A 57,671-nucleotide genomic window follows, 5' to 3' on the forward strand; every position below is an offset into this window, starting at 1 on the left:
CCGGAAAAGCCGTAGTATTATCCGGATAGACTAGGAAAGTGTTACCTATGTTCCCGGTCTGAAGTGTTACCTATGTATCCGGTCGTACAGAAGCGCCGCCGGGAAGGCAAAGAAGCTAAATCAGATCTCGGTAATCACCGCTTCTTCCGGCAGACGAGATTTTGGCAGCGCCTTGTTGAAGTCTTCCACGCTGTGGTGGCCAACCGGCACCACGACCAGGCTGGTGAAGCCTTTCTCTTTCAGACCAAATTCGGCGTCCATAATCTCGGCGTCGAAGCCTTCGATAGGTACCGCATCCAGGCCCATTGCGCCCATCGCCAGCAGGAAGTTGCCCACGTTCAGGTAGGTCTGGTTAGCTGCCCACTGTGCGTCGTCGTGACGTTCTTTACGATGCAGGTCGGCGAAGAAGGTACGGCCTTTGTGGTTGGCGGCTTTGGCTTCTGGCGTGGCGAAACGGCCATCGGCATCTTCCTGATCCACCACTTTTTCCAGCCAGGCATCGTCGATCGCGGTTTTGGCGCAGAACACCACTACGTGAGAAGCATCCAGCATTTTGCGTTCGTTGAACACGTAGCCGCCCGCTGCGGATTTCGCCACGCGCGCTTTACCTTCGTCGGTGCTGGCAACGATAAAGTGCCACGGTTGAGAGTTGGTGCTGGAAGGGCTATAGCGCAGCAGAGTTTTCAGAGCAGCAGCCTGCTCGGTGGTCAGCTTTTTGCTGGCATCAAAGGCTTTGGTGGAATAGCGCGCTTTAGCAACGGAAACGATGTCCATAAACACTCCTGAATGATAAAAAACACCGCAAATCGGTGCGTCGTATCAAAGCAGGGTACCGCGCGATTTAACAAATGAGAAGGGTGTAAAATGCGATAACACTTATCGCATTTAACGCAAAATCAAACTGGACGCACGCGCTGTTGCACGCGTTTTGGCAGCTTGTTTACCACCAGATTCCACGAATCTTCAATCAGGCTGTTGAGCAGATCGACCGTGATCTCATCACCAGGATGAACCGAAATCCAGTGCTTTTTGTTCATATGGTAGCCCGGCTTGATGTGCGGGTAGATAGCCTGATGCAGCAACGATTGTTCCGGGTCAACCTTCAGGTTGATGATAGGTTCGCCGCGCAGATAGGCCTTGAGCATAAACATTTTACCCTCAACCGTGAAAACATCGTACTCCGGGCCGAAAGGCCAGTAGATGTCGGAGAAGGGCAGGGTTAGCGCAAACTCGTGCGCCCGTTCATGCAGCGTTTTACCGTCCATTACTCACCTTCCGCCAGGGCCAGCCACATCGCTTCGAAGCCCAGCGCTTTGAACTTATCGGCACGCTGCGGTTCCCGGCTGGCAAATTCAATCGTGGTTTCCGCCAGCGACAGGAACAGCGCATCGCCAAAGGCGCGGAAGTCATCGGACATAAAGACCGGGCGCACCGAGCGCTGGCAGAGCTTTTGCAGCTCCGGGAACATCGCTTTCACCTGGGCGGTGGTCTCTTCGGTGATTTTTTCGCTCACTGCCATGCGTCGCAGCGCGTGGTGTCCGGTCGGGTTGCGTACGCCCCAGTCGATGTAGCTGTTCCAGATGCTATGGGTAAAGTCTTTTGGTACTTCGGTATCCACCAGCCCGGCTTTCATCGCCTCGCACAGGCCGGTTTTCAGATGCAAATAAAGCGCATTAAGCAGGTCGTCTTTGGTGGCGAAATAGCGAAACAACGTACCCTCTGCAACCCCCGCACTGCGCGCAATTAGCGCAGTCGATGCGGCAATGCCGGATTGGGCAATGGCGCTGGTCGCAGCGTCCAGTAACGCTTGTTTTTTATCTTCACTCTTCGGACGAGCCACTACACTTTACCTCTCTGACTGTAAAAAACGTGATTGAAACATGCCGACCCCAGGGACTTCAACGTCGATTGTCAAATTTTGAAAATTGCTTGACGATTTTTTCCCCGTCTTTCTATAATGAGTGCCTACTCACTCATAATCAACCTTTTTAGTGTGGCTTCCTGGACGAAGCCGGTCCAGGGTCAGGATATGAAACCTTTTATCATCAGTGTGGTTGCTATCATGCTTATTGCCAGTGCTGCAAGTTTACCCTTTGTCCTGAACGCCGGTTTTGGTCAGGCGCCGCAAGGGGTTGAGAAAAGTCAGATTGAACGTTCGCCGAACTACCGTGACGGCGCGTTCCAGAACGCCTTGCCAACGCCTGGCTTTACTGGTGACAAAAACATGGTGATGGCGTGGTGGGAGTTTTTAACCGCCAAACGCGAAAATGCGCGCCCGACGCAGCCTCTGCCGATGGTGCCAACCGATCTCGCCAGCCTGCCGCTGGGGCAGGACACCATGATTTGGCTCGGCCACTCCTCGTGGTACCTGCAGCTGTCGGGCAAACGTATTTTGATAGACCCGGTGTTCAGCAGCTATGCCGCGCCGTTCTCGTTTCTGAATAAGGCGTTTGCGGGCAACTACCCGTGGCGCACCGAGAACATGCCGGAGATAGACCTGCTGATCATCTCTCACGACCACTACGATCACCTGGATTACGCCACCATCAAGGGACTGATGCCGAAGATCAAACGTGCCGTGGTGCCGTTAGGCGTGGGTTCACACCTGCGTTACTGGGGCATGAAAGATGACGTGATTACCGAAGCAGACTGGCAGCAGAGCGTCACCATCAGCGATGCGCTGAGCGTGCACGTGCTGCCCGCGCGTCACTTCTCCGGTCGCGACTTGAAGCGTAATCAGACGCTGTGGGCGAGCTTTATGTTCGTGACGCCGACGCAGAATATCTACTACAGCGGCGACACCGGCTATGGCCCGCACTTTAAGGCGATTGGTGAACAGTTTGGTCATGTGGACGTCGCCATTATGGAAGACGGTCAGTACGACCAGGACTGGCGCTACATCCACATGATGCCGGAACAGACGGCGCAGGCGGCGGCGGATCTCAACGCTCGTCGTGTGCTGCCGGGTCACGCCGGACGCTTCGTGCTGGCAAAACACACCTGGGATGATCCGTATAAACGTCTGGCGCAGGCCAGCAAAGACAAAGCGTATCGGCTGCTGACGCCGATGCAGGGCGAGCCGGTGTGGCTTGCTGATACCGCACAAACATTTGGTGCCTGGTGGGAATAACCACCGGCAGTCGTTAAACGAGGGGAGGGTGTATGACCGAATTAGCCACTCAGGTTGTCGACACACTGGTCGAATGGATTGACGACAATCTGCATCAGCCATTGCGTATTGATGAAATTGCCCGTCGGGCAGGGTACTCAAAATGGCATTTACAGCGTATTTTCCTGCAGCACAAAGGGGAGAGTCTGGGGCGCTACATTCGCCACCGGAAGCTGAATCTGGCGGCCGATGAGCTGTGTACGACCGATCAAAAGGTTTACGACATCTGCCTGAAGTACGGGTTTGATTCCCAGCAGACCTTTACCCGCATTTTCACCCGCACGTTCCATCAGTCGCCGGGTGCCTACCGCAAAGAGAATCATCGTCCGCAGACGCATTGATTCTGCCCCGGGGTCGGCGTAAACGCCTCGCCCGGGCTACCCAACCATCTCATACCCCGTAGCCCGGCCGAGCGCAGCGACGCCGGGGAATCACGGCCATCAATCCGCGAGCGAAAACCAGCGCCGCCATACGAAACGAATCACCAGATACTCAATTGTCCCCAGCGCCAGAAACCACACGCAGAACAGCACGGTGTACAGCTGGCTAAGATCCATAAAATGGAAGGTCTCAACCAGCTTTTGCGCCAGCGTCAGCCCCAGCGACGGTGCAGGCAGCAGCAGGCAGGAGAGGAGTGCCAGCAACAAAATACCGGCGGCGGTCATCAGGGATTCGAGCGGATGCTTCATGTAATGTTAATCTTTGGTTAAAGATATTATTGTCCGGTAATTTTTAATAGAACGCAATGTTTCTAATTAAACAAATCCCTTAGCGAATAATTAATATAAATCACCAGACCTACGATAATAATCGCATGGCGATAAATGAAATAATGTTCTGGTTTAAATTAAATATAGCTTTCGTAAATTAACGTCATGCTCCAGATAATATTTTTACAAAAGTATAAGTACTATATCCAACCAGCGTGGCAATCACGACAGCCAGCGCTACGTACAGCGCCAGGCGGCGCCCTTTGTAGATTCCAAACATAATGACCTCGTTTAGATAGGGTTTAGGAACATTCTGTAATATTAATATTAGTTATTCAGCTTAATGTCATTCTGAAAATTTAAAAAGCAAAAAATATTGTGATTCGATAAAAGATTTTTTGCTCGCAAATATGATTCAGTGATATCGCCTTGGCCAGAAATGGAATTCAGGCTTTCCGTTCGCAGGAATTTAAAAGGAAACCTTATTGTGTCTAAAATGATGAACGCCCAGAATGTGCCGCACGCGGGTCACGACCCGCATGAGCACGCCTACCAGCAGACCACCGAGCAGGTGCTATCACATCTGAACAGCCAGCCTGACGGTTTGAGCATGGACGACGCCGCCGCGCGTCTGAACACCTACGGCCCGAACGCGCTGCCGGAGAAAAAAGGCAAACCCGCGTGGCTGCGTTTCCTTGCCCACTTTAACGATGTCCTTATTTACGTCCTGCTGGCCGCGGCGGCGCTGACCGCCGTGATGGGCCACTGGGTCGATACCTTCGTCATTCTCGGCGTCACGGTGATTAACGCCCTGATCGGCCACATTCAGGAGAGCAACGCGGAGAAATCGCTGAAAAGCATCCGCAATATGCTCTCCAGCGACGCGCGCGCCATTCGCGGCGGCAGCCATAAAACGGTGTCGACCACCGACCTGGTGCCGGGTGATATCGTGGTACTGCGTGCGGGCGACCGTATTCCGGCGGACATGCGCCTGATTGAAGCGCACAACCTGCGCGTGGAAGAGGCGATCCTCACCGGCGAGTCCACCGTGGTCGACAAGCACACCGACGTGCTGCACGGCGAACTGCCGCTGGGCGACCGTACTAATATGGTCTTCTCCGGCACCACCGTCAGCGCCGGTGGCGGCGTGGGCGTGGTCGTGGCGACCGGGCAGGAGACCGAACTGGGTCACATCAACCAGATGATGGCGGGTATCGAGAAGCACCGCACGCCGCTGCTGGTGCAGATGGACAAGCTCGGCAAAGCGATTTTCGCCATTATTCTGGCGATGATGGGCGCGCTGTTTGTCTTCAGCATGGTGCTGCGCGACATTCCACTGGGCGAACTGCTACTGTCGCTGATTAGCCTCGCGGTTGCCGCGGTACCGGAAGGTCTGCCGGCGATTATCTCAATTATTCTGTCGCTGGGCGTGCAGGCGATGGCGCGTAAGCGGGCGATTATCCGCAAGCTGCCGACCGTTGAAACTCTGGGCGCGATGACCGTGGTCTGCTCGGATAAAACCGGCACCCTGACCATGAACGAAATGACCGTTAAAGCGATCATTACCGCCGACAGTTGCTACCGCGTTGACGGCAACAGCTACGAGCCGCACGGCAGCATTTACCTGGAAGGCAGCAACGAGCCGGTCAACGTACAGCCGTACACCGTGCTGGAGAAATACCTGCGCACCATCGACCTGTGCAACGACAGCCAGCTGATTCAGGATGCGCAGGGCCACTGGGGCATTACCGGCGGCCCAACCGAGGGCGCGCTTAAAGTGCTGGCGGCGAAGGCCAACCTTGAGCCGATGCGTACTCAGCTGGTGGCCAAGATCCCGTTCGACTCACAGTACAAATACATGTCCACCCACTTCCAGCTTGCTGATGACGAAGTGGTGATGGTGACCGGCGCACCGGACGTGCTCTTCGCCCTGTGCCAGCAGCAGCAAACCGCACGCGGCGTCGCCCCGTTCGACCGCGGCTACTGGGAAGCGGAGATGGCGCGTTTTGCCAGCCAGGGCTTGCGTATGGTGGCCGCAGCGACCAAGCCAGCCGCGCCGGGGGCGAAAACCCTCGATCATAGCGACCTGCAGGAAGGCCTTATCTTCCTCGGCATTGCCGGGATGATGGACCCGCCGCGCCCGGAAGCGGTAGAGGCGATCCACACCTGCCAGAATGCTGGGATCCGCGTGAAAATGATCACCGGCGATCACCCGCAAACTGCCATGAGCATTGGCCAGATGCTGGGGATCCGCAACAGCAGCGAAGCGATGACCGGCTACCAGCTGGAGCACATGGACGACGCCGAGCTGGCAAAAGCGGCGGTGGAGTACGACATCTTCGCCCGCACCAGCCCGGAGCATAAGCTGCGCCTGGTGAAAGCCCTGCAGGAGAACGGCGAGATCGTCGGCATGACCGGCGACGGCGTAAACGATGCGCCCGCGCTGCGTCAGGCAGACGTCGGTATCGCGATGGGCATTAAAGGCACCGAGGTGACCAAAGAGGCCGCCGATATGGTCCTGACCGATGACAACTTCGCGACCATCGCCAGTTCGGTCAAAGAGGGGCGTCGTGTCTACGACAACCTGAAAAAGACGATTCTGTTCATTATGCCGACCAACCTGGCGCAGGGGCTGCTGATTATCATCGCCTTGCTGGCAGGGAATATCATCCCGCTGACTCCGGTGCTGATTCTGTGGATGAACATGGCGACCTCCGCCACGCTCTCTTTCGGCCTGGCGTTTGAAGCCGCCGAGCGTAACGTGATGAACCGTCCGCCGCGTAAAACCGGCCAGCACGTGATGGATGCCTTTGCCGTCTGGCGCGTGGCCTTTGTCGGCTCGATGATTGCCATTGCCGCCTTTATGCTTGAGGCCTGGCTGGCACCGCGCGGCCACAGCGCCGAGTTCGTGCGTACCGTGCTGCTGCAGATGCTGGTGACCGCGCAGTGGGTCTACATGATCAACTGCCGCAGCAGCGACCGCTTCTCCCTGAACCGCGGCCTGCTGAAGAACAAAGGTATCTGGCTGGTGACCGGCGTGCTGCTTCTGCTCCAGTTGGCGATTATCTACCTGCCGCTGATGCAGACGCTGTTCGGCACTGAAGCGCTGCCGCTGCGTTACTGGGGCATTACCCTGGTGATTGGCGTGGCGATGTTCCTGGTGGTTGAAGTGGAAAAACGTCTGACCCGCCGTTTCCGTAAAACGACCTCGTAACTCATACGCCCCTCTCCAGCCGGAGGGGGGCGCTTGCCCTGCAAGGATTTCTCCATGAAAAACACTTTCCGCCTCGCCCTGCTGGCCTGTGGCCTGGCCGCCTGCGTGCAGGCTTCCGCCTCGGTGCCGGTGCGCATCATCACCGTTGAACAGGCACCGCACGCTGCCGAGCGTCAGGTACCGGGCCGCGTTGAGGCCATTCATTCGGTCGAGATCCGCGCCCGTACCGAAGGGGCCATCGTGCAGCGCCATTTCCAGGACGGGCAGGAGGTCAACAAAGGCGACCTGCTGTTTACCCTTGATGATGCCCAGCCCCGTGCGGCGCTGGCGCTGGCGCAGGCGGAACTGAAAAGCGCGCAGGCCTCGCTGCGTCAGGCACAGCAGTTGCTTTCACGCTATCAGAGTTTGAAAACCAGCCAGGCTATCAGCCGTAACGATGTCGACAACGCGCAGATGCAGCGCGACGTGGCGGCGGCGGCCGTTGAACAGGCGAAAGCCCGTATCTCTGCCCAGCAAATTACCCTCGATTACACTCGCATTATCGCGCCGGTCAGCGGACGCGTTGGTCACAGCGCCTTTCACGTCGGGACGCTGGTTAACCCCGCCAGCGGCGTGCTGGCTGAAGTGGTGCAGCTTGAACCGATCCGCGTGAGCTTCGCGCTGGACGAGTCGGCGTTCTACAGCAAGGCCGGGCAGCATGCGGATATTCGTGCGCTGAAGGCGGCGTGGCGGGCGCAAATCACCCTCGACGGCCAGCGTGAAGATGGCGTGCTGACCTCGGTCGATAACCGAATTGATACCCGAACTGCCAGCGTGACGATGCGCGCGGAGTTCGCTAACCCTCAGCACCGTTTGCTGCCGGGCGGCAACGTTTCGGTCACGCTGCGTCCGCAGGTGGCGACCGAGCGGGTGATGATCCCGGCGGCGGCGGTACAGCAGGATGCCCAGGGCTACTTTAGCTGGGTACTGACGCCAGAGAATAAGGCTGGGCAGCGTCGTCTGTCGCTGGACGGCCAGCAGGGACAAACCTTTGCGGTCGCGCAGGGGCTAACCGCGGGTGAGCGCGTGGTCGTTGAGGGCGCGCAGCGCCTGACCGACGGTGCCGCCGTGACGCTGCTGAATTAAGGAGAGAGCATGCTGACCTTCTTTATTCGTCGCCCGCGTTTCGCGATGGTGATTGCGCTGCTGATGACTTTTGTCGGGGCAGTCGCGCTGAAGCTCATTCCGGTAGAGCAGTATCCGCAAATCACTCCGCCGGTGGTTAACGTCAGCGCCAGCTGGCCAGGCGCCAGCGCGCAGGACGTCGCCGAAGCCATCGCCGCGCCGCTGGAAACGCAGCTGAACGGCGTTGACCATATGCTCTATATGGAGTCGACCAGCTCGGACGACGGCGGCTACAGCCTGAACCTGACCTTCGCCGCTGGCACCGACCCGGATATGGCGGCGATTGATGTGCAAAACCGTGTTTCTCAGGCGGTTGCGCAGCTGCCCACCGAAGCGCAGCAGAACGGCGTGCAGGTGCGTAAACGCGCCAGCAACCTGCTCATGGGGGTCAGCCTCTATTCCCCGCAAGGCTCACTCTCTGCTTTACAGATAAGCAACTACGCCAGCACCCAGGTGCGTGAAGCGCTGGCGCGTCTGCCGGGCGTCGGCCAGGTGCAGATGTTCGGTGCGCGCGACTATAGCATGCGCATCTGGCTGCGACCGGACCGCATGAACGCGATGAATATCACCAGTGAAGATATCGCCCAGGCGCTCAACGAACAGCACGTGCAGGGGGCCTCCGGGCAAATTGGTACGCCGCCGGTGTTTAACGGCCAGCAGCAGACGCTGACCATTAACGGCCTGGGCCGACTGACCGACGCCGACGAATTCCGTCGCATTGTGATACGCAGCGGCGAACAGGGGCAACTGGTGCGTTTGTCCGACGTGGCGACCATTGAGCTTGGCGCGCGCAGCTACAACTCCAGTGCCCAGTTGAACGGCGTGGAGTCGGCGTATATGGGGATTTACCCGACGCCAACCGCCAACGCCTTACAGGTGGCAAACGTGGTGCGTGCCGAACTCACCCGCCTGCAAAGCCGCTTCCCGGCGGATCTGATGTGGGAAGTGAAGTTCGATACCACCCGTTTCGTCGCGGCAACGATTAAAGAGATTGGCACCTCGCTGGCGCTGACGCTGCTGGCAGTGGTCGCCGTTGTCTCCCTGTTCCTGCAAAGCCTGCGCGCCACGCTGATTGTAGCGCTGGCGATTCCGGTGTCGTTGGTGGGCACGTTTGCCGTGCTCTATCTGCTCGGCTACAGCGCCAACACGCTTAGCCTGTTCGCGATTATTCTGGCGCTGACCATGGTGGTGGATGACGCCATCGTGGTGGTGGAAAGCGTCGAAGGGCATATGGCGGAAGGGATGAACCGCCTGGAGGCCACCGGGCTGGCGCTGCGCCAGATCGCCGGGCCGGTGATTGCTACCACGCTGGTGCTGCTGGCGGTGTTTGTGCCGGTGGCGATGCTGCCGGGGATTGTGGGTGAGCTGTATCGCCAGTTTGCGGTCACGCTCTCTACGGCGGTCACGCTCTCCAGCATCGTGGCGCTGACGCTGACTCCCGCGCTGTGCGCGCTGCTGCTGCGGCCTCGTCGCAAGCAGCCTGCCCGTTTCTTCCAGTGGTTTAACCTCGGGCTGAACGCTACCCGCGACGGCTACGGCAAACTGGTGGCGTGGATGAATCTGCGCCCGCTGGTTGCGGTAGCCGCTACTACGCTTGCCGCGCTGCTGGTGGCGTTCAGCTTCACCAGTATGCCGAAAGGCTTCCTGCCGCAGGAAGATCAGGGCTACCTGTTTGCCAATATTCAGCTGCCGGAGTCCGCGTCGCTGGAGCGTACCGAGGCGGTGATGGCGCAGGCGCGTAAGCTTCTGGGTGCCCATCCGGCGGTCGAGGATGTGATTCAGGTGTCTGGTTTTAGCATCCTGAGCGGTACCAGCGCTTCAAACGGTGGTTTTATCTCGCTGATGCTGAAGGACTGGTCGCAGCGTGCGCCGCTGGAGACGGTGATGGGCGAGCTGCAGCGCCAACTGATGGCGATGCCAGAAGCCAACATTATGCTGTTCGCACCGCCAACGCTGCCGGGGCTTGGCAGCGCGGCAGGTTTCGATCTCCGTATTCTGGCGCAGGCCGGGCAAACGCCTGCCGAACTGGAGCAGGTAACGCGCACCATTCTGATGAAGGCCAATCAGCACCCGCAGCTGAGTCGCGTGTTCACCACCTGGAGCAGCAACGTTCCGCAGCTGACGCTCACCGTCGACCGCGACCAGGCTGCCAGGCTGGATGTGCCGGTGTCGCGCATCTTTAACAGTCTGCAAACGGCCTTTGGCGGCGCGCGTGCCGGGGATTTCAGCATCAACAACCGCGTCTATCACGTGGTGATGCAAAATGAGATGCAGTGGCGCGAGCGCGCCGAGCAAATCAGCGAGCTGTTTGTGCGCAGCAATCAGGGGGAGCGGGTGCGTCTGAGCAACCTGGTGACGGTAACGCCAACCGTCGGCGCGCCGTTTATCCAGCAGTTCAACCAGTTCCCGTCGGTATCGGTCAGCGGTTCGGCGGCGGAAGGGGTCAGCAGCCGTACGGCGATGACCGAGATGGAAAACCTGCTGAAGGCCAATCTGCCGGAAGGCTACGACTACGCCTGGAGCGGACTCTCCTGGCAGGAGCAGCAGACCGGCAATCAGGCGGTGTGGATTGTGCTGGCGGCGGTGGCGATGGCGTGGCTGTTCCTCGTGGCGCAGTATGAGAGCTGGACGCTACCGGCGAGCGTGATGCTATCCGTGCTGTTTGCCATCGGCGGTGCGCTGCTGTGGCTGTGGACGGCGGGCTACGCCAACGACGTGTACGTGCAGATTGGTCTGGTGCTATTAATCGCGCTGGCGGCCAAAAACGCGATATTAATCGTCGAATTTGCCCGCGAGCGCAGGCAGTCCGGGCTCTCTATCGTCGAGGCCGCGCGTGAGGGGGCAACCCGCCGCTTCCGTGCGGTAATGATGACCGCGGTGTCGTTTATTATCGGTATCATGCCGATGATGTTCTCCACCGGGGCCGGGGCGCAGAGCCGCCGGATCATCGGCACCACGGTGTTCAGCGGTATGCTGGTGGCGACGGTGATTGGCATCCTGTTTATCCCGTCGCTCTACGTGCTGTTCCAGCGTCTGCGCGAGTGGGCGCACCGCAAGGCGGGCTAACCCATCTGTGCCAGCTGGCTTCGCAGCATGTCTACCCCCGGCGCAATGGCCTCGGGGTTAATGGCATGAAAGCCCATGCGGAAGAAATTGTCCGGCGGCGTTGCATCGAGAAAATGCCGGGCGCCGGGTTCAATCAATACCCCGGTGTGGGCGGCGCGCCAGGTGAGCTGCTGGGTACTGATGCTGGCGGGCGTGCGCAGCCAGAAAGCGTTGGCGTGTTCGCTGCCGGGCAGGGGCTGACACTCCGGCAGCAGCGTCGACAACGCGGTATGCAGCCGGTCCCAGCGCCGGGCGGAATCATCGCGATAGCGCCGTAGGTGCGTTTCATAATGGCCCTGGGCAAGAAAGTGCGCCATCTGGTACTGAATGTTAGTCGGCGGATGGCGATAAACCAGTCGGCGCAAGGCGCGGGCTTCATCAATCAGGTCCGGGTCGGCGACCATAAACCCCAACCGTAATCCGGGCGACAGCGCCTTCGACAAGCTGCTAACGTAAATCACCCGTCCGCTGCGGTCGCTGGCCTTCAACGCGGGCAGCGGGTTGGCCTGGAAGTTACTCTCCGAATCGTAATCATCTTCGATAATCACCGCATCATGCTGCGCGGCGTGCGCCAGTAGCTGGCTGCGTCTGGCCTTGCTCATGGTAATGCCGGTTGGCACCTGATGACCTGGCGTCACGTAGTAGTAATCGCACGGCGCGTCGTTGAGCACGATCCCTTCTCCATCCACCGGGTGCGGTACGATATCGCAGTCGCTGAGCAAAAAGGTATTAATCGCCTCGCGAAATCCGGGGTTCTCCACGCCCACTCGCGTCTGGCGCGACATCAGCAGGCGGGTGAGCAGGTAGAGCGCATTCTGCGAACCGAGGGTAATCAGAATTTCATCCGGTGCGGCGACGATGCCACGTTTGGGCAGCACGCGGGTGCGGATCTGTTCAATCAGCATCGGCACGTCCTGGTCGATATGGTCGACGACCCACGCCGGGTCGCGCATGCCGCCGTGTAGCCAGTTCGCCGCCGATCGCCAGCTGGCCAATGGAAACTGGCGGGTATCGGGCTGGCCGTAGATAAACGGATAGCGGTAGTGCATCCAGCCAGCGGGCTTGAGGATCGACTCCTGCTGGCTGGGGGTAATGTTGAGCCGTTTGCTCCACGATGGTGCAGCATCGCCGCTGGCGGGTGCAGGCGCGGCGGCAGAAACGCGCGGCGCGTGGTAGTCTGGATGCAGGTAATAACCGCTGCGCGGGCGGCTCACCAGATAGCCTTCGTTGACCAGACTTTCAAACACCAGCGCAGTGGTGTTGCGCGAAACCTGAAGCTGTTGCGCCAGCTGCCGACACGATGGCAGCGGCGTGTCGACGGCGAAAATGCCGCCGAGAATGGCGTTGACCAGCGATTCGCGAACCTGCTCCTGCAACCCGCGCTGGTGGTCAAAATCCACGTGCAATAAGTGCCGAATCATACGCTGCTCCTTCGAATATCCGCTTTCCCTGAGTGCAGCAATTTCTGTACCAGCCTGAAATCGTCTGACACAAGCGCGCGCGAAAACTGGCTCTATTCAGAATGCAAAAAGTCTCCCTACAGTAAAAACGTCGTCGGCCAGAGTAAAAAATGGCGTCAGGCGGCACACATCTTGCAACGCTTTCAGGGCGTCTGGAATAAACGTGTTCGGCATATTTACGTAGGGGTCAAACGATGAAAAAAACGATGGGTTCGTATTATCTGGCCGCCGTGATGGCGATGACTTTTTCATTACAGGTCGCCGCCGCTGATTTGCCAGAAATTGAAAAGTCCGGGACCTTAAAAGTGGCCACCGAGGATGATTACGCACCGTTTAACTTTATGAATAACGGCAATGCCGATGGGTTCAACAAAGATATGCTGGCGGCGCTGCGCGAATACGCCAAATTTAACGTCACGCAAAGCATTCTGCCGTGGACCGGGTTATTAGCGGCGGTCTCCACCGGGCAGTACGATATGGCATTAACCGGTGCCGTCGTCACCGATGAACGCCTCAACGTGTTTAATTTCACCCCGCCGTGGGCCTCGGCGCAGCACTATTTTGTCAAGCGTGCGGGCGATAACTCATTAAATACCATTGCCGATCTCAGCGGTAAAAAAGTCGGCCTTCAGGCGGGCAGTGCGCTATTAGCTCGCCTGCCGGAACTGAAAGCGATGATTGAGAAAACCGGCGGCAAACTGGGCCCGGTAGTGGAATACCCGTCCTATCCGGAAGCCTACGCCGATTTAGCCAATAAACGTCTTGACTACGTGATTAACGTCGTTATCTCCGTTAACGATTTGGTGAAAGCCAAACCGAAGGTGTTCGCCAAAGGACTGCCGGTCTCCGGCCCGGGCTATATGGCCTGGCCAATCCCGAAAAATTCGCCGGAGCTGCTGGCGTACATGACCAAATTTATCAATCACATGCGTGAAACCGGCAAGCTCGCTGAGCTGCAGAAGAAATGGTTTGGCGAAACCTATGACGACCTGCCAACCGAGCCTATCACCAGCGCCGCGCAGTTCCACAAACTCGCCGGACAGTAAATGGTAGCCCGGCCGAGCAACGCGACGCCGGGAGTGACACCCACGACTCTCAGGAGGGCACCATGGACGCAATAGCATGGCAGTTACTGATTGAAGGCGCATGGACGACCCTCTGGATTTCGGCCATCGCCATCGCTTTTGGGGTGGTGATAGGGCTGATTATCGCCTTTGTGCGCATGATGAAAATCCCGGTCATCGACCAGATTCTGGTTATCTATATCAGCCTCGCCCGCGCCACGCCGCTGGTGACGCTGGTGCTGTTTCTCTTTTTATCGCTGCCGACGGTGGGCATTAATCTCGATAAAACGGTGGCGGCTATCGTTGCGCTGACCCTCAATACCTCGGCGTTTAACGCTGAAATCTGGCGTAACGCTTTTCGCACCTTCCCGCGCGAACAGCGCGAGGCCGCGGAGTCGGTGGGGATGCGCCGCTGGCCCTATTTCCGCTACATCATGCTGCCGCAAATGTGGCTGGAGAGCCTGCCCGCGCTGGTGAACGAAATGTCCTTCCTGATTAAGGGCAGCCCGGCGATTGCGGTGATAGGCGTGGTGGATCTCACCCGCGTCACCAACCGCATCGCCTCCGTCACCTATGAACCGCTGTCGCCCATTCTGGCCGCCGGTCTGCTGTACGTGGTGATTATTGGCCTGCTGCTCAAGCTTCAGAGCATGGCGGAACGCAAAGCAAAACGACTGGCGCGATAAGCCTCGGGAGGACACATGAACCAATGGGCCATTATTTGGGCCGAGCACGACAATTTTATTGCCGGGCTGCTGGCGACGCTTGAGTTGTTTATTATTGCCGCAGTATGTGGGTTATTGATTGGCACGCTGCTGTGTTATTTCACCGAATATCAAAAGCGCGTGCTGAATAACGTTATTGTCGGCTTTGTGAACCTGATGCGGGCGATTCCGTTTTTGATTCTGGCCTATTTACTCTATTACGGACTGCCGGAGTTGGGGATTAGCCTGGATGCGTGGACGGCGGGGCTGGTGGCGTTAATTATCTATCACGGTGCCTATTTCTTTGAGATTCTCCGTAGCCAGCGGCGAGTATTTTCCAACGGCTATATTGAAGCCGCCGTGGTGCAGGGGTTTTCCCGTTACACCATTTTTCGCCGTATCGTCCTGCCGAATATTTTCTCCTCCGCGCTGCCGCTGTTGGGTAATCAGCTGATTATCTGCCTGAAGGATACCGCGTTTCTTAGCATTATTACCGTGCAGGAAATTACTGCCGCCGCGAACAGCGTGCAGGCAACCTATTTTATTCCGTTTAACGCCTTTATTGTCGCCATTGCGCTGTATTGGGCTATCAGCATCGTGCTGGAACTGCTGGTGAAACGGTTGAGTGTTTATAGCGCTAAAAGAGGAATGAGCCATGTCTGATACCACGGCGGTAAGCGTAAAAAATGTCTCCAAGCAGTTTGATAACGTAGAGGTGCTGCGCGATATCAACCTGACGGTGGAGAAGGGGACGGTGGTCAGCATTCTCGGTTCGTCCGGTTCAGGGAAATCGACGTTGCTGCGTTGCATGAACTGGCTGGAGCAGCCCGACCGCGGTGAGATCCGTATCGGCGGGCAGCGCATTGGCGTTGACGATCGCTCCGGGAAAAGCATGTCGCACCGCGAACTGTCGAAGATCCGCGAGCGGGTAGGGATGGTGTTTCAGAGCTTCAACCTGTGGCCACACCTGACGGTGCTGCAAAACGTGATGGAGGCGCTGCTGCATGTAAAAGGCATGAAGCGCGACGAAGCGCGGCAGATTGCCCATCAGCAACTGGAGAAGGTGGGGATGGAGCATAAAGCGGATGCCTATCCGATTACGCTCTCCGGCGGGCAAAAGCAGCGGGTGGCAATTGCCCGTTCGCTGGCGATGTCGCCAGAGGTGCTGCTGTTTGATGAACCGACCTCGGCGCTTGACCCGGAGCGCGTGAACGAAGTGCTGAGCGTGATGAAATCGCTGGCGGCGGAGGGGTATACCATGGTGGTGGTGACGCACGAGATGGAGTTTGCCCGCCAGGTGTCGAACGAAGTGGTGTTTCTTGAGAAGGGGATTTTGATTGAGAAAGCGCCGCCAGAGGTTTTCTTTACCGCGCCGAAGTCGGAGCGTGTGAGGCAGTTTTTGCAGAGTAGCCGTTAGTACAGGCAGCGCGGGATGGTTCTCTAGGGTAAAACTGAATATATGGCAGTAAGGTGAAAGGTTCCGTTCACTTTACGTCGGGTGGAATATGAAGTCCCTTCACCGGTGAACGGGCCAAGGGGTGCGGCCGCGCACCCCTTGGCAATCCCCGCGGCCCCGCAGGGAAATCGGTGCTTCGCACTGCGCTCGCCTACGACTCCAGCCTGCGGCACGGCGAAACTCGACGTCCTGTCTCGGTTCGCCTCAGTCCGCCATCCATGGCGTCCTGACCTTGTCTTCCGTGCTACGGCTCGCCGATTTCCAGCGGGGACTCCGCCGTTTCAGTCACTCTGGTTTTTGCTGTTAGCTAAAAGACCGCACGGTTTTGGGTGGCGTCTAAATCGCCGAAGCGATCCCTGCGCCCACGCAGTTTATATGGCTCGTGCAGGAAGGGAGCGCAACAGAGTGATAAACCTACATGCATCTCCCCTTATTGGATAACTGTCACCACAAAAGACAGCCCTGGAAGGAAGGGGAAAAAACCACACTAATCCCTATCAATCGCAAACGGCTGCCACGCCTGACGCACCGGCATCACCTCCACGCGGTTAATATTCATATGGTCCGGCAGGGTGGCGATATAGAACATCTGCTCGGCGATATCCAGCGCGGACAATGGCGTGGTGCCGCGATACAGCGCGTCCGATGCTGCCTGGTCTCCCTTGGTGCGCACCAGCGTAAACTCGGTCTCGGCAATGCCCGGTGCAAGGTCGGTGACGCGCACGCCGGTGCCTAACAGATCGCAGCGCAGGTTATAGCTAAACTGCTTCACAAACGCCTTGCTGGCACCATAAACGTGGCTGCCGGGATAAGGCCACTGCCCGGCAATTGAGCCGATATTAATAATGCTCGCCCCCGCGCCGTGGCGAATCAGCGTCGGCAGCAGGGCGTGCGTCACGTTCACCAGCCCGGTGACGTTAGTATCAATCATGGTATGCCAGTCGGACAGATCCACCTTTTGCGCCGGCTGCGGCGCCAGCGCCAGCCCGGCGTTATTGATAAGGGCGGTGACATCGATAAAGTCCAGCGGCAGTGCGGCGACGGCAGCGTCCACTGCCGCGCTGTCGCGCACGTCCAGCTCAATCACATGCACCGGTACCCACTGTGCCAGCTCGGCCTGCAGCGCCTGTAGCCTTGTGAGCCGACGTCCGCTCAGCACCAGCGCCCACCCTGCGCGCGCAAACACGTGCGCCGCCGCTTCCCCAAAGCCGGAGGTCGCTCCGGTAATAAACACCACTTTACGCTTTTGCATTGTGCTCTCCTGTGCAGGTTGTTCCGGCCACTATAAAAACCGCCGCGCGTCCTGCCGAGAGCCAGTCGGCGGATGGCGATGTGACACCGTTGTCACAGCGCCGCGACTACACTGGCTCTATCACTTTTTTTTGTGCCGACGACATGATGAATCACAGCCAACGGTATGCGAGGAACGACGAATGACAGAGTTGAACAACAAAGCGGTTCGCCAACTGGACAGAGAGTATGTTTTTCATTCCTGGTCGATGCAGGGCAACCTGAGCCCGCTGGTGATTGCCGGCGCGAAAGGGTGCGAGCTATGGGATTACGACGGGAAAACCTATCTTGATTTCAGCAGCCAGCTGGTGAACGTGAATCTTGGCTACCAGCACCCACGCGTGCTGGCGGCGATGAAAGAACAGCTGGAAACGCTGGTCACTATTGCCCCGGCCACCGCCAACCTGGCACGCGGCGAAGCGGCAAAACGCATTATTGGGCTGGCGCCGGAAGGCTTTAGCAAGGTGTTCTTCACCAACGCCGGGGCCGATGCCAACGAGAACGCCATCCGCATGGCGCGTCTGTACACTGGGCGCGACAAGGTGCTGTCGGCCTACCGCTCCTATCACGGCAATACCGGCAGCGCGATTGCCGCCACCGGCGACTGGCGTCGTGTGCCGAACGAATATTCGCGCGGCCACGTCCACTTCTTTAACCCGTACCTCTACCGCACGGAATTTAATGCCACCTCCGAACAGGAAGAGTGCAGCCGCGCGCTGGCGCACCTGCGGCGGATGATCGAATGCGAAGGCCCGTCTTCCATTGCCGCAATTCTGCTGGAATCCATTCCGGGCACGGCAGGGATTCTGGTGCCGCCGGAAGGCTATATGAAAGGCGTGCGGGCGCTGGCAGATGAGTTCGGGATTATCCTGATCCTCGATGAAGTGATGGCCGGGTTTGGCCGTACCGGTAGCTGGTTTGCCTTCGAGCAGGATGGGATCGTACCGGATCTGATCACCTTCGCTAAAGGGGTGAACGCCGGGTACGTTCCGGCCGGTGGGGTGATCATCAGCGACAAGATCGCCCACTATTTTGACGATCACTTCTTTGCCGGTGGGCTGACCTATTCCGGGCATCCGCTGGCGATGGCGGCGATTATTGCCACCCTTGATGCGATGAAGGACGAAGGGATCGTGGAGAACGCGGCGCGTATCGGTAACGGCGTGCTGCGTCAGGGGCTGGAAGCGCTGGCCGCCGCGTCACCGCTGGTGGGTGAAGTGCGCGGGCGTGGGGTGTTCCAGGCGCTGGAACTGGTGAGCGACCGAGCGAAGAAAACGCCGCTGGCGGCAGGGGATATGGCAGAAATTAAAGGCGCGTTAACCGAAGCGGGGCTGTTGAGCTTCGTGGTGGAAAACCGGATTCACGTAGTACCTCCATGCACCATCAGCGCCGAGCAGGTGCAGAAAGGGGTGGGGATTTTGCACAACGTATTAGGCAATTTTGCCCATTTAGCCGTGTAGCCTCGTCCGGGCGACGAACGGTTCCCTCTCCCCATTGGGGAGAGGGTTAGGGTGAGGGGGCGGTTCAGAACCTGATGCTTAACTCGGGCTCCAGGTATACGGCGCCGCGATACCCAACGGCAGACCTACACCCCACCACACCAGCAGCAGGATGCTCCACGCCACGAAGAAGGCGATGGAGTACGGCATCATCATCGAGACTAGCGTACCCACCCCCGCGCCCTTCACGTAGCGCTGGCAGTAGATAACGATCAGCGGGAAGAAGACCATCAGCGGGGTGATGATGTTGGTGCAGGAGTCACCGATACGGAACGCCGCCTGAGTCAACTCCGGCGAAATCCCTACCGCCATCAGCATTGGCACCATAATTGGCGACAGCAGTGCCCATTTAGCCGATGCAGAGCCAATCAGCAGGTTCACCACCGCCGTCAGCACAATCATGCCGATAATCGTTGCCTGCCCCGGTAACTCCAGCGCTTTCAGACCGTCGGCGCCCATCAGCGCGAACAGCGTACCAATGTTGGAGTCGCTGAACGCTTTGATAAACATGGCGCAGAAGAAGGCCATCACCATGTACGAACCCATTTTGCTCATGGAGTCGTTCATCGCGCCAATTACGTCTTTGCCGGTTTTAAAGGTGCCGGAGACAAAGCCGTAGACGATACCCGGCAGAATGAAGATCAGGAAAATCAGCGGCACGATGGACTTCATAATCGGCGCGCTGTAGGAGGTCAGTGAACCGTCGGTGCCACGCAGCATCGACCCTTCTGGCCAGGCCGCCGCGGCCAGTGCCGCCAGACCGAGCATCATCACCAGGGAAGCACGGCTAAAGGCGCGGCTCTCCTGCGGGGAGACACTGGACATATCTTCATCGTGTTTGAAGTCGCCGTCGATGGCCATTTTGCTGACGCGTGGCTCGACGATGCGCTCGGTGACCCACCAGCCAACCAGCGTAATGATGATGGAGGAGGCGATGCCGAAGAACAGGTTGCACAGGGTGTTAACGGTGTAGGTGCTGTCCAGCAGCTGGGCGGCAGCCTGGGTAAAGCCCTGCAGCAGCGCATCGTTACCGGTGGGTACCATGTTGGCGGCAAAGCCACCGGATACGCCGGAGAACGCGGCGGCAATCCCGACCAGCGGATGACGGCCGGCAGACATAAAGATAATCGCGCCCAGCGGAATCACCAGCACGTAGCCTGCATCTGCCGCCACGTGGCTGAACATCGCCACAAAGATCAGCATTGGCGTCAGCAGGCGCTTTGGCGTCACGCGCAGCATCTTTTTCAGCGCGACGTTAATAAAGCCGGAGCTTTCCGCCACGCCCACGCCCAGCATCGCCACCAGTACGATCCCCAGCGGTGCAAAGCCGGTGAAAGTGGTGACCATATTGGCCAGCGTATTGGTCAACGCTTCAGGAGAGAGCAGGTTGTTCACCTTCACCGCTTCCTGCGTCATCGGGTTTATCACATCAAAGGTCACCATCGACAGCACTGCCGACAGGCCCATCACAATCAGTAAAAAGTAGAAAAAGATCATTGCCGGTTCGGGTAACCGGTTCCCTGCTTTTTCTATCGCGTTAAGAAAGCCCGTCATCAGGCGGCTTTCACCCACTTCATTCCGTGTCCGTGTTTGGGTATTCATTCGGTTCCTTAATTCAGACAATTGTTTCATTGTTTGTATGAATGTTTCAGGAGAATAATAGGGGTAATTGCCGTGCGGAACTATATTTTTATGGTGGATAAATCTGACTAAAGCCGCAATTTTTGATTTTTTATTTTATCAATGAGGTTGTGTCTGGCGGTTGATTCGGTATTTTCGATGGCTGGTCATATTTATGGCTATGAATAAGCGGGTAAGGAGGGGGAAGCCATCGCTTCGCCCCTCCGGCAAGGCGTCAGGCGGATGTTTTTTGCAGCCGGGTCAGTTCAACGGCAGATTGCCATTCATGCCAGCGTTTTTGCAGCCGCCCGTGGCGAGTCATATCCGGCAGGAAGCTAACGTGCTCTGGCAAAAACTGCCGCAGCTCCTGCACTGGCAGGTTGAGCAGGGCTTTGCGCGCCAACAGCGCTGCGCCCATTGCCGACAGCTCGGTCACGTCGCTGCGCATCACCGGGCAGCCGAGCAGGTCAGCCTGGTACTGTATCAGCCAGTCGTTGCGCGTCGGGCCACCGTCGACCATCAGCGCCGTGAGGTGGAAATCGCTATGCTGGCGCATGGTCATCACCACGTCGGCAATCTGATAGGCGATGGACTCCAGCGCTGCACGAATCAGGTGCGCGCGCTTCACGCCACGGCTTAGCCCGCGAATCATCCCGCGGGCGTTTTCATCCCACCAGGGGGCGCCGAGCCCGGTTAAGGCCGGCACGAAATAGACGCCAAGCGTGGAGTCCACCGAGGCCGGAAGCTGGCTGAGCTGCTGCGCCAGCTCGGCAGGCGATAGCAGATCCAGCCCCGTGCTTTCGACCATCCAGGCGACCGCATCGCCGGTATGCGGGATATTGCCTTCAAGCCCGTACACCAGGCGTTCGCCGTCGTGCCAGGCTACGGTGGTCGCCAGCGAATTCACCCCGGACTGCGCCGAATTGACCGGTGCCATCACTGAAGATCCGGTACCGTAGGTGGCTTTGACGCAGCCCTCGCTGCCGAGGCCGTGGGCGAACAGCGCCGCGTGGGAGTCGCCGATGGCGGCCATGATTGGGATACCATCAGGGATCCCGTGGCAGCCGCGGGTATAGCCGAAAAGCCCGCTGGAAGGACGAATCTCGGGTAGCGCTTCACGCGGAATGGCGAAGAGATCCAACATCTCGTTATCCCACCCGGCGGTGTGCAGATTAAATAGCTGTGTGCGCGCCGCGTTGGAGTAGTCGCAGCAGAAGGCTTCTCCGCCGGTCAGGTTCCACAGCAGCCAGCTGTCGACGGTGCCCAAACAGATCTCACCGCGCGCCGCCAGCTCCGCGCCGTTAGGCACCGAGTCCAGCAGCCAGCGCATCTTAGAGGCAGAGAAAAGCGGCGCGATCGGGAGACCGGTTACTGCTTTGATACGCGCCTCTTTTCCCTGTTGACGGAGAGACTGGCAGAACCCGGCGGTGCGTGAGCACTGCCAGGTCAGCGCGGCGCCGAGCGGGCGGCTGTTGCGACGGTACCAGCCAACGGCGGTTTCGCGCTGGTTGCTGATGGCCAGCGCGGCAACGTTTTCCGCGCCTACCGTCTCAATGACTTGCGCGAGTACGCTGATGGAGGCCTCAATCAACAACTCCGCGGGCTGTTCGACCCAGCCATCGCGTGGTGTGCTGATGGTCAGCGGCTGCGAGCAGGACGCCAGCACGCGGCCGCGCGCATCCAGCGCGACGGCTTTGGCGTTAGTCGTGCCCTCGTCGAGGGCAATAATTACCTCTTTACTGGCCACGGTCGCCTCACTGGTGCAGGTAGGTGTTAACCCCAAGATAGCGGGTAAAGGCTTCATGCAATACCCCCGCGCAGGCGGAGTGGTTCATGGCGACATGGTGCTCGAAGCCTTCGCGGCAGATCCACGACAGCAGGTTTTCCAGGTGTGGAACCTGAATCACCGCGCGGCAGCCGACAGTATCCAGCGGATCGTCGACCGAACGGCCTTCGCCCACGTAGGCTTTGATTTCACCGGTAAGGTCGTCAGTGCTTAAGCGGAAGTAGGTGAGTTCGCCGCTTTTCATGCGCCCATGCACCGCGCCGCAGGTGTTCTCTTTGCCGACGGTGGTGCCGATGATATCAGCGGTCCCCATGTGCGGCGATTCGAGGCTGGTGGAGGCAAAGTTGCCGCAGTGGAACAGCACGCATTTGTCGCGATCGTCGCCAAAGTTATTGTTCCAGTCGGCGATAGAGGCCGGGCTGAGGTTGCTGCTGGCAAGCGCGTACATCGACAGCGCCCCCATCACGTCCACTTCGCAGGCGCTCGGCATCAGCTGGCCGGACATTACGCTCATAATTGAGCAGACGTTAATGCCTAAGTTCTCCTGCAGCGAGGTCCAGCACTGGATAGCCGTAGTGTCGATGTCGTTAGCGATAACCCATTCGCTGATAACCACAAACAGTTTCGCCATGGTGACCAGCTTATCGGCAGGAATGCGGCTGGCATCGGCGTTGTCGAGCAGCAGGCGGCGCTTCTCATCGACACGAATATCGTCGTCGCGAAGCTGTTTAATGCGGGTGAAGACTTCGGACAGGTCGAGGGTTTCTACAGCGATCCCTAATCTTTCGAGCAGTTTTTCGCTGTAGCGGACGGTGTTGAAGCCCGCCGGACGCGCGCCGATAGCGCCAACGCGCACGCCGCGCATGCTGCTAACCACGCGGCAGACCTGAGCAAAGCGCTGCAGATCCTGGGCGAACACGTCACTCTCAAGGGCGCAAACGTGCTGGGTGGTGAGGGTAAACGGAATGCCGTACTGGCGCAGGTTGTTGCACAGTGAGATTTTGCCGCAGAAGCTATCGCGACGCGTCGCCAGCCCCATCTTATCGAGGTTATCCTCTTCTGCCTGTACCAGCACCGGTACGTTGAGTCCGGACAGGCGCAGGGTTTCGGCGACGGCTTTTTCATCACCAAAGTTTGGTAACAGGACGACCACACCGTGAATTTCATCGCGGTGAGCGCGGAACAGATCGGCGCAGATTTTTGCATCCTGGCGCGTTTCCACGCCGCCCAGTTCGGTCTGCGTGTCGTTCAGCATAATGGTGTTAATGCCGAGACGGGCAAAAAGTCGGGTGGCCTGCTCGCGGGCTTCTGCCACCAGGTAGCTTGGGAAAAATCCACGGTTGCCAATAATGACGCCCATCGTCAAGGTGTGAGGAATTCGGGACATTGCATGTTCTCCAGTAAGATGTTCGTCTTTTTTTATTGTATTGCCCGCTCCGGGCACAGCGCGGTGGCTTGTTTTACGATCCCTGCGGCATCAATGCCGTGGTAGGCCCGCATGGCGGCGCGATCGGCGGCCAGGGCATATTTCCCATCGCTAATGCCGAGTCGGCGCAGCGGTATGGCGCAGCCTGCTTCGGCCAGCACTTCGGCCACCAGGCTGCCAACGCCGCCGTTGATATTATGTTCTTCTACGCTGACCACGGCCCGGTGCGGCTTGAGCAGCGACAGCAGTTGAGCGGTATCACAAGGGCGAATAGAAGGTACACTGAGAACCGTAGCATCAATACCCTTTTCCATCAGTTGTGCGGCTGCGCTGACGATTTCGTGAACCGTTGAACCCATCGCCACCAGCGCCACATCTTTGCCTTTGCGCAGCACGTCAATTTTCCCCGGCGCAAAGCGGTAATGCTCATCGTGCAGTTCGGGCAGCGCTTTACCGTCCAGACGAATATAGACCGGGCCGACGTGCTCGAGGGCGTAATCGATAATTTGCCGACACTCAAGCGGGCAGGAGGGGGCGTAGATTTCGATATTGCCGAAGCCGCGCATCACCGCAATATCGTCAATGCTGTGGTGGGTGCTGGCGAGCGGGCCGTAGCTGGCACCGGAGTTCAGGCCAAACAGCTTCACATTGGTGTTGTTGTAGCAGATATCGACTTTGATCTGCTCGTTGGCGCGAGAGATCAAGAACGGTGCGGCGTTGCAGGTTACCGCCACTTTGCCGCCCAGCGCCAGACCAGCGGCGGCGCCAACCAGCGTCTGTTCCGCGATGCCGACGTTGACCAGGCGGCCGGGAAATTTCTGCATAAACGGCGAGATTTTGGCGGTTGAGGTGGAGTCTGCCACCACCGGAACCAGGTCAACGCCGCGCTCGACGGCATCGATAAACGCATTCACCATGACGGTGGCCAGATGTTCGCTATTACTCATCTTTCAGTTCCTCCAGCGCCAGTTCAATTTCTTCACCTTTCGGTACCCGGTGGTGCCACTCCGAACGCCCCTGAATAAAGGAGACACCGGCACCTTTAGTGGTATGGGCAATGACGACGTGCGGTTTACCGTGCGGCTGAAGCCCTTCGAGGGTGGCGACCACGTCGGCCATGTTGTTACCGCTGCACTCGGTCACTTCCATCCCGAAGGCGCGCCATTTTTCATCCAGCGGGTCGGTATTGAGAATTTCTTTGGTTGGGCCTGCGAGCTGAAGGCTGTTTTTATCGTTGATAATAAACAGGTTATCCAGCTGGTAGTGTGCCGCGACCAGCGCCGCCTCCCAGTTGCTGCCTTCCGCCAGTTCGCCGTCGCCGGTGACGACGAAGACGCGGCGTTTGCTGTTATCGCGTTTAGCGGCCAGCGCAATGCCGACGGCGACCGGCAGGCCGTGACCCAGCGCGCCGGTATTCAGCTCAATCCCCGGCGTTTTGTGACGAACGGGGTGGCCCGGCAGATGAGAGTCGGCGTGCTGATAGGTGGCAAGCCAGGATTCAGGGATAAATCCGGCTTCCGCCAGCACGCAGTAGTAGCCGCCCACCGCGTGACCTTTGGACTGAATATAGATATCCCGCTCGTCGCTGCTTTTCAGCTCTGGCGAACAGTTGAGAATACGGAAGTAGAGGGCGGTGAGCAGTTCAACCTGCGACAGGTCGGCCCCGGTATGGCCGCCCGCAGGGCTTTCGGCGTTCAGCACAATGATGCGGCGGCGAATGGCCCGTGCTTTCTTCTCTAACGCCTCGATGGAGAGCGAAAACGGATTCATAGAATACCTCTTGAATGTTAATTCCACTTTGAATAAATATTCAATCAGGGTGAAAAAAAACGCCGACCATCCTGACCCCGTCACATCCTGCGTAAACGCGGCCTTTTTCTATCGGCTGGAATATATATTCACTACTGATTTATTATTCATAATGGTAAGATATGCCCTGCTATCCGGTTTGTCCACGACTTGTACAGGCTATTTTCTACAAAAAGAGAAAACGATCACATTTGCACTCTGGCCTGCCGACAGGCCATGCTTGTTATCTATTCAGCGATGAATAAAAATAACGGGCAGGGAATTAAGGGGAATGCCATGTCAAAGCAGGATGAACAGCGGCTGTTGGTAAAGATAGCCACGCTTTACTACAGCGAAAATAAAAAACAGTCTGAGATCGCCTCGTTGCTGCATCTGTCGCAATCTTTTGTCTCGCGCGCGTTGACGCGCTGTCAGAAAGAGGGGCTGGTGAAGATCACCGTCGTTCAGCCGACCAATATTTTTGTCGAGCTGGAGAAGGCCATTGAGGAGCGTTACGGCATTCGCCAGGCTATCGTCGTCGACGTGGGGGAAAACGCCAGCAATGCGCAGGTCAAACATGCGATTGGCAGCGCGGCGGCGCACTACGTCGAAACGCGACTGCGTCCGGAAGATCTGGTGGGGATCTCTTCCTGGAGCAGCACCATCCGTTGCATGGTGGATGAGATGCACCCGCAGAATATTCGCGCCGCTGGCGTGATTCAACTGCTGGGCGGCGTTGGGCCGAACGGCAACGTGCAGGCCACCATTCTGACGCAGCAGCTGGCGGCGCACCTCGGCTGCCCGGCCTGGCTGTTGCCGTCGCAAAGCATTGAACACTCGGTAGAAGAGCGCGAGCGCCTGGTCAACAGCCCGGACGTGGCGGCGGTGGTGGATAAATTTGCTGAAGTGGACGTCGCCATTGTCGGCATCGGCGAGCTTGAGCCTTCTCAGCTGCTGAAAAACTCCGGTAACTACTACAACGAAACCATGCTCGAACTGCTGGCCGAACGCGGTGCGGTGGGCGATATCTGTCTGCACTATTACGATGCCGAAGGCCGCCCGGTGCTGAGTCGTGAAGAAGACCCGGTGATCGGCATGGAGCTTGAGCAAACCCGCGCCTGCCCGCACGTGGTTGCGCTTGCCGGCGGCGTGGAAAAAAGCAACGCCATCCGCGGTGCGCTGCAGGGAAAATACATCGACGTATTGATTACGGATTACCCTACCGCACGCTCTTTAATCAAAGAGTGATTTTATCTCTTTGAATTTATTTATTTTATAAACATCGCTGTTTTTGTTGGGGTGTTTATTTATTGACTAAGTTCACAAAAGAAACTAAATGGGCTTAACTTTGTTTCTGCAGTTTACTAATGTGCGGATCGCTGAATCCTACAGTGCGAACTTCGATGGTGAACAACAATGAAAACACTCGCCACAACCCCAATACGCTTTCGCGAAAAGTTTTGCTACGGGCTGGGGGATACCTCTGCCAATATCTTCATGGGCATGACCATGATGTTTTTGTCCATCTACTACACCGACGTGTTTAAGCTGAACCCGGCGGCGATGGGCACCCTGTTTTTAATTACCCGCCTGATTGATGCCATTAGCGACCCGGTGATTGGCTCACTCTCCGACCGCACCCGCTCGCGCCTCGGGCGTTATCGTCCCTGGCTGCTGTGGTTCGCGGTGCCTTACGGTTTGAGCTGCGCCGCCGTCTTCTTTTCGCCAGACCTCGGAGAAACCGGGCGCACGCTGTATGCCTACGTCACCTACATCATTCTGGTGCTGACCTTTAGCCTGGTAGTGGTGCCTTACGTCTCGCTATTAGGGGCGATTTCCGCCGACAGCGAAGAGCGTATTCAAATAAACGCCATTCGTTTCCCGCTGGCGAAAGTCTCCTATCTCATCTGCTCGCTGCTGGTGCCGACGCTGATTGCGCTGTTTGATAACGACGTGCTTGGCTACCGCGTGGTGATGTGCGGTATTGGGGTGCTATCCACGCTACTGGTGCTGCTGTGCTATTTCAATACCACCGAGCGCGTGCTGCCGGATACCGGCCAGAATTTGAGCCTGAAAGAACAGGTGCAGTTCGTCTTTAAAAACGACCAGGCGATGATTGTCTTTGCCGCGCAGCTGGTGGTGATGATCATGAACACGCTGAAGTTTGGCGCGGCGGCCTACTTTGTGAAATACGTGCTGGAGATGCCGGCTTCTTTCCTCAGCCTGCTGCTGACCGCCGGTTCCATCGCTGGAATTGTTGCGCCGCTCCTCACCGGCTACTGCCTGAAAAAAGGCTGGGTGAAGCGCATTCCGCTGCTGGTTGCCAGCCAGATTGTCGGCGGGGTGATCACCCTGATTATCGGTCTCACCCCAACCAACGCCATCTATCTGCACGCCGCGCTGTTCGTTCTGGCGACGCTGGCGGTTGAGCTTATCGCCGTTATCCTGTGGGCGACCGTGGCCGACGTGGCGGATTATGGTTTCCACCGCTACGGCGTGCGTATTAACGGTATGATCGGCGGCGGGATGCTGTTTGCCACCAAGGCCGGTATGGCGATTGGCGGCGCGATTATTGGCTATGTTCTCGCCTGGTATGGCTACAACCCGGACACCATGACCAGCGCCTCACCGACCCAGCTTTCCGCTTTCACCTTGCTGTACGCCTGGCTTCCTGCGGCCTGTATGTTCCTCGCCGCGTTCCTGTTCTCTCGCTACAAACTGGACGAAAAAGCCTGCCAGGCGTTTCTCCAGGACAGCCCATCTTTATCATCAGGAGTAGGTTATGAAAAAACTGCACATTAATGGACGAAGCTTTTATGACGACAATAATCAGCCATTTTTCTATACGGCCTGCACCGCCTGGGAACTGTTTCATAAGCTCACGCTAGAGGAGGCAGAGCGCTATCTGCGTAACCGGGCGGAGAAGGGATTTAACGTGGTGCAAGCGGTGGCAGTATGCGAACTCGATGGGCTGCATACGCCAACCTATGCTGGAGGGCATGTGCCGTTCCATGACCTCACCACGCTCGAGCCGAACGAGGCCTACTTTGACCACGTTCGCCAGGTGAGCGAAATGGCGAACCGCCTGGGTATTTTTATTGCGCTGGTGCCAATGTGGGGCTCCCACTGGAGCGTCAATAACAGCTGGGGGACCGATAAAAAGCCGCTGTTTAATGTTCATAACGTGTCAGGGTTTTGCCGTTATCTTAGCGATAAAATGCGTGATATTGGTCTTATCTGGATGATTGGCGGCGATCGTGCCATCGCCAGCGACGAGCAGCGTGACCTGCTGGAGGCGATGGCAAAAGGGCTGCGGCTGGGTGCCAGCGGTGACGCGCTGCTGACCGTGCACAGCCAGGGAGGACGCAGCACCCTGGATATGCTAGGCGAACGGCCGTGGCACGATTTTTTGGTCTGGCAAACCGGCCATATGGGTCAGGCCTATCCCTCATGGCGGCCGATTGAAATGGACTACCAACGCCAGGATAAACCGGTGCTCGACAGCGAACCGTGCTATGAAGCGCATCCGGTCATGTGTCAGCATCAGTTCAAACGTTCGCAGGATGCCAGCCGCTTCACCGACCGCGAAATACGGCGTACCAGCTACTGGTCGGTGTTTGCCGGCGGGGCAGGGATCACCTACGGCTGCTACAGCCTCTGGCAGATGCGCCGCCCGGAGGACGACAGCGTGGCGATCCCGGAAAGCGCCGCCAGCACCTATCAGGGCGACACTATCCCGTACTGGTTTAACGTCCTTGATTATCCGGGCGCGTTTAACATCGGCCAGCTGCGCCGCTTTATGGAATCGCTGCCGGACTGGCAGCATCGGGTGCCTGACCAAACGCTGCTGCAAAGTGCCAACCCAACCGACAGCCGTCACTGCCGGGCGATGCGTGATGAGAAGTGTCGCTGGATAGCGGTTTATGTTCCGGAGCAGCAGAATATCGTGGTCGACGTACGCGATTTCGCCCAGACCGGGTTTGAGATTGCCTGGTTTGACCCGCGATACGGCATTATGAACCGGGTGAGTGATGATATTTCCGAAACCTTCTTCCTGAGCATTGATCCGCCGGAAACGGGAAGTGATTGGGTGCTCGTTTTGCGGCAAAAAGAGAAGAGCAGGTAATACGCCGCCAGGGTGTTATGATACCGGCGCCAGGAAGTTATCACGCGCACCGAGGTTGAACACCATGGATTATAAAAAGCAGATCCTCAATATTCTGCACAGTGAAAATGAGTCGCGGGCGGAAATGACCCGTCGACTCGGCGTGACCAAAGCGTATATCACCAAGCTGACCTCTCAGCTGTTGGCTGACCGGCTTATCGAAGAACGCGAGGTCAAAGATATCGCTTTTGGTCGCCCGCAGCAGATGCTGGCGGTCAAATCGCAAACCTGGTTTAGCGTCAATATCATGCTGCGAAGAGGGAACTTGCAGGCGACGCTCAATGACTACAATACGCAGCAGACCGCGCTCGCCAAATATGATGGGGCGCTGGCGGAGGTGATGTCGCCAGCATCGCTGGTGCAGATTGTGGTCGACTGCGTTAAATCGCTCTGTGAATCCGCAGGCGTTCTGCTGTCCCGTATCAAAATCATTAGCATCGCGTTGCAGGGGGGGATTGAACACTACACCGGCATCGTGCGCTACTGCCCGCTGTTTATCGAAAACAACGTCAACCTGAAGCGCGATGTTGAAGAGGCGATTGGGATCACGGCGCAGATTTTTAATATTGCGCACTGTACCAGCCACATGCTTGCCAAGCTTTCACCGGGCTCATCCTGGGTGGCGTTTATGCCGGGCTTTGGTAGCCTGGGCTACGGCTATTGTATGAACGGTGAGACTGGCCTCGGCGAGAACGGTTTTTACCCTGAGATAGTCCATCTGCCCTATGAAGGTGGCATTGAGCAGGCATTTTACGTCAGCGAAGAGAATAAACCCGAAACGTTGCTCTCGACCGCGAAGGCGCTCTATTTCGCTATCTGCTGTACCGCACCCATCCACAACATCAAAAACGTGATTGTGACCGGGGAGCTGTTTGAAGACTATGGCGATGAAATTCTGCCGCTAACGCAGGGAATGCTCAACGACAGCCCGGACCGGCATATCCGTGAGATCCACATTCGCCACTACAAAACCGGCTATTACTATGGGGTGAAAGGGCTGGTGCAGCTCAGTTCCGATGGGATAACCGAGCTGCTGGTATAATGAGTTATGCGCGCTGCAGGCGCAGCGCGATCCACGGTTTGCCCGGCAGTTCCAGTTTGTCACCGTGCTGGATAAGCCCTTCAACCGGGGTGATGGTCATCGCCCAGGTATCGATAATCTCCACTTTCCAGCGGCTGCCCTCTTCGAGCATGGTCATCATCTTGAAGCCGGGGCAGTACTCGCCAAAGTAGAACAGCGCGTAGTCGCTGCCGCTTAGCCCCATCGACGTATCCCAATGGCTGCCCCACGGCTGCGCGGTCAGGCGCTTCGGCTGACCGTCTTCCAGCAGTTGGCGCAGGAACGCAATGCGCGCCACGCTCTCTCCTTTGAGCTTGCCGCCGTGCGACCACCAGATAATCTCATCGTCGCTGAGGAAGGTTTCGCCGTGGGTCACGTAGCCGCCGAGGCAGACGCCGTGCCAGAACTGCGCCACCATTTTCTGCGCCGTAATGTTGCCCCAGCCGAGGTCGACGTTGCCCTCATAGCAGCACTCGTCAATCACAATGGGTTTCTTAAACGCCTCGCGCCATTCCGGGACAAAGTGCATATCGTGATGCTGAATGCTGGCGTGGGTGAGCGCGGGGTTGTGGTGATCGTACCAATGCGCGTTAGAACGATAGTGGATCGGCGGGTTATGCCAGTTGTGAATGGAGATCAAATGGCGGGACGGGTCTTCGCGCTGGATTTGCGCGATCGCTTCATCCCAGAAGGCCATCGTTTTCGCTTTCAGCAGATCGAACTCATTGGCGAGCGACCACCAGATATTTTTAAACGACGCCAGACGCGCCACCAGATAACGGATATAGCGGCGATCCACTTCGGCGGGCAGGGCAGAGAAGCCCCAGCGGTCATACGGATGGAAAATAATCAGATCGACTTCAATGCCCATCTCATCCAGGGTGGCTATCTGCTGTTCGAGCTGGTCGAAGAAGGCGACGTTAAAACGTTGGGTATCGAACCCAGACTCAATGTTGCCGGGGAAGGGGAAATGTTCTGGCTCGGCCAGATTGTAGCGATAGTGCTTCGGGAAGACGCACATGCGAATTTTATTGAACGGGCTGGCGGCAAGCGAGGCGTAAGTTTGCGCCTGCACGGCTTCGCTCTGGTAGTTCCAGACGTAGGCGGTTGTGCCAAACGGGTAGAACGGCGTGCCGTCGGCGCGGCAAAAATGTCCCTCGCCATCGCGCTGAACCGGGCCTTTTTCCTCAGGGGCTGCGTGACAGAAAAACGCGCCGCTCTGGCCGTGAAGCGTTGGAATATTTGACGCCAGGGTATAGCGCCATTCGCCCGGTTTGTCCGGCATAAAACGCAGAATAAACTCGCCGTTATCGTTGTAGAAGCCGTAGACCGTCTGCGCGAGTTCATCATGAATGAACGTGGCCGTAAGCCAGGAATCGGTAAAGTGACGCGGGTCGTCACTGACCTGTCCCACATATTCAAAACGCTGCCATTGCTTCACTTCACGTCTGGACATAGTTCGTTTCCTTATCGGTAAGAATATATATTCACATGTGATTATTTATACAATCACGATAAGGAAGTTACCGTTAACATTCTATGGCGATGTCGGTGATTTGCGTATTGGATCACAAAACCCTGCTGGAGTGCGCCGTTGCATCGCAGTTGCTACTCGAACGCGTAAAAAGGCGAATCGGGCTTTCTGTGATACTGGTAACAATGTGGCGTTTATTTTCTTGCCAGTGCGAATTGCTCGGGTTTAGGCTTTTGAATATAAATTTGATACTGAATATATATTCAATGAGCGAGGGTGAATTATGAATCAGCAAGACAAACTGACGATTAAAGAGAAAATATGCTACGGACTCGGCGACTCATCCGCGAATATCTTTTTAGGTATGACGATGATGTTTTTGCCCTATTTCTACACCGATGTGTTGGGCATTTCCGCCGCCGCAATGGGGGTGCTGTTTGTGGTTGCCCGTCTGGTGGATGCTTTTTACGATCCGTTTATCGGCAACGTCGCCGACCGAACGCGCTCGAAGCACGGCTCCTATCGTCCTTTCTTACTTTATCTGGCGCTGCCGTACGGCGTCTCCTGCCTGCTGGTGTTTCTGGCGCCTGACTTCTCGCCGACCGGCAAGCTGATTTATGCCACGGTGACCTATCTGTTCTTGATTCTGATGTACGCCTCCACGGTGGTACCGTACGTTGCACTGCTGACCTCGTTAACCTCCGACCCGATGGAGCGACTGAGCGCCAACTCCTGGCGCTTCCCGCTGGCGAAGATGGCCTTTTTGATTTGCTCTACCGTGGTGCCGATGTTCGTTGCCTGGTATGGCAAAACCAATGAGTCGCAGGCCTATATGGTTGCCATGAGCTTTATTGCGGTGCTGGCAACGGTGTTTATGCTGCTCTGCTTCTGGGGCACCAAAGAGCGTTATCAGGTGCAGCAGGCCAGCGCCAGTGTGCCGTTCACCAAACAGATTGGCATTATGCTCAAGGCCAAACCGGTGGTGATTTTCTACCTGTTCAAAATCACCAGCTCGATTGCGTTCGTGATTAAAGGCAGCGTGACCATTTACTTCGTGAAGTACTTCCTGAACCGTGGCGACAGCTTTGTCTCTGGCCTGCTGTCAGCGACGGCGATTGCCGGGATCATCGCGCCGATGATTGCCATCCAACTGATTAAGCGCGGCGTACTGTCAAAACTGGGGACGCTGAAAGTGGCGCAGGCGGGCGGCGGCCTGGCGGCGCTGGGGCTCTATTTTGTTGACCCGCAGCAGATATCCCTCGCCTGCGTGTTGCTGGTGGTGTCGGTGCTGCTGGCGGAACTGGGGGCGATTACTGCCTGGGCGCTGCCTTCCGACTGCGCGGACTACTGCGAAGCACGCTCTGGTGTCAAAATGTCCGGCGCTATCGCGGCGGGAACGCTGTTCTCCATGAAGGTTGGCCTGGCGCTGGCGGGCGGCCTGGTGGGCTTCGTGCTGGCGGCCAGCGGCTATAAAGCGGGTGAAGCGGTCTCGGCGGAGTCGATGAGCGCGATCATGTTCCTGATTGCCGGGGTGCCGGTTATCTTCCACGGCATCAGCCTGGTGCTGCTGATGATGTTCAAACTGACAAGCGAACAGGCCCGAGCCGTTGAGCAGCCTTCGCTGAACTAAGGGAATAAAATAGCAAACCATGCCGGGCGAATCATGCCCGGCTTTTGCCGTTCAGCGGGCGGCATGATTACGCGGCGAGGATATGCTGAATGCCGAGGAACATCGGCACGGCACCGAAGGCGTTAGCGGGCTCATCCAGTTCAGTAAAGCCAAGCCGTGCATAGAAGCCCACCGCCGCGGGGGCGGCATCCAGATAGATACCTTTAATCGGCAGCGCGTGGTGAATCACTTTAACCTGCTGGAAGAAGGCATACAGCAGGTCGAGCCCATAGCCTTTCTTTTGTTCGCTTTCAACAACCCCTAACATCACCAGACGCACCACGCCGATATCGTTTGGCAGCGAGCCGGCAAGGGCGCTGGAGAGCCTGCCTTTTGTCAGGGAGTAGGCGGTATAGGTGCAAATCCCCAGCAGCTCGCCGGACTCGCTATCTATTAACGCTTTGGCGGCGCAATTGCCTTCGCGGACATTTTTCTTCAGCGAATCCTGAACATATTTGTTGATGACGGGATCGCCGCAGTTGAACTGCTTCTGCTTAGGATATGAAATGTCTGCCTGATAGTGGCAGCACATCACCTGGCGTTCATTATTCTGCGCTTCCATTCTTTTTTCTCTGCATCAGTGCCTGCAATGCTGGCGTCGGCGCGGCGGGTTCGGCAAGCAGGGCGTTCATCTGCTTCCAGCTTTTGCTGGAGAGCTGACGCTGGCGCTGGTTATCCAGCACGCTTTCCGCTCTTTCCAGTGCGGCATTCAGAATAAATGCGCTTAAATCCAGTCCTGCTGCCGATGCGGCTTCTCGCAGCATCTCCTTTAAATCTGAGCTGGTTTTTAACTCCACTCGGGCGTTCTTTACGCCTTTAGCTTCCAGAGGGAAGCGTGCTGCCTTGTCCATACTAACCTCACGCGTGATTCACATTTCTGCTTTAACGTGACATTACGATCGGCATCGCAATTAATTTTCACGTACGGCTATTAGCCGGATAAATTTACTGTAGGCTTATTAAAAAATGAAGTCAAATGGTACGGCTAATAGCCGTACCATTTTGAAGGGGAGGGGGAGTGACGACCGGTTATCGCAGCTTTACTGATTCTCTATCATCGCCTTTTGCGCCACCACCGCTGCCTTTTGCTGCATACGGTTTTGCATCTGGTCGATAATCACCGCGACGATAATTACGATGCCTTTAATGACCATCTGCCAGAATTCGCTGACCCCCATCATCACCAGGCCGTCCGCCAGAAAACCGATGACGAAGGCGCCAATCAGCGTGCCGAGGATGGTGCCGCGCCCACCGGCCAGCGAGGTGCCGCCGAGCACCACGGCGGCAATGGCGTTCATCTCAAAAGCGGTGCCGTTCGCCGGGTGGCTTGCCAGAAGCTGCGCGGAGACCACAATGCCCGCAATTGCCGCGCAAAAGCCGGAGAGGGTATAGACCAGCACTTTAATCTGCTTCACCTTAACGCCCGACAGTTCGGCGGCCCGTTCGTTATCGCCGATGGCGTAGACGTGACGGCCAAACGGCAGGCGGCGCGCGATATAGGCAATCACCAGTGCCAGCACCACCATCAGCCAGATGGCCCAGGGAATGCCCAGCAGCGAACCGGCACCTATCTCATCAAAACCGGTATTGCCCAACTGCGGATTACCCGCCAGCCCCGGGAAGGTTTGCCCGTCCGAGGTGAGCATAGCCGCACCGCGCAGCACGTACATCGTACCAAGGGTGCAGATAAACGGTGCGACGTTATAGCGGGTGATAATCCAGCCGTTGACCGCGCCGATAAGCGCGCCAATCACCAGCACGATAGGCACGATAAGCCAGACGCTGGGGAAAATGGCGATGCCAAACATCGGCAGGACAATCCCTTTGGTGATAAGCCACCCGGCTATCATCCCACATAGCCCAAGCGTCGCGCCGATAGAGAGGTCAATGCCAGCGGTAATAATGACAAAGGTGATCCCCAGCGCCAGAAACGCGTTGATGGCAATATGCTTAATCATGATAACCATGCTGCCTGCGGACAAAAATCCGGGCACCATCACGGTGAAAAAGCCGACGATCAAGAACAGGGCGATAAAGGTGCGCAGCTTCAGCAGAAGCAGCAGGATATTTTCGCGGGACAGCGATGTCCCGCCGCGTTGGGTTAACGCGACTGATTGTGTCGTTTTCATACTAGAACCCCTGAGCACTTGCTGAAACCAGCGCGGACTCTTCCGCTCGTTCGCGAACGATATCGGCGGTCAGTTTGCCGCCGGACATCACCAGAATACGGTCGGAAACCGCCATAATTTCTTTTAAATCCGAGGTGGAAAACACCACGGCGATACCCTGTGAAGAGAGCTGAACCATCATGCGAAAGACATCGGCTTTGGCACCGATATCAATACCGCGCGTGGGTTCATCCAGAAACAGTACCTTTGGATTGGTGAGCAGCGAACGGCCTATCACCACCTTTTGCTGGTTGCCGCCGCTCAGCGCCTGGATCTCGACCTCCGGCGAGGAGACTTTGATCGACAGATTGCCGATGGTGCTGGCCACTACCGCCTCTTCTTCATTATTCGCGATGGTGAGACCGCGCCGCAGCCGTCGCCAGAGGCTGGCAATGGTCAGGTTATTTGCTACCGACGAGATGGGGAAAATCCCCGTGCGCTTGCGGTCTTCCGGCACCAGGCTCATCCCCATGCGGATGCGGTCGGCGGGCGTTAAGCGCTGTGGCACCGGCTTACTGTCCAGCCACAGTTTCCCCAGATAGTTACGTTCGGTGCCCAGCATGCATTCGAACAATTCGGTGCGCCCAGCTCCCATCAGCCCATAGATGCCGACTATCTCACCGGCATGGACCTTAAAGCAGACGTCGTTGACCACCGCGTTGCCCGCAGCGTTGATGCAGGTGATATTTTCCGCCTCCAGCAGCGGTGGGCCAAAGGTTCGCCCCGGTTCCAGGAAGTTACTGACCGGGTCGCTGCCGAGCATTTCACGGACAATCCACGGTACGTCGATATCGGCTACTCTGGCCTCGGACTGGAACCTGCCGTCGCGCAGGATAGTAATCATGTCGCCGATCGCCATCAGCTCTTCCAGCCGGTGCGAAATGTAGATGATCGAGACCCCTTGACGAGTCAGCTCACGGATCACGCGAAACAGAATCTCCACCTCGGTTTTGCTGAGCGCGGAGGTCGGTTCGTCGAGGATCAGAATGTCGGCATCTTCGGCCAGCGCTTTGGCTATCTCGATCAGCTGCTGTTGCCCGACCTTCAGGTTACCCACCAGCTCGCGCGGCGAGATCGGCTGATCGAGGCGTTTGAGCAGTTCGGCGGCGCGTTTTTCCTGCTCCGCCTCATTAATTGGCGCAACGCCTTTTTGCAGTTCGCGGCCAAGGAAAATGTTCTCCGCGACGCTCAGGTTTTCAAACAGATTCAGCTCCTGATGCACCATGCCGATCCCGTGGGCGGCGGCATCGCGCGTGTTAGCAAACTTCACCGGTTTGCCGTTGAGCTGCATCTCGCCAAGGCTCGGCTGCTGTACGCCAGCGAGGATCTTCATCAGCGTTGACTTCCCGGCGCCGTTCTCGCCAATGATGACGTTAACTTTGCCGCGCCAGACGTTGTAGTCCACGTTGTCGAGCGCGATGGTGCCGGGGAACAGCATCGAGATGCCGCGGGTGCGCAGAATAATGTCATCGGCACAATGTTCAGCCATCATGGCGCCTCCTGTTTCAGTTCTAACGCGGCGGCGTCCTGCGCCACGCCGTTAACCACGGTCACGGCAAACAGCAGAGTCACCGGTTTTCCTACCCAACTGTTGTCGAGTTTGGGCAGCGTTTTGACCGCTTCCCGGCTGTAGGCGCGGGAAAGCTGCGCGAACTGCACCTGGTTGGTGAAGTCGTCAAACTTAAAGCCGGTCGCGTCGCGGATGGCGTTGCCGCGCATCACCGGGCCGGTCTGAATGCTGAGCGGCTGGCCGTTAAGGGTTACCGTTAGCTTTTGCTCACGCTCATTGCTGATATCCACGGCGCTGACCTCGCTGGTCAGGCGCACGAAAACGCTCTGCGGCGTGCTGCCGGAGGTTTTGCGTAAATTCTCCAGCGCATTCGCGTCAAGGGCGTGCTGATGCGCGGCATCGATAACGCGGGGTTTCCAGGTCTGTTGCGCGATCTGCTGTGGGGTCAGGTTGTCGAAGCTGGCTTTGGCATTGGGGTCGGCAGGCAGAATCGGCTTGCCGTTTTCATCCAGATCCACCACGGTGCAGGCCGTCAGCAACAGAGCGGCGCAGCCCATCGCTACGGCGCTCCATTGTTTTAAGGACATAACGTACCGCCTTACTCGCTAAGGTTGAACATGTTGAGTTTGCTGGCGTTAGCCTCATCGATCAGAATGCAGTCCATCAGCTGCTTCTCATCTTTTTGCGCTTTGCCATTTTTCAGGAAGAAGTCGGCCTGTTCGACGGCCATTTGCGCCTGTTTCCAGCCAGGTTGCAGCACGGTGGCCTTGATATTGCCTTTGTTGATGATCGAGTCGCGGGTGTAATCGCTGCCGTCAAAGCCGACGACGATGACATCTTTTTTCCCCGCTGCTTTCAGCGCCGCTTCCGCGCCCAGCGCCATGGTGTCATTACCGGAGATCACGCCGACGATATCCGGGTTGGTTTGCAAAATAGCTTCCATGCGGGTGAAGGCTTCGGTCTGGCTCCAGTTGGCGGTTTGCTGCGCCACCATTTTCATGTCCGGGTAATCGTCCAGCACGTCGTGATAGCCCTGCGAACGGACGCTGGCGTTGGTGTCCGACTGGCGGCCCAGCAGTTCAACGTATTTGCCTTTGCCGTTAAGTAATTTGGCGAACTTCTCTGCGCCGAGCTGCGCGCCCTGATAGTTATTGGAGACAATCTGCGCGACGGCCACGCCGGTTTTATTAATCTCGCGGTCGATGAGGAAGGCCGGTACGCCTGCGGCTTTTGCCTTCTCCAGCGGCCCGACGGTGGCATCGGCTCCGGCGTTATCGAGGATAATGGCCTTTGCCTTACGCGCGATGGCGGTTTCAATCAGTTGGTTTTGCTTGTTGACGTCGTCGTCATGCGAGGCGATAAGCGTGGTATAGCCCAGCGCTTTTGCCTTTGCGGCGGCGCCGTCGGCTTCCGCTTTAAAGAACGGGTTGTCATGAGAGGGGGTGATGATGGCGATCAGGCCGTTATCGGCGGCGCACAGCGCGCCGGAGACAGCGATCGTTGAAGCAAACAGCACAGACTTGATAAGGGTAGCGTTCATCTCTTTCTCCACATTGAATATATATTCAATAATGATTTATTATTCAACTTAACGATAAAGCTGAGCGATGAAACTGTCTACGGTTTGCACAGCTAATTTCTTAAAAGGAGAAAAGGATCACGCTTCGTTGGCGGGGGTCGTACAGGTGATAATCCGGTCGTTTAGTTTTAACCAGTTGATTAAGATAAGTTTATTTTCAAGCTTCGGTGAGAAGCTGGCCGTCAGGCGCAGCGTCAGGGCGCTAGCGTTCATATTGGCGAGCTGCGCGCTGAAAAAACCGGGGAAATCCAACGCGTTGTGAGAAAAAGCCTTAAACACGCTCTCTTTTGCCGAGAACACGACGGTGAGGGCCAGCTCAAAAGTCAAATCACTACCAGCAATGACAAGGCGCTCTGCCGGGGTTATCACGCTGTTTTCCAGCTCCTGCGCCAGACGGCAATCGAAAAGCCGCTCAATATCCACCCCTACGGGTTCGTGGGAGACGACCGCCAGCGCGGTATTGCCGCAGTGGCTGATGCTACCAAACCACGGCGCGGGCCACAGCGGTTGGCCTCGGTCGCCGGGATGCGGTACGCGCTTTTCACCCACCTCTCGCAGCGCATGGACGGCGGCAATACGCCCCGCAAGGTGCTCGGCCTGACGCTTGTGTCCGTAGCGGTTGAGCAGTGCAGGATAGGGCAGCCAGAGAAGATCGGCTGGTCGCAGCGTCGTCGCATCAAAATCGACGCCGTGCAGGATGTGGTGAGGGAAGGCGAGTGGGTAATGAGTGGTGTGCATTCATCCTCCCGACGCCCTCTCGAAAGAGGGCGGGGGATAGTGAGTGAGCTATCAGAAGTGCGTGTTGATGCTCATGTACCAGGTACGGCCAGGCTCGTTGTAGGTGTAGGCACCTGCACCGGCCATGTAGTCACCGGTTTTGGTGTCGCTCACGGTCTGGGCGTTGCCTTCACGCCACAGGCGTTTGTCGAAGACGTTGTCCACGCCGCCGGTCAGACTGACGTTTTTGTTGACGTCCCATGTTGCGCTCAGACCCACAATGCTGTACGGGCTAACCTCAGTGGCGGAGGTGCCAGTAACCGGTTTGCCCTGGTAGTCATATTTCTTAGGCTGTTGTTTACCGTACCAGGTGAAGGTTGACTGCAGCGACACATCCTGACGAACCTGCCAGCTCAGGGTAGAGTTCAGCGTGTACTCTGGAATGATCGACAGACGTTCGCCGGTCTCTTTATTCTTACTTTGCAGCATATAGGTGATGTTGTTGGTCCAGCTCACCGTCTCGCTTACCGGAACGTTCAGCGTCCCTTCCAGCCCTTCAACCACCGCTTTAGGAATGTTTTCCCACTGGTAGATATCGGTGTAGGTGGTGGTTGTACCTTTGGTGATTGACGTTCTGCTTAGCGGCACGGTACCCGCTTCAATCTTGTTGCGGTAATCGTTACGGAACCAGGTCACGCCCGCAAGCCAACCGTCACGTTTGAATTCCAGACCAATCTCTTTGTTGATGCTGGTCTCGGCCTTCAGGTCATCATTGCCCATCATGTAACAGCCGATGCCGGTAGCTGCGCCAGTGGCGTAGCAGCCCTGGCCTTTGCTGTACAGAATGTAGTTCGGGTTGAGCTGATACAGGCTCGGGGCTTTATAAGCACGGGCAATGCCCATTTTCAGCGTGAAGTCATCGCCTAAGCCCTGAGACAGGTTCAGTGAAGGGCTCCAGTTGTCACCCACGACGCTATGGTGATCGAAGCGCAGCGCTGGGGTCAGCATGGTGCTGTCGGTGACTTCCATGTTGTTCTCAGCAAACAGCGAGAAGATCTCAGCCTGAGAATACGGGCTACGGTCGGTGCTGCTGTAGCCTGGAATATTACCGCCCATGAAGGTCTGCGTGTTGGAACTGGAGTCCTTCATACGCTGCTGGTTCCACTCGGTGCCCAGCGTCAGGTTCTGATTCACCACAAAATCGAACGGAATGTTGATTTCGCTGTGCAGCGTCACATCAGCCAGATCCGTATCGCTGAACTGGTTGCTGTTAAACAGCCCTTCCAGACCACCGGCCAGGCCTTCGCCAAGACGGGAGTTACGGGTATGTTCATACTGCGCCCAGTTGCTAGTGGTGATGCCGCTATCCCAGCCACCGTTCCAGGTCAGCGCATAGTTCTGGCGATACATACGGTTAGTTTCTTTCCCGTAGTATTTTTTCACCAAACCTTTGCCGCCCTTGCTGGTGTCGTTATCGTTGTTGGTGTTCTGAGTATCGCCCGCGTACAGGTTACCCTGACGGCTGTAGCCCGCTTCGAACTCCAGCGACTGCATTGGCGCGAAGTCCCAACGAACCTGACCGTTAATATCTTTATTCTCAACGCCTTCACGACCGGCTGGCATCGTATCTGCGTAAGCACCGGTACGCTCTGACTGGTGCCCATCGTTGATGTCCCAGGCATCGGCCTGGGTTTTATCCAGGTTACCGAAGAGACGGAAGCTGAAACCATCGCCCATCGGGCCGGTGAGGCTGAAGTTAGTGCGCTTGGTGGAACCTTCTTCTTTGTGTTCCGGTGCGTTGAAATAGGTGTTCCAGGAGCCGTGCCATTCATCACCACCTTTTTTGGTGATGATATTCACTACACCGCCCGCCGCACCGTTACCATAACGGGCAGCCGCGGGGCCACGCAGGACTTCAATGCGTTCAATCATCTCTGGCGGAACCCAGCCGGTATCACCGCGGGTATCACGCTCGCCGCGCCAGCCCTGACGCACCGAGTTACGGCTGGTAACCGGCTTGCCGTCGATCAGAATCAGGGTGTTTTCCGGGCCCATACCGCGAATATCGATCTGGCGGTTGTTACCGCGCTGGCCGCTGGTGGAGTTACCGGTCAGGTTAACGCCCGGCATGGTACGGATAATTTCAGAAACGTCGCGAGCCGGTGGGCGCTTACGAATTTCGTCGGCGGTGATGGTCGATACGCCCGGTGCCTGCAGATTCTGCTCGGCAGCGGTCACGACCATGGTTTCACCATCCACGTCTTTATTGCTGGTAGTCTCGGCGGCAAAAGCCGGCGATGCAACGCCATAAATACCCAGGTTGACCAGGAAGGCCAGGGATTTGATTTTATTATTCATTGTGTGTCCTGCTTTTCGTCGCCAACGTCCCGTCGTGATCCATTCCCAAAAGGGGAGACGCGGCAAGGTTGTATGCCAGAAGCATGAGAAAGTGCGCGGCAATACGCTATTGCAAATGCAAATAGTTATCAATAATATTATCAATAATTTTTTAGATGTAACAATAAATTCCACAATAAACATGGGGTTAACGTGGTGGAGAAGTTAACAACAGGAAGTGACGCGTGGTGGGATGCGATAAAAGGCCCGCAATATGAACGAGTTGGCGATAATTATCGCGTCACGTTCTGGTGGCGCGACCCCGCAGGCAGCGAGTATTCATCGCCCGTTCGCCGGGTGTGGATTTACATTACCGGCGTCACCGATCACCACCACAACTCTGCCCCGCAGACCCTCGAACGTATTCCTGATACCGACGTCTGGCGCTGGACAACCACGCTGCCATCCACCTGGCGCGGTAGCTACTGCTTTGCGCCGAGCGTGCGCGATGACGACTTTTCCCCCGAGCTGTTTACTGCCGCCGAGCCGGACCGCCAGCAGCTGCGCGAAGGCTGGCGCAAGCTGCTACCGAAGGCCATCTCCGACCCGCTGAACCCGCAAAGCTGGAAGGGCGGGCGCGGTCATGCGGTGTCCGCACTGGAAATGCCGCAGGCCCCGGAACAGCCCGGCTGGTCTGACCCAGCGACAGCCTGGCCCGAACCGCAGTGCATCACCTGGCGCAGCGAACGGCTGGGCAACCAGCGTCGGGTGTGGATTTTTACCACCGGCGACGTCAACGAGACCGACAGGCCGCTGGCGGTGCTACTCGACGGCCAGTTCTGGGCCGAAAGCATGCCGGTATGGCCCGCGTTAACCTCACTGACCACGGCAAAAAAACTGCCTCCCGCGGTCTATTTGCTGATTGACGTGATTGATAACGCGCACCGCAGCGTCGAACTGCCCTGCAATGCGGATTTCTGGCTGGCGGTGCAGCAGGAATTGCTGCCGCAGGTACAGGCCATCGCGCCTTTCAGCTCCCGCGCAGATCGGACGATAGTGGCCGGGCAGAGCTTCGGCGGCCTCTCCGCGCTGTACGCCGGGCTGCACTGGCCGGAACGCTTTGGCTGCGTGCTGAGCCAGTCGGGGTCGTACTGGTGGCCGCACCGAGGTGGGCAGCAGACCGGGGAAATTGTACAGCAGCTTGAAAGCGGTGAGTTGAACCCGCAGGGGCTGCGGATCGTGCTGGAAGCGGGCATCCGTGAACCGATAATTTTTCGCGCCAATCAGGCGCTTTTGGCGCAGTTACAGCGCACACAGCAGCCGATTTTCTGGCATCAGGTTGATGGCGGACATGATGCGCTTTGCTGGCGCGGCGGGCTAACCGCCGGGCTGATGACGCTCTGGAATAACCAGGCGGCAACGCGCGATTAACGACAGGAGTTTGGTATGCAAGTCAGTAACCCCTTCGACGTGGCGCAAGGGCAGTTTTACCTTCTGCAAAACCCTCACCAGCAGTTTAGCCTCTGGCCCCAGCAGTGTTCGCTGCCTGCGGGCTGGACGATGGTCTGCGAACCGCAGTCGCTTGAGGCGTGCAACGCCTGGCTCACCCAAAACTGGACGACGATTTATCCTGACCATTTCTCCGTCACCGGAGGCCGCCCATGAGCCCGCGTTTACCGCTGATTGCCGCCCAGCCTGGCATCTGGATGGCGGAAGCCCTGTCGACGCTGCCTAACGCCTGGAGCGTGGCGCACTACGTTGAGCTAAACGGGGAGATTAACGACGACCTGCTGGCGCGCGCTATCGTGATGGGGCTGAACCAGGCCGACACGCTGCGCATGTGCTTTAGCGAAGAGAACGGTGAAGTCTGGCAGTGGCTGGATGACAGTATGGCGATTGCCGAACCGGCATGCCACGACCTGCGCGGTGAGTCTGACCCGCAGCAGGCGGCGTTAGCTCTGATGCAGCATGATCTCTCGCAAAATAGCCGCGTCAATAGCGGCAACCCACTCTATTGCCATCAGCTTTTCCGCGTCGGCGACAACCGCTGGTTCTGGTATCAGCGCTATCACCATCTGCTGGTGGACGGCTTCAGCTTCCCGGCGATTACCCGCCAGATAAGCCTGATTTATCAGGCGTTAGTCGCGGGTGAGATGCTGCCGGAACCGGCATTCACGCCGTTTGCCGACGTGGTGGACGAATATCAACGCTACCGTGATAGCGAGGCGTTTCAGCGAGATAAAGCCTTTTGGGCCGAGCAACGCAAAGCGCTACCGTCTCCGGCCTCGCTCTCCTCGGCGCCGTTGCCGGGTCGCGCGCAAAGCACCGCTATCTGGCGTTTGAAGCTCACCGCCGACCGCCGGGCGTTTGCTCGACTAACCGCTTCAGCACCGCAATGCCAGCCCGCCGACCTTGCGCTGGCGCTGGTGGCGCTCTGGCTCGGCCGCCTGTGCGGGCGCAGCGACTACGCCGCCGGGTTTATCTTTATGCGCCGCATGGGCTCCGTGGCCCTGACGGCCACCGGCCCGGTGCTGAATGTGCTGCCGCTGGGTGTGACGCTGAACGGCCAGGAAACCTTGCCGGAACTGGCAACTCGCCTCTCCGGGCAGCTGAAAAAGATGCGTCGCCATCAGCGCTACGATGCGGAGCAGATTGTGCGTGATGCTGGAAAAGCGGCGGGCGATGAAGCGCTGTTTGGCCCGGTATTTAACGTCAAGATGTTTGATTATCGCCTCGGTTTCGCCGACGTTGAGGCGATAACACATACCCTAGCCACCGGCCCGGTAAACGACCTTGAGCTGGCGCTGTTCCCCGATGAAGAGGGCGGCCTGTCGCTGGAAATTCTGGCCAACCAGCAGCGTTATGATAAAGCGACGTTGCAGCAGAATATCGCTCGTTTAACCTCACTTTTGCAGCAGTTCGCCGATAATCCTGCACTGATGTGTGCCAATGCGGAACTGCTTTCGCCTGACGAATATCAGCGTCTGGCGCAGATCAACGCCACTGAAAAATCCCTGCCGCGGGCCACGCTCAGTTCGCTGGTGGCCGAGCAGGCGGCGAAAACGCCGGATGCCGTGGCGCTGGTGGATGCGAACTATCGTTTCACCTACCGCGAGATGCGCCAACAGGTGATCGCGCTGGCAAACGTGCTGCGCGAGCGCGGCGTGAAGCCCGGCGATAGCGTCGCCGTTGCGCTACCGCGTTCGGTGTTCCTGACGCTGGCGCTGCACGCCATCGTTGAGGCGGGTGCGGCCTGGCTGCCGCTGGATACCGGCTATCCGGACGACCGCCTGCAAATGATGCTGGAAGACGCGCGACCGACGCTGCTGATTACCGCGGCTGACCAGTTGCACCGTTTCCCCAATATCGACAGCCTGTGCCTGAGCGCACCGCTGGAGGTGGGTGACGACCAGCCGCTCGCGCTGGCAACGCCGGAACAGACGGCCTATATCATCTTCACCTCAGGCTCGACCGGCCGCCCGAAAGGGGTGATGGTCGGCCATGAGGCTATTGTTAACCGTCTGCTGTGGATGCAAGACCACTATCCGCTGACCGCCGATGACGTGGTGGCGCAGAAAACCCCGTGCAGTTTTGATGTCTCGGTATGGGAGTTCTGGTGGCCGTTTATTACCGGCGCAAGCCTGGTAATGGCCGAGCCGGAAGCGCACCGCGACCCGCTGGCGATGCAGCGCTTCTTTGCCGATTATGGCATCACCACCACCCACTTCGTGCCGTCGATGCTGGCGGCGTTTGTGGCCTCGCTGACGCCGGGAACCGTAGACAGTTGCTGCTCGCTACAGCGGGTGTTCTGCAGCGGTGAAGCGCTACCGACCGCGCTATGCCGTGAGTGGGAAGTGCTGACCCACGTGCCGCTGCACAATCTCTATGGGCCAACGGAAGCGGCGGTGGACGTGAGCTGGTACCCGGCCTACGGCGAAGCGCTGGCGGCGGTGTCCGGCAACAGCGTGCCGATTGGCTTCCCGGTGTGGAATACCGGCCTGCGTATCCTTGATGCCATGATGCGCCCGGTGCCGTTTGGCGTGGCGGGCGATCTCTACCTCACCGGCATTCAGCTGGCGCAGGGCTATCTGGGCAGACCGGATCTGACCGCCAGCCGTTTTATTGCCGACCCGTTTGCTCCCGGTGAACGCATGTACCGTACCGGTGACGTGGCGCGTTGGCTGGATAATGGTGCGGTAGAATATCTCGGTCGCAGCGACGATCAGCTCAAAATTCGCGGTCAGCGCATTGAGCTGGGTGAAATCGACCGGGTGATGCAAAGCCTGCCGGACGTGGAACAGGCGGTAACGCACGCCTGCGTGATCAACCAGGCGGCAGCCACCGGCGGCGATGCACGCCAATTGGTAGGCTATGTGGTGTCGGTTTCCGGCCTGCCGCTTGATACCGAATCCTTGTTGGCGCAGCTCCGCCAACAGTTGCCGCCACATATGGTGCCAGTGGTGCTGTTACAGCTGAGCGCACTGCCGCTGAGCGCCAACGGTAAACTGGATCGTAAAGCGCTGCCGCTGCCGTCGCTGACGCAGAAAACGAGCGGCCGCGAGCCGCAAACGGCAACCGAACTGCAGGTTACTTCGGCGTTCAGCCAACTGCTCGGCTGCGACATTCAGGACATCGACGCCGATTTCTTTGCCCTCGGCGGTCATTCGCTGCTCGCCATGCGCCTGGCAGCCATGCTGAGCCAGCAAACCGGGCGTAAAGTGACGCCGGGCCAGGTGATGGTGTCATCGACCGTCGGCCAGCTCAGTGCACTGCTGGAGAACAGCGACGACGAGCAGGCGCAGCGTCTGGGCTATGAGCCGCTGCTGCCGCTGCGCAACGGCGATGGCCCAACGCTGTTCTGCTTCCATCCGGCGTCTGGTTTTGCCTGGCAGTTCAGCGTGCTCTCGCGCTATCTGTCGCCGCGCTGGTCGATTACCGGCATTCAGTCTCCGCGACCGGAAGGGCCGATGCAGAGCGCCGCGACGCTGGACGAGGTGTGCGAACATCATCTGGCAACGCTGCTCGCCCAGCAACCGCACGGGCCGTATTACCTGCTCGGCTATTCGCTCGGCGGTACGCTGGCGCAGGGCATCGCGGCGCGTTTACGTCAGTGCGGTGAAACGGTGGCGTTCCTCGGTCTGCTGGATACCTGGCCACCGGAAACGCAGAACTGGGCGGAAAAAGAGGCGAACGGCCTCGATCCGGCAGTATTGGCGGAGATTGACCGCGAGCGTGAAGCGTTTATTGCCGCCCAGCAGGGGCAGGGCTCTAGCGAGTTGTTCAGCGCGATTGAAGGCAACTACGCCGACGCCGTGCGCCTGCTGACCACCGCGCATAGCGCGAGGTTCGATGGCAAAGCGACGCTGTTCGTTGCCGAGAAAACCCGTCAGGCGGATCCACAGGCGGCCTGGGGGCCGTGGGTGGGCGAGCTGGAGGTTTACCATCAGGATTGTGCTCACGTCGACATCATTACGCCTGCGGCGTTTGAGGCGATTGGACCGGTGATGCGGGAGATATTGGGGTAGGTTTCGTGCTTTCCCGGGCTACATTGGATTCGTAGCCCGGGCAAGCGTTAGCGACCCCGGGAAAATTCACCGCCGCCCGAGCGGTACCACCAGCGGCGTATTCGCCGCCGGGTCGTCAATAATCATGCAGCGCAGGCCGTACACTGCTTCAATCAGCGCCGGAGTGACAATCTCTTTCGGCGCGCCTTCTGCCACAATCTTCCCATCGCGCAGGGCAATCAGGTGCGTCGCGTAGCGGCACGCCTGGTTTAAATCGTGCAGCACGGCGGCGAGCGTATAGCCGCGCTCGCGATTCAGTTCGCTCAATAGCTCCAGCAGGTCAATCTGATGGCTGATATCAAGCCAGGTCGTTGGCTCGTCGAGCAACATAATCGAGGTGTCCTGCGCCAGCACCATCGCAATCCACGCGCGCTGGCGTTGGCCGCCGGAGAGGGTATCCACGCTCTGACCTGCCAGATTAACAATGCCGGTAGCCTGCATTGCATTCTGCACCGCATCCTCATCTTCCTGCCGCCAGCGGGTAAACAGCGGCTGATGCGGATAACGCCCGCGCGCAACCAGCTCCTGTACCGAAATATCGCCCGGCGTCGTGGCGTTTTGCGCCAGCAGGCCGACGCGACGCGCCACCTCTTTACTGGCGTAGCGCTGGATCTCTTCTCCGTCGAGATAGACGTGGCCGTGAACCGGCGTCATCAGGCGGCTGAGCGTGCGCAGCAGGGTCGATTTCCCGCAGCCGTTGGGGCCGATAATCGCGGTGAAATGGCCGTCAGGAATGGTGACGTTCAGCGACTCGGCGATGGTCTTTTTCCCGTAGGCAAGGGTTAACGCCTCGCCGCGCAGGCGAGCGACGGTGTCGGTCATTTTTTACGAGACTCCTGAATAAGCAGCACGATGAGGTAGATACCGCCAAGGCTAACGGTGACGACGCCCACCTGAAGCTGGTAAGGCAAGAACAGCTGCTGGGCGCAGTAGTCGGCGGCGGCCAGCAGCAGCGCGCCGCAGAGCGCCGCCTGGGTCAGCCCCCAGCGCGCGGTGCCGCTGAGGCGGCGGGCGATGTGCGGTGCGACCAGCGCAATAAAGGAAATCGGCCCGGCCAGCGCGGTGGCAGCGGCGGTCAGTACCACGGCGACCAGCATCAGCAGCAGGCGCGAAAGCTCGACGCGAACCCCCAGCGCACAGGCGCTGTCATCGCCCATTTCTAACAGCCGTAAACGGCGCACCAGCAGCGCCGAGCAGGCGAGGGCGACAACCATCATTGGTGCGGCAGGCCAGATTTTGGCCCACGTCAGGCCGTTAAGCGAACCGGCAAACCATAGCCCGGCGGAGACGGCGGTCTCCAGCGACGCGCGCAGCAGCAGCCAGGTGTTGAAGGCCATCAGCATCGCGCGGATACCGATGCCGATAATAATCAGCCGGAAGGTTTCGATACCGTCGCGCCACGCCAGCGCCCACACGATAAGCGAGGTGGCGATGCCGCCCGCCATGGCGGCGAGGGTAATGGTGGTGAGGTTCTGGCCGAAGAAGACCAGCGCCACCAGCACACCGCTCCACGCGCCGGTGTTAAAGCCCATCACGTCCGGACTGCCCAACGGGTTGCGCATCAGCGACTGGAAAATCGCGCCGCTGACGCCGAGTGCGGCGCCAATCAACAGTGCCATCAGCACGCGCGGCAGACGCCATTCGGTGACCACCAGGGTGATGGCACGCGGCGCATCGCCGAACAGCGCGGCGAATATCTGTGAAAATTCCAGCGTGACCGCACCGCTGCGCAGACTCAACAGCGTGAGCACCAGGCATGCGGCGACCAGCAGCAGACAGCTGGCGACCAGACGGCGAGAAGGGGCGTTCATCGGCCACCTCCGTTTGATTTACGGCGGACGAGGAAAATCAGCACCGGCGCGCCGATAAAGGCGCTGACCACCGATACGCGCAGTTCGCCGGGCACCAGCAGGCGACCAATAATATCGGCAAACAGCAGCAACGACGGCGTGGCGAGCAGGGTGACCGGCAGCGACCAGCGGTGATCTGAACCGACCAGCCAGCGGGAAATGTGCGGCATCATCAGGCCGATAAAGGCAATAGGGCCTACCACCGAGGTCGCGCTGGCGCACAGAATGGTGATCACCAGCAGCCCCATAATTTGCGTGCGCGCCACTTTATTGCCCAGAGCGGTGGCGGTGTCGGTACCGAGGCTCAGGCTGTTAAGCGAACGGCTCATCATCAGCGCGACAGCACCGGCAATCAGTACCGGAATGAGCACCGTTTTCAGGGTTTGCAGAGTGCGGATATCCAGCGAACCGGCCTGCCAGAAGCGCAACTGATCGTAGACATCCTGGTTGAGCAGGGCGATGCCGCTGGAGAAACCTTCCAGTACGGCGGCGAGCGCCACGCCTGCCAGCGTTAAGCGTACCGGACTCAGTTGGCCGCCGCCCTGGCTGCCGGTAAAGGCGACGATTAACGAGGCGACCAGCGCCCCGCAAAAGGCCATCGCCAGCTGTTCCTGCGGCGAAGTGATGCCAAGCAGCGCCGCGCCTAACACGATGGCAAAGCTGGCTCCGGCGTTAACGCCAAGAATCCCGGGATCGGCAAGCGGATTACGGGTGAGGGTTTGCATCAGCGCACCGGCAAGACCCAGCGCGCCACCGGCGAGCAGGCCGGCCAGCGTTCGCGGCAGCCGGGCATCGAGCACGATGGTGCAGTCGGCGCTCTGGCAGGTGCCGCTAAGCGCGTCGATAACGACGTGAACCGGGAGCGGTTTGGCACCAATCAATAAACTGAGCGTGGCGGCGAGAAACAGCAGTATCAACAATCCAGGCAGCGCAAGGGCGCGCAGCACCGGGGTGGAAAACGACATGGCGACATCCCTGATTTGATAATGATAGTAATTATCGTTATCTATCTTATTCGCTTATGTTAGCATGAGCGCCCTCGGAAAGGGTAAGAAAAAACGTTCAAGGTTTTGTAATGAATCGACAATCCTGGCTGCTGAATCTGAGCCTGCTAAAAACGCATCCGGCCTTTCGCGCCGTCTTTATTGCTCGCTTTATCTCCATTCTCTCGCTGGGCCTACTCGGCGTGGCGGTACCTGTTCAAATCCAGATGATGACCCACTCCACCTGGCAGGTGGGACTTTCGGTCACGCTGACCGGCGGGGCGATGTTCGTCGGGCTGATGGTTGGCGGCGTGCTGGCTGACCGCTACGAGCGCCGCAAACTGATTCTGCTGGCGCGTGGCACCTGCGGTATTGGGTTTATCGGCCTGTGGTTAAACGCGCTGCTGCCGGAGCCGTCGCTGGTGGCGATTTATCTGCTGGGATTATGGGATGGCTTCTTTGCCTCGCTGGGCGTGACGGCGCTGCTGGCGGCGACGCCTGCGCTGGTTGGGCGTGAAAACCTGATGCAGGCTGGGGCGATCACTATGCTGACGGTACGCCTGGGCTCGGTGATTTCGCCAATGGTCGGCGGCCTGCTGCTGGCTTCCGGCGGCGTATCGTGGAACTACCTGCTGGCGGCACTGGGCACCTTTATTACCACGCTGACGCTGCTGCGTTTACCGCAGTTGCCACCGCCGCCGCAGAAGCGCGAACATCCGTTCACTTCATTGGTGGCCGGTTTCCGTTTCCTGCTCGGTAGCCCGCTGATTGGCGGCATTGCGCTGCTGGGTGGGTTGGTGACGATGGCCAGCGCCGTGCGCGTGCTCTATCCCGCGCTGGCGCAGGGCTGGCAGATGTCAGCAGCACAGATTGGCCTGCTGTATGCGGCAATCCCGCTGGGGGCGGCTTTTGGTGCGTTAACCAGCGGAAGGCTGGCGCAGAACGAGCGTCCGGGCTGGGTGATGCTGCTGGCGACGGTCGGCGCGTTTGTGGCAATCGGTCTGTTTGCCATGATGCCGCATTGGGCGCTAGGGATGGTCTGTCTGGCGCTGTTTGGCTGGCTGAGTGCCATCAGTTCGCTGCTGCAATATACGTTGATTCAGACCCAGACGCCGGAAGCCATGCTCGGGCGCATTAACGGGCTGTGGACGGCGCAGAACGTCACCGGCGATGCCATTGGTGCGGCGCTGCTCGGCGGACTGGGGGCGATGTTGACCCCGGTGGCGTCGGCAAGCGTAAGCGGCTGGGGGTTGGCGATAGTTGGCGGGATTTTACTGCTGGCGTTGGGAGAACTGCGGCGGTTCCGGCGCGAGATCCCGGAGTCGGCGTAACCGCCTCGTCCGGGCTACAGGAAACCTGTAGCCCGGCCAAGCGAAGCACCGCCGGGAATGCTCGGTACTTAACCAAACAGCGCCGACAGCCGCGCTAACACGCGCGTTGCGCTGTAATAGTCGAGGCGGAACGTCTCGGTACCTAATGCGTAAACATGCTTTTCTTTCACCGCCGGCAGGTGCGCCAGCAATGGGTTGGCATAAATCGCGTCCACGTCTTTCTGGTCACCGGCGAACAGGAACAGGCTGTTGCCGTTCAGTCCGGTCGCCAGGTTTTCACCGCCAAGCTGGATGATGTCGTGACGTTTGCCCTGGCTTTGGCTGGCGTGCAGGCCTTCCGGTAGCGTGGCGAGGGTGAAGCCGAGCTGGGAGAGGAACTGCCCCTGCGCGGATTCGCTGGTCCACAGGTTGGCGCTGTGCGCGGCGGCGGTATAGACCAGCGCGCTTACCGGCTGCGGTGGCAGCTTCATCTGCTGCTTCACGCTAGCAAGCTGCTTATCAAACTCGGCAATACGTGCCGCAGCCTGCTTCTCCTGGCCGGTGATAGTACCGAGCTGAGTCAACAGCGCCTGCCAGCTTTTATCGTCGTAGTTGACGATAAGCGTTGGGGCGATGGTGGAGAGCTGGTCGTACAGCGCCAGCGCGGAGTCACCGCCGGTGGCGCTAATCAGGATCAGATCAGGCATTTGCGCGGCCACGGCTTCGGCGCTTGGCTCGCCAATATAGAGGCGGGAGACCTTGCGTGCTTTCGCTACATCGCCCCACTGGCGCAGGAAGCCCTGAGCATCGGCTACGCGGTTATTGGGTGTGGTAGCGCCGCTGGCGATTACCGGCGCATCAATTGCCAACAGAGAGCCGGTGAGGGTGACGCTGGTGGAGACGATGCGCGTCGGCTTGTGCTCCAGCGTGTGAACGCCGTGACTGTCGCTAATCTGGCGTGGCCATTCGGCGGCCTGGGTTGAGGATATTCCTAAAACACTGAAACCTGCGATGAGCGCCACGGTGCGCCATAAAGCGGAGAAGTTCACGGATATGCGTCCTGATTGTCATTGGTTAATGCTTCTCATTTTCAACTATTGTTCGCGCTGGATGCAAGCCCTCTTCCATTGCCGGGGCAGGGCAATATCAGGGCTACGCGCTTTTTATTAAGCACAAGATGCTGCTTAGCGCTGTTGACATACGAGGCGTTTACTTTTAGGTTACCCAACCAAAATATAAATGATAATTATTCGTAATATCTTTATCGTTTTTGGAGGATGATATGGAAACGTCACTTGCTGCGGATACACAAGAACAACACCATCAGGCTACGCTTTCGGCCGATAGCTTTTTCTTTATGTCGCCGTTCCGTAGTTTTACCACCTCGGGCTGCTTTCAGCGCTTCACCTGCCCGGCTGAAGGCGGTGATGCGCCAGATAGCGCATTCCAGCAGGGGCTAGCCTCGGCGTTTGCCGCGGCCAAAGCTGCCGGGATCGCCAATCCGGTGATGGTTGGTGCCATTCCGTTCGACACCACGCAGCCTTCCGCGCTGTATATCCCTGAACGCTGTGACGCGTTTTCGCGTACCGCAAAGCAACGCGCTTCCCGCTATCACGCCTCGCGCGATCCGCTGGCGGTGGTGGCGCGCCGTGAAATCCCCGAAAGCCCGGTGTTCCTCGATATGGTGGCCCGCGCGGCGGCGCTGACCGCGACGCCGCAGGTCAATAAAGTGGTGCTTTCCCGCCTGATTGATATTGAAGCCGAGCAGACGTTGGATAGCGGTGCGCTGCTGGAGCGTCTGGTGGCGCAAAACCCGGCGAGCTTTAACTTCCACGTGCCGCTGCCGGACGGCGGCGCGCTGCTGGGCGCCAGCCCTGAGCTGCTGTTGCGTAAAGAGGGCTCGCTGTTCCATTCGCTGCCGCTGGCCGGCTCCGCGCGTCGTCAGCCGGACGACATGCTGGATCGCGAAGCGGGTAACCGCCTGCTGGCTTCGGAAAAAGACCGTCACGAACATGAGCTGGTGACCCAGTCGATGAAAAAAACGCTGGCGCCGCGCAGCCTGCAGCTCTCGCTGCCGAGCACCCCGCAGTTGCTTACCACGCCCACCCTGTGGCACCTCGCTACGCCAATTGAAGGCCAGGCTAAAGCGGAAGAAAACGCGCTGACGCTCGCCTGTCTGCTGCATCCAACGCCTGCGCTGAGCGGTTTCCCGCATCAGGCGGCGAAACAGCTGATTGCCGAGCTGGAGCCGTTCGAGCGCGACCTGTTTGGCGGCATCGTCGGCTGGTGTGACGCCGAAGGTAACGGCGAGTGGGTAGTGACTATCCGCTGCGCACGCGTCAAAGCCAATAGCGTGCGTCTGTTTGCCGGGGCTGGCATTGTGCCTGCGTCATCGCCGGAGTCCGAGTGGCGCGAAACCGGCGTAAAACTTTCGACCATGCTAAATGTTTTCGGCCTGCATTAAGGAATCAGAATGACCGTAGAATTTACCCGCTGGCCGGACGCGCTGACGGCGCGCTACCGCGAGAAAGGTTACTGGCAGGATCTGCCATTGACCGAAATGCTAACCCGCCACGCAGGTAGCGACGCAATTGCGGTGATTGATGGCGACCATCAGATTAGCTATCGGCAACTGAATATCTACGTCGATAACCTGGCGGCTTCGTTACAGCACAAAGGCCTTAAGCGTGGCGAAACCGCGCTGGTGCAGTTGGGCAATATCGCCGAGTTTTACATTACGCTGTTTGCGCTGCTGAAAATCGGCGTCGCGCCGGTGAACGCGCTGTTCAGCCATCAGCGCAGCGAGCTGAATGCCTACGCCGAGCAGATTGCCCCGGCGGCGCTGATTGCCGACCGTTCGCATACGCTGTTTGGTGACGATAGTTTCCTGAACGCGTTTTGCGAACAGCATCGCTCCCTGCGCATGGTGCTGCTGCGTAAAGGCGAGGGAGAACACGCGCTGGAGGCGGCGATTGCTCGTCCGGCTGTCGACTTTACCCCAACGCCAACCGCTGCCGACGAAGTGGCCTTTTTTCAGCTCTCCGGCGGCAGTACCGGCACGCCGAAGCTTATTCCCCGCACCCACAACGACTACTACTACAGCATTCGCCGTAGTAATGAGATTTGCCGCTTTGATGCGCAGACGCGCTATCTCTGCGCGATCCCGTCGGCGCATAACTACGCCATGAGCTCGCCGGGGGCGCTGGGCGTCTTCCTGGCGCAAGGGACGGTAGTGCTGGCGGCGGACCCAAGCGCCACGCTCTGCTTCCCGCTGATTGAAAAGCATCAGGTGAACGTCGCGGCGCTGGTGCCGCCAGCGGTTAGCCTGTGGCTGCAGGCGATTACCGAATGGGGCAGCAACGCCCAGCTCCGTTCGCTGACGCTGCTCCAGGTGGGCGGTGCGCGTCTTTCTGCGACCCTGGCTGCGCGTATTCCGGCGGAGATCGGCTGCCAGCTGCAGCAGGTGTTCGGCATGGCGGAAGGGCTGGTGAACTACACCCGTCTGGATGATTCAGAAGAAAAGATCCTCAACACTCAAGGCTACCCGATGTGCCCGGACGACGAAGTGTGGGTGGCGGATGCCGACGGTAACCCACTGCCGCGCGGCGAAGTTGGCCGACTGATGACCCGTGGCCCATACACTTTCCGCGGTTACTACAAGAGCCCGCAGCATAACGCCTGCGCCTTTGATGCCGACGGCTTTTACTGCTCGGGCGATCTTATCTCCATCGACGAAGACGGCTACATCACCGTGGAAGGGCGCGAGAAAGATCAGATCAACCGCGGTGGCGAGAAGATTGCCGCCGAAGAGATTGAAAACCTGCTGCTGCGCCATGACGCGGTGGTCTACGCGGCACTGGTGAGTATGGAAGACAGCCTGCTCGGCGAGAAAAGCTGTGCGTATCTGGTGGTGAAAGAACCCCTGCGTGCCGTTGCCGTCCGCCGTTTCCTGCGCGAGCAGGGGGTGGCCGAATTTAAACTGCCTGACCGCGTCGAGTGCGTAGATGAACTGCCGCTGACCCACGTCGGGAAAGTCGATAAAAAACAATTACGTCAGTGGCTGGCGAGCCGCTCGCAGGGCTGAAGGAGAGAACAACATGGCGATTCCAAAATTACAGGGCTACGCGCTGCCAACCGCGCTGGATCTTCCCGAGAACAAGGTCAACTGGGCGTTTGAACCGTCGCGCGCCGCGCTGCTGATCCACGATATGCAGGAGTATTTCCTCAACTTCTGGGGCGAGGACAGCGAAATGATGGAGACCGTGGTGGCGAACATTGCCGCGCTGCGCGACTTCTGTAAGAAAAACGATATTCCGGTGTACTACACCGCGCAGCCGAAAGAGCAGAGCGATGAAGACCGTGCGCTGCTGAATGATATGTGGGGGCCGGGGCTGACCCGCTCGCCGGAGCAGCAGCGGGTGATTGCGGCGCTGGCGCCGGATACGCAGGATACCGTACTGGTGAAGTGGCGTTACAGCGCGTTCCACCGCTCGCCGCTGGAGCAGATGCTCAAAGAGACCGGGCGTAATCAGCTGATTATTACCGGCGTCTATGCGCACATTGGCTGCATGACCACCGCCACCGACGCCTTTATGCGCGATATTAAGCCGTTCTTTGTCGCTGACGCGCTGGCGGACTTTAGCCGCGACGAGCACCTGATGTCGCTGAAATATGTTGCTGGTCGTAGCGGCCGCGTGGTGATGACCGATGAACTGCTGCCGTCCGTGCCGACCAGCAAAGCGGCGCTGCGCGCGCTGGTACTGCCGCTGCTGGATGAGTCTGATGAACCGCTCGACGATGACAACCTGATTGATTACGGCCTCGACTCCGTGCGCATGATGGCGCTGGCGGCACGCTGGCGTAAAGTGCACGGCGATATCGACTTCGTGATGCTGGCGAAAAATCCAAGCATCGACGCCTGGTGGGCGCTGCTCTCCCGCGAGGTGAAATAATGGCCGGGTTCGATTTTAACGGCCAGACGGTGTGGGTGACCGGGGCAGGAAAAGGCATTGGTTACGCCACCGCGCTGGCGTTTGTGGAGGCGGGCGCGAAGGTGACCGGTTTCGACCTGGCCTTCGACGGTGAGCATTATCCATTCGCCACCGAAGTGCTGAACGTGGCGGATGCAAAGCAGGTAGCGCAGGTGTGCGAACGTCTGCTTGCCACCACCGAGCGGCTGGACGTGCTGGTGAACGCCGCCGGAATTTTGCGGATGGGCGCGACGGATGCGTTAAGCCTGGAAGACTGGCAGCAGACCTTTGCGGTCAACGTCGGCGGCGCGTTTAACCTGTTCCAGCAGACGATGGCACAGTTCCGTCGTCAGCAGGGCGGGGCAATTGTTACCGTCGCTTCCGATGCGGCGCATACGCCGCGTATCGGCATGAGCGCCTATGGTGCGTCGAAGGCGGCGCTAAAAAGCCTGGCGCTGACCGTCGGGCTGGAGCTTTCCAGCGCGGGCGTGCGCTGTAACATCGTTTCGCCGGGTTCGACCGACACTGATATGCAGCGCGTGTTGTGGGTGAGTGACGACGCTGAGCAGCAGCGTATTCGTGGCTTTGGTGAGCAGTTTAAGCTCGGCATTCCGCTGGGGAAAATTGCCCTTCCGCAGGAGATTGCCAACACCATTTTGTTCCTCGCATCGAGCAGCGCCAGCCACATCACGCTGCAGGATATTGTGGTGGACGGCGGCTCAACGCTGGGAGCGTAGGATGATCTGGAAGCGCCATTTAACCCTCGATGAATTGAACGCCACCAGTGAGAACACCATGGTGGCGCATCTGGGGATTGTTTATACCCATATCGGCGACGACAGCCTGGAAGCGGTGATGCC

48 protein-coding genes (1 of these 48 running past the window's edge) are annotated in these 57,671 nt (G+C 58.3%); 24 read left to right on the top strand and 24 right to left on the bottom strand.

The genetic code is table 11. The features are described from left to right. Positions 1–120 precede the first annotated feature (120 nt). From nfsB to HII27_RS21985, 3 genes are all read right to left on the bottom strand, one after another. Entirely contained in the window at positions 121–774 is a 654-nt protein-coding gene (nfsB, locus tag HII27_RS21975; protein WP_185669551.1) for an oxygen-insensitive NAD(P)H nitroreductase, read from the bottom strand. 122 nt (positions 775–896) lie between these two features. Further along, positions 897–1,265 carry an MmcQ/YjbR family DNA-binding protein gene (locus HII27_RS21980; RefSeq protein ID WP_185669552.1) on the bottom strand — a complete coding sequence of 123 codons (369 nt, stop codon included), beginning with the start codon at positions 1,263–1,265 and terminating at the stop codon, positions 897–899. Beyond that, positions 1,265–1,840 carry a TetR/AcrR family transcriptional regulator gene (locus HII27_RS21985; RefSeq protein WP_185669553.1) on the bottom strand — a complete coding sequence of 192 codons (576 nt, stop codon included), beginning with the start codon at positions 1,838–1,840 and terminating at the stop codon, positions 1,265–1,267. The genes HII27_RS21980 and HII27_RS21985 overlap by 1 nt, the downstream gene beginning before the upstream one ends. A 189-nt stretch (positions 1,841–2,029) precedes the next feature. Between HII27_RS21985 and HII27_RS21990 the strand changes: the two genes are divergently transcribed. Both HII27_RS21990 and HII27_RS21995 read left to right on the top strand, forming a co-directional pair. Next, entirely contained in the window at positions 2,030–3,130 is a 1,101-nt protein-coding gene (locus tag HII27_RS21990; RefSeq protein WP_185669554.1) for an MBL fold metallo-hydrolase, read from the top strand. Between the two features lie 32 nt (positions 3,131–3,162). Further along, entirely contained in the window at positions 3,163–3,510 is a 348-nt protein-coding gene (locus HII27_RS21995; protein ID WP_185669555.1) for a RamA family antibiotic efflux transcriptional regulator, read from the top strand. 99 nt (positions 3,511–3,609) lie between these two features. Here the strand turns inward: HII27_RS21995 and HII27_RS22000 are convergent, their stop codons facing one another. Then, positions 3,610–3,858, bottom strand: a complete 249-nt coding sequence (locus tag HII27_RS22000; protein ID WP_185669556.1) for a DUF1158 domain-containing protein — start codon at positions 3,856–3,858, stop codon at positions 3,610–3,612. Positions 3,859–4,375: 517 nt separating this feature from the next. Here HII27_RS22000 and HII27_RS22005 point away from each other — a divergent pair. From HII27_RS22005 to HII27_RS22015, 3 genes are read left to right on the top strand one after another with little or no spacing between them, the layout of a single operon-like run. Beyond that, complete coding sequence (locus HII27_RS22005) at positions 4,376–7,093, top strand: cation-transporting P-type ATPase (protein ID WP_185669594.1); 2,718 nt, start codon at positions 4,376–4,378, stop codon at positions 7,091–7,093. Positions 7,094–7,147: 54 nt separating this feature from the next. Continuing rightward, positions 7,148–8,218 (top strand): efflux RND transporter periplasmic adaptor subunit, encoded by a 1,071-nt coding sequence (locus HII27_RS22010; protein ID WP_185669557.1) that lies wholly within the window; start codon positions 7,148–7,150, stop codon positions 8,216–8,218. Positions 8,219–8,227: 9 nt separating this feature from the next. Continuing rightward, on the top strand, positions 8,228–11,323 hold the full coding sequence (locus tag HII27_RS22015; RefSeq protein ID WP_185669558.1) for an efflux RND transporter permease subunit: 3,096 nt from the start codon (positions 8,228–8,230) through the stop codon (positions 11,321–11,323). On the opposite strand, the gene pdxR is transcribed toward HII27_RS22015, so the two are convergent. Continuing rightward, positions 11,320–12,783 (bottom strand): MocR-like pyridoxine biosynthesis transcription factor PdxR, encoded by a 1,464-nt coding sequence (gene pdxR, locus HII27_RS22020; protein ID WP_185669559.1) that lies wholly within the window; start codon positions 12,781–12,783, stop codon positions 11,320–11,322. The two genes, HII27_RS22015 and pdxR, sit on opposite strands and share 4 nt — an antisense overlap. Before the next feature lie 233 nt (positions 12,784–13,016). Here pdxR and HII27_RS22025 point away from each other — a divergent pair, with 233 nt between their 5' ends. The 4 genes from HII27_RS22025 to HII27_RS22040 all read left to right on the top strand — a co-directional run bounded on the left by HII27_RS22025 (position 13,017) and on the right by HII27_RS22040 (position 16,007). Continuing rightward, positions 13,017–13,868: a transporter substrate-binding domain-containing protein gene (locus HII27_RS22025; protein WP_035897617.1), complete on the top strand. Its 852-nt coding sequence runs from the start codon at positions 13,017–13,019 to the stop codon at positions 13,866–13,868. Positions 13,869–13,930: 62 nt separating this feature from the next. Further along, complete coding sequence (locus tag HII27_RS22030) at positions 13,931–14,572, top strand: amino acid ABC transporter permease (protein WP_185669560.1); 642 nt, start codon at positions 13,931–13,933, stop codon at positions 14,570–14,572. A 15-nt stretch (positions 14,573–14,587) separates the two neighbouring features. Continuing rightward, positions 14,588–15,253 carry an amino acid ABC transporter permease gene (locus tag HII27_RS22035; RefSeq protein ID WP_123650079.1) on the top strand — a complete coding sequence of 222 codons (666 nt, stop codon included), beginning with the start codon at positions 14,588–14,590 and terminating at the stop codon, positions 15,251–15,253. Then, positions 15,246–16,007 (top strand): amino acid ABC transporter ATP-binding protein, encoded by a 762-nt coding sequence (locus tag HII27_RS22040; protein WP_185669561.1) that lies wholly within the window; start codon positions 15,246–15,248, stop codon positions 16,005–16,007. The genes HII27_RS22035 and HII27_RS22040 overlap by 8 nt, the downstream gene beginning before the upstream one ends. A gap of 526 nt (positions 16,008–16,533) precedes the next feature. Here HII27_RS22040 and HII27_RS22045 read toward each other — a convergent pair. Continuing rightward, positions 16,534–17,298: an SDR family NAD(P)-dependent oxidoreductase gene (locus HII27_RS22045; protein ID WP_185669562.1), complete on the bottom strand. Its 765-nt coding sequence runs from the start codon at positions 17,296–17,298 to the stop codon at positions 16,534–16,536. A 181-nt stretch (positions 17,299–17,479) separates the two neighbouring features. On the opposite strand from HII27_RS22045, the gene HII27_RS22050 reads away from it, so the two are divergent. After that, positions 17,480–18,796, top strand: a complete 1,317-nt coding sequence (locus HII27_RS22050) for an aspartate aminotransferase family protein (RefSeq protein ID WP_185669563.1) — start codon at positions 17,480–17,482, stop codon at positions 18,794–18,796. Between the two features lie 78 nt (positions 18,797–18,874). On the opposite strand, the gene HII27_RS22055 is transcribed toward HII27_RS22050, so the two are convergent. From HII27_RS22055 to HII27_RS22075, 5 genes are all read right to left on the bottom strand, one after another. Next, positions 18,875–20,437 carry an AbgT family transporter gene (locus HII27_RS22055; RefSeq protein WP_185669564.1) on the bottom strand — a complete coding sequence of 521 codons (1,563 nt, stop codon included), beginning with the start codon at positions 20,435–20,437 and terminating at the stop codon, positions 18,875–18,877. A gap of 253 nt (positions 20,438–20,690) precedes the next feature. Then, the gene (locus tag HII27_RS22060; RefSeq protein WP_185669565.1) at positions 20,691–22,259 is read right to left on the bottom strand and encodes an FGGY family carbohydrate kinase; all 1,569 of its coding nucleotides are present in this window, start codon (positions 22,257–22,259) and stop codon (positions 20,691–20,693) included. Beyond that, entirely contained in the window at positions 22,210–23,628 is a 1,419-nt protein-coding gene (locus HII27_RS22065) for an L-fucose/L-arabinose isomerase family protein (RefSeq protein ID WP_185669566.1), read from the bottom strand. Before HII27_RS22065 ends, HII27_RS22060 begins: the two co-directional genes overlap by 50 nt. A 32-nt stretch (positions 23,629–23,660) precedes the next feature. Next, positions 23,661–24,614 (bottom strand): transketolase family protein, encoded by a 954-nt coding sequence (locus tag HII27_RS22070; RefSeq protein ID WP_185669567.1) that lies wholly within the window; start codon positions 24,612–24,614, stop codon positions 23,661–23,663. Continuing rightward, on the bottom strand, positions 24,607–25,437 hold the full coding sequence (locus HII27_RS22075; protein ID WP_185669568.1) for a transketolase: 831 nt from the start codon (positions 25,435–25,437) through the stop codon (positions 24,607–24,609). Before HII27_RS22075 ends, HII27_RS22070 begins: the two co-directional genes overlap by 8 nt. Before the next feature lie 315 nt (positions 25,438–25,752). Between HII27_RS22075 and HII27_RS22080 the strand changes: the two genes are divergently transcribed. The 4 genes from HII27_RS22080 (at position 25,753) to HII27_RS22095 (ending at position 30,662) form a co-directional block, all read left to right on the top strand. Further along, on the top strand, positions 25,753–26,703 hold the full coding sequence (locus HII27_RS22080; protein ID WP_185669569.1) for a sugar-binding transcriptional regulator: 951 nt from the start codon (positions 25,753–25,755) through the stop codon (positions 26,701–26,703). A gap of 168 nt (positions 26,704–26,871) precedes the next feature. Then, positions 26,872–28,257, top strand: a complete 1,386-nt coding sequence (locus HII27_RS22085) for an MFS transporter (RefSeq protein WP_185669570.1) — start codon at positions 26,872–26,874, stop codon at positions 28,255–28,257. Continuing rightward, the gene (locus HII27_RS22090; RefSeq protein ID WP_185669571.1) at positions 28,238–29,581 is read left to right on the top strand and encodes an apiosidase-like domain-containing protein; all 1,344 of its coding nucleotides are present in this window, start codon (positions 28,238–28,240) and stop codon (positions 29,579–29,581) included. The genes HII27_RS22085 and HII27_RS22090 overlap by 20 nt, the downstream gene beginning before the upstream one ends. Before the next feature lie 64 nt (positions 29,582–29,645). After that, positions 29,646–30,662: an ROK family protein gene (locus HII27_RS22095; RefSeq protein WP_185669572.1), complete on the top strand. Its 1,017-nt coding sequence runs from the start codon at positions 29,646–29,648 to the stop codon at positions 30,660–30,662. Positions 30,663–30,666: 4 nt separating this feature from the next. On the opposite strand, the gene HII27_RS22100 is transcribed toward HII27_RS22095, so the two are convergent. Further along, positions 30,667–32,136: an apiosidase-like domain-containing protein gene (locus HII27_RS22100; protein WP_185669573.1), complete on the bottom strand. Its 1,470-nt coding sequence runs from the start codon at positions 32,134–32,136 to the stop codon at positions 30,667–30,669. A 301-nt stretch (positions 32,137–32,437) separates the two neighbouring features. On the opposite strand from HII27_RS22100, the gene HII27_RS22105 reads away from it, so the two are divergent. Further along, positions 32,438–33,784, top strand: coding sequence for a glycoside-pentoside-hexuronide (GPH):cation symporter (locus tag HII27_RS22105; RefSeq protein WP_185669574.1), 1,347 nt, complete (start codon positions 32,438–32,440; stop codon positions 33,782–33,784). 67 nt (positions 33,785–33,851) lie between these two features. On the opposite strand, the gene HII27_RS22110 is transcribed toward HII27_RS22105, so the two are convergent. From HII27_RS22110 to HII27_RS22145, 8 genes are all read right to left on the bottom strand, one after another. Beyond that, entirely contained in the window at positions 33,852–34,385 is a 534-nt protein-coding gene (locus tag HII27_RS22110; RefSeq protein ID WP_185669575.1) for a GNAT family N-acetyltransferase, read from the bottom strand. Then, complete coding sequence (locus HII27_RS22115; RefSeq protein WP_185669576.1) at positions 34,369–34,674, bottom strand: type II toxin-antitoxin system TacA family antitoxin; 306 nt, start codon at positions 34,672–34,674, stop codon at positions 34,369–34,371. Before HII27_RS22115 ends, HII27_RS22110 begins: the two co-directional genes overlap by 17 nt. A gap of 189 nt (positions 34,675–34,863) precedes the next feature. Further along, complete coding sequence (locus tag HII27_RS22120; protein WP_185669577.1) at positions 34,864–35,952, bottom strand: ABC transporter permease; 1,089 nt, start codon at positions 35,950–35,952, stop codon at positions 34,864–34,866. Between the two features lies 1 nt (position 35,953). Then, the gene (locus HII27_RS22125) at positions 35,954–37,480 is read right to left on the bottom strand and encodes a sugar ABC transporter ATP-binding protein (RefSeq protein ID WP_185669595.1); all 1,527 of its coding nucleotides are present in this window, start codon (positions 37,478–37,480) and stop codon (positions 35,954–35,956) included. Beyond that, positions 37,480–38,088 (bottom strand): DUF2291 family protein, encoded by a 609-nt coding sequence (locus HII27_RS22130; RefSeq protein ID WP_185669578.1) that lies wholly within the window; start codon positions 38,086–38,088, stop codon positions 37,480–37,482. The genes HII27_RS22125 and HII27_RS22130 overlap by 1 nt, the downstream gene beginning before the upstream one ends. Positions 38,089–38,099: 11 nt before the next feature. Continuing rightward, positions 38,100–39,041: a D-ribose ABC transporter substrate-binding protein gene (locus HII27_RS22135; RefSeq protein ID WP_185669579.1), complete on the bottom strand. Its 942-nt coding sequence runs from the start codon at positions 39,039–39,041 to the stop codon at positions 38,100–38,102. A 117-nt stretch (positions 39,042–39,158) separates the two neighbouring features. Further along, on the bottom strand, positions 39,159–39,818 hold the full coding sequence (gene entD / locus HII27_RS22140; protein ID WP_185669580.1) for an enterobactin synthase subunit EntD: 660 nt from the start codon (positions 39,816–39,818) through the stop codon (positions 39,159–39,161). A gap of 51 nt (positions 39,819–39,869) precedes the next feature. Then, on the bottom strand, positions 39,870–42,155 hold the full coding sequence (locus HII27_RS22145) for a TonB-dependent siderophore receptor (protein ID WP_185669581.1): 2,286 nt from the start codon (positions 42,153–42,155) through the stop codon (positions 39,870–39,872). A 195-nt stretch (positions 42,156–42,350) separates the two neighbouring features. Here HII27_RS22145 and fes point away from each other — a divergent pair, with 195 nt between their 5' ends. The 3 genes from fes to entF are packed head-to-tail and all read left to right on the top strand — an operon-like array spanning position 42,351 to position 47,659. Next, on the top strand, positions 42,351–43,565 hold the full coding sequence (gene fes / locus HII27_RS22150) for an enterochelin esterase (RefSeq protein WP_185669596.1): 1,215 nt from the start codon (positions 42,351–42,353) through the stop codon (positions 43,563–43,565). Between the two features lie 15 nt (positions 43,566–43,580). After that, positions 43,581–43,799, top strand: a complete 219-nt coding sequence (locus HII27_RS22155) for an MbtH family protein (RefSeq protein ID WP_185669582.1) — start codon at positions 43,581–43,583, stop codon at positions 43,797–43,799. Next, positions 43,796–47,659, top strand: coding sequence for an enterobactin non-ribosomal peptide synthetase EntF (gene entF, locus HII27_RS22160; RefSeq protein WP_185669583.1), 3,864 nt, complete (start codon positions 43,796–43,798; stop codon positions 47,657–47,659). The genes HII27_RS22155 and entF overlap by 4 nt, the downstream gene beginning before the upstream one ends. A gap of 66 nt (positions 47,660–47,725) precedes the next feature. On the opposite strand, the gene fepC is transcribed toward entF, so the two are convergent. The 3 genes from fepC to fepD are packed head-to-tail and all read right to left on the bottom strand — an operon-like array spanning position 47,726 to position 50,513. Further along, positions 47,726–48,520 carry an iron-enterobactin ABC transporter ATP-binding protein gene (fepC, locus tag HII27_RS22165; RefSeq protein WP_185669584.1) on the bottom strand — a complete coding sequence of 265 codons (795 nt, stop codon included), beginning with the start codon at positions 48,518–48,520 and terminating at the stop codon, positions 47,726–47,728. Further along, positions 48,517–49,509 (bottom strand): iron-enterobactin ABC transporter permease, encoded by a 993-nt coding sequence (gene fepG / locus HII27_RS22170; RefSeq protein WP_185669585.1) that lies wholly within the window; start codon positions 49,507–49,509, stop codon positions 48,517–48,519. Before fepG ends, fepC begins: the two co-directional genes overlap by 4 nt. Then, positions 49,506–50,513: a Fe(3+)-siderophore ABC transporter permease gene (fepD, locus tag HII27_RS22175; RefSeq protein WP_185669586.1), complete on the bottom strand. Its 1,008-nt coding sequence runs from the start codon at positions 50,511–50,513 to the stop codon at positions 49,506–49,508. The genes fepG and fepD overlap by 4 nt, the downstream gene beginning before the upstream one ends. 110 nt (positions 50,514–50,623) lie before the next feature. On the opposite strand from fepD, the gene entS reads away from it, so the two are divergent. Beyond that, positions 50,624–51,862 (top strand): enterobactin transporter EntS, encoded by a 1,239-nt coding sequence (entS, locus tag HII27_RS22180; RefSeq protein WP_185669587.1) that lies wholly within the window; start codon positions 50,624–50,626, stop codon positions 51,860–51,862. 68 nt (positions 51,863–51,930) lie between these two features. On the opposite strand, the gene fepB is transcribed toward entS, so the two are convergent. Then, entirely contained in the window at positions 51,931–52,890 is a 960-nt protein-coding gene (fepB, locus tag HII27_RS22185; protein ID WP_185669588.1) for a Fe2+-enterobactin ABC transporter substrate-binding protein, read from the bottom strand. A gap of 233 nt (positions 52,891–53,123) precedes the next feature. On the opposite strand from fepB, the gene entC reads away from it, so the two are divergent. The 5 genes in view from entC to entH are tightly spaced (at most 13 nt apart) and all read left to right on the top strand, a layout consistent with a single transcriptional unit that may run on beyond the window. Then, positions 53,124–54,305 carry an isochorismate synthase EntC gene (gene entC, locus HII27_RS22190; RefSeq protein ID WP_185669589.1) on the top strand — a complete coding sequence of 394 codons (1,182 nt, stop codon included), beginning with the start codon at positions 53,124–53,126 and terminating at the stop codon, positions 54,303–54,305. A gap of 9 nt (positions 54,306–54,314) precedes the next feature. Next, on the top strand, positions 54,315–55,925 hold the full coding sequence (gene entE, locus HII27_RS22195) for a (2,3-dihydroxybenzoyl)adenylate synthase EntE (RefSeq protein WP_185669590.1): 1,611 nt from the start codon (positions 54,315–54,317) through the stop codon (positions 55,923–55,925). A 13-nt stretch (positions 55,926–55,938) separates the two neighbouring features. Continuing rightward, positions 55,939–56,793 carry an isochorismatase gene (locus tag HII27_RS22200; RefSeq protein ID WP_185669591.1) on the top strand — a complete coding sequence of 285 codons (855 nt, stop codon included), beginning with the start codon at positions 55,939–55,941 and terminating at the stop codon, positions 56,791–56,793. Next, positions 56,793–57,548, top strand: a complete 756-nt coding sequence (entA, locus tag HII27_RS22205; RefSeq protein ID WP_185669592.1) for a 2,3-dihydro-2,3-dihydroxybenzoate dehydrogenase EntA — start codon at positions 56,793–56,795, stop codon at positions 57,546–57,548. The genes HII27_RS22200 and entA overlap by 1 nt, the downstream gene beginning before the upstream one ends. A 1-nt stretch (position 57,549) precedes the next feature. Then, positions 57,550–57,671, top strand: the 5' end (the start) of a protein-coding gene (gene entH / locus HII27_RS22210; RefSeq protein ID WP_185669593.1) for a proofreading thioesterase EntH. It continues 292 nt past the right edge of the window; only the first 122 of its 414 coding nucleotides appear in the window; the start codon lies at positions 57,550–57,552; the stop codon falls past the right edge of the window.

The organism is Kluyvera sichuanensis (assembly GCF_014218705.1).
In the GTDB taxonomy this organism is placed as follows: domain Bacteria; phylum Pseudomonadota; class Gammaproteobacteria; order Enterobacterales; family Enterobacteriaceae; genus Kluyvera; species Kluyvera sichuanensis.

Coding starts and splice junctions, on each gene's coding strand:
- fepG (WP_185669585.1), bottom strand. CDS start 49,509: ATGAACGCCCCTTCTCGCCGTCTGGTCGCCAGCTGTCTGCTGCTGGTC.
- entA (WP_185669592.1), top strand. CDS start 56,793: ATGGCCGGGTTCGATTTTAACGGCCAGACGGTGTGGGTGACCGGGGCA.
- nfsB (WP_185669551.1), bottom strand. CDS start 774: ATGGACATCGTTTCCGTTGCTAAAGCGCGCTATTCCACCAAAGCCTTT.
- HII27_RS22100 (WP_185669573.1), bottom strand. CDS start 32,136: ATGTCCAGACGTGAAGTGAAGCAATGGCAGCGTTTTGAATATGTGGGA.
- HII27_RS22030 (WP_185669560.1), top strand. CDS start 13,931: ATGGACGCAATAGCATGGCAGTTACTGATTGAAGGCGCATGGACGACC.
- pdxR (WP_185669559.1), bottom strand. CDS start 12,783: ATGATTCGGCACTTATTGCACGTGGATTTTGACCACCAGCGCGGGTTG.
- HII27_RS22145 (WP_185669581.1), bottom strand. CDS start 42,155: ATGAATAATAAAATCAAATCCCTGGCCTTCCTGGTCAACCTGGGTATT.
- entC (WP_185669589.1), top strand. CDS start 53,124: ATGGAAACGTCACTTGCTGCGGATACACAAGAACAACACCATCAGGCT.
- entS (WP_185669587.1), top strand. CDS start 50,624: ATGAATCGACAATCCTGGCTGCTGAATCTGAGCCTGCTAAAAACGCAT.
- HII27_RS22060 (WP_185669565.1), bottom strand. CDS start 22,259: ATGAAGCCTTTACCCGCTATCTTGGGGTTAACACCTACCTGCACCAGT.
- HII27_RS21980 (WP_185669552.1), bottom strand. CDS start 1,265: ATGGACGGTAAAACGCTGCATGAACGGGCGCACGAGTTTGCGCTAACC.
- HII27_RS22095 (WP_185669572.1), top strand. CDS start 29,646: ATGGATTATAAAAAGCAGATCCTCAATATTCTGCACAGTGAAAATGAG.
- HII27_RS22035 (WP_123650079.1), top strand. CDS start 14,588: ATGAACCAATGGGCCATTATTTGGGCCGAGCACGACAATTTTATTGCC.
- HII27_RS22025 (WP_035897617.1), top strand. CDS start 13,017: ATGAAAAAAACGATGGGTTCGTATTATCTGGCCGCCGTGATGGCGATG.
- HII27_RS22050 (WP_185669563.1), top strand. CDS start 17,480: ATGACAGAGTTGAACAACAAAGCGGTTCGCCAACTGGACAGAGAGTAT.
- HII27_RS22075 (WP_185669568.1), bottom strand. CDS start 25,437: ATGAATCCGTTTTCGCTCTCCATCGAGGCGTTAGAGAAGAAAGCACGG.
- HII27_RS21990 (WP_185669554.1), top strand. CDS start 2,030: ATGAAACCTTTTATCATCAGTGTGGTTGCTATCATGCTTATTGCCAGT.
- HII27_RS22045 (WP_185669562.1), bottom strand. CDS start 17,298: ATGCAAAAGCGTAAAGTGGTGTTTATTACCGGAGCGACCTCCGGCTTT.
- HII27_RS22065 (WP_185669566.1), bottom strand. CDS start 23,628: ATGTCCCGAATTCCTCACACCTTGACGATGGGCGTCATTATTGGCAAC.
- HII27_RS22135 (WP_185669579.1), bottom strand. CDS start 39,041: ATGAACGCTACCCTTATCAAGTCTGTGCTGTTTGCTTCAACGATCGCT.
- HII27_RS22010 (WP_185669557.1), top strand. CDS start 7,148: ATGAAAAACACTTTCCGCCTCGCCCTGCTGGCCTGTGGCCTGGCCGCC.
- HII27_RS22015 (WP_185669558.1), top strand. CDS start 8,228: ATGCTGACCTTCTTTATTCGTCGCCCGCGTTTCGCGATGGTGATTGCG.
- HII27_RS22120 (WP_185669577.1), bottom strand. CDS start 35,952: ATGAAAACGACACAATCAGTCGCGTTAACCCAACGCGGCGGGACATCG.
- fepD (WP_185669586.1), bottom strand. CDS start 50,513: ATGTCGTTTTCCACCCCGGTGCTGCGCGCCCTTGCGCTGCCTGGATTG.
- fepC (WP_185669584.1), bottom strand. CDS start 48,520: ATGACCGACACCGTCGCTCGCCTGCGCGGCGAGGCGTTAACCCTTGCC.
- HII27_RS22125 (WP_185669595.1), bottom strand. CDS start 37,480: ATGGCTGAACATTGTGCCGATGACATTATTCTGCGCACCCGCGGCATC.
- HII27_RS22155 (WP_185669582.1), top strand. CDS start 43,581: ATGCAAGTCAGTAACCCCTTCGACGTGGCGCAAGGGCAGTTTTACCTT.
- HII27_RS22115 (WP_185669576.1), bottom strand. CDS start 34,674: ATGGACAAGGCAGCACGCTTCCCTCTGGAAGCTAAAGGCGTAAAGAAC.
- HII27_RS22005 (WP_185669594.1), top strand. CDS start 4,376: ATGATGAACGCCCAGAATGTGCCGCACGCGGGTCACGACCCGCATGAG.
- HII27_RS22110 (WP_185669575.1), bottom strand. CDS start 34,385: ATGGAAGCGCAGAATAATGAACGCCAGGTGATGTGCTGCCACTATCAG.
- HII27_RS22090 (WP_185669571.1), top strand. CDS start 28,238: ATGAAAAAACTGCACATTAATGGACGAAGCTTTTATGACGACAATAAT.
- HII27_RS21995 (WP_185669555.1), top strand. CDS start 3,163: ATGACCGAATTAGCCACTCAGGTTGTCGACACACTGGTCGAATGGATT.
- HII27_RS22085 (WP_185669570.1), top strand. CDS start 26,872: ATGAAAACACTCGCCACAACCCCAATACGCTTTCGCGAAAAGTTTTGC.
- HII27_RS22070 (WP_185669567.1), bottom strand. CDS start 24,614: ATGAGTAATAGCGAACATCTGGCCACCGTCATGGTGAATGCGTTTATC.
- HII27_RS22130 (WP_185669578.1), bottom strand. CDS start 38,088: ATGTCCTTAAAACAATGGAGCGCCGTAGCGATGGGCTGCGCCGCTCTG.
- HII27_RS22000 (WP_185669556.1), bottom strand. CDS start 3,858: ATGAAGCATCCGCTCGAATCCCTGATGACCGCCGCCGGTATTTTGTTG.
- entD (WP_185669580.1), bottom strand. CDS start 39,818: ATGCACACCACTCATTACCCACTCGCCTTCCCTCACCACATCCTGCAC.
- HII27_RS22105 (WP_185669574.1), top strand. CDS start 32,438: ATGAATCAGCAAGACAAACTGACGATTAAAGAGAAAATATGCTACGGA.
- entF (WP_185669583.1), top strand. CDS start 43,796: ATGAGCCCGCGTTTACCGCTGATTGCCGCCCAGCCTGGCATCTGGATG.
- HII27_RS22055 (WP_185669564.1), bottom strand. CDS start 20,437: ATGAATACCCAAACACGGACACGGAATGAAGTGGGTGAAAGCCGCCTG.
- entE (WP_185669590.1), top strand. CDS start 54,315: ATGACCGTAGAATTTACCCGCTGGCCGGACGCGCTGACGGCGCGCTAC.
- HII27_RS22200 (WP_185669591.1), top strand. CDS start 55,939: ATGGCGATTCCAAAATTACAGGGCTACGCGCTGCCAACCGCGCTGGAT.
- HII27_RS22040 (WP_185669561.1), top strand. CDS start 15,246: ATGTCTGATACCACGGCGGTAAGCGTAAAAAATGTCTCCAAGCAGTTT.
- HII27_RS22080 (WP_185669569.1), top strand. CDS start 25,753: ATGTCAAAGCAGGATGAACAGCGGCTGTTGGTAAAGATAGCCACGCTT.